The sequence below is a fragment of the Tabrizicola sp. genome, from assembly GCF_041911175.1.
Taxonomy (GTDB): Bacteria; Pseudomonadota; Alphaproteobacteria; order Rhodobacterales; family Rhodobacteraceae; genus Tabrizicola.
In genome coordinates, this window is sequence record NZ_JAYRPN010000107.1 from 55037 (window position 1) to 102310 (window position 47274).

General features: G+C 67.9%; 45 protein-coding genes and 1 riboswitch (1 of these 46 running past the window's edge). Of the genes, 14 read left to right on the top strand and 31 right to left on the bottom strand.

Annotated elements, in window-relative coordinates; translation table 11 throughout:
- Window positions 1-583, top strand: partial view of a cobalt-precorrin-6A reductase gene (locus tag ACE3P6_RS14845; RefSeq protein ID WP_374396444.1) — the 3' portion only. It extends 149 nt beyond the left edge of the window; 583 of the gene's 732 nt are visible here — the last part of the coding sequence; its start codon lies off the left edge, out of view; the stop codon is at window positions 581-583.
- A 164-nt stretch (window positions 584-747) separates the two neighbouring features.
- Here ACE3P6_RS14845 and cobJ read toward each other — a convergent pair whose 3' ends face one another.
- From cobJ to ACE3P6_RS14880, 7 genes are all read right to left on the bottom strand, one after another.
- Entirely contained in the window at window positions 748-1497 is a 750-nt protein-coding gene (cobJ, locus tag ACE3P6_RS14850; RefSeq protein WP_374396445.1) for a precorrin-3B C(17)-methyltransferase, read from the bottom strand.
- Window positions 1494-2237, bottom strand: coding sequence for a precorrin-2 C(20)-methyltransferase (locus ACE3P6_RS14855; RefSeq protein ID WP_374396447.1), 744 nt, complete (start codon window positions 2235-2237; stop codon window positions 1494-1496). Before ACE3P6_RS14855 ends, cobJ begins: the two co-directional genes overlap by 4 nt.
- Before the next feature lie 2 nt (window positions 2238-2239).
- Window positions 2240-2869 (bottom strand): precorrin-8X methylmutase, encoded by a 630-nt coding sequence (locus ACE3P6_RS14860; protein WP_374396448.1) that lies wholly within the window; start codon window positions 2867-2869, stop codon window positions 2240-2242.
- Window positions 2853-4139 carry a precorrin-3B synthase gene (locus tag ACE3P6_RS14865; RefSeq protein ID WP_374396450.1) on the bottom strand — a complete coding sequence of 429 codons (1287 nt, stop codon included), beginning with the start codon at window positions 4137-4139 and terminating at the stop codon, window positions 2853-2855. The genes ACE3P6_RS14860 and ACE3P6_RS14865 overlap by 17 nt, the downstream gene beginning before the upstream one ends.
- A 145-nt stretch (window positions 4140-4284) precedes the next feature.
- Window positions 4285-7710, bottom strand: a complete 3426-nt coding sequence (gene cobN / locus ACE3P6_RS14870; protein WP_374396453.1) for a cobaltochelatase subunit CobN — start codon at window positions 7708-7710, stop codon at window positions 4285-4287.
- A 290-nt stretch (window positions 7711-8000) separates the two neighbouring features.
- On the bottom strand, window positions 8001-9035 hold the full coding sequence (cobW, locus tag ACE3P6_RS14875; protein WP_374396455.1) for a cobalamin biosynthesis protein CobW: 1035 nt from the start codon (window positions 9033-9035) through the stop codon (window positions 8001-8003).
- Window positions 9032-9406, bottom strand: a complete 375-nt coding sequence (locus tag ACE3P6_RS14880; RefSeq protein WP_374396457.1) for a DUF1636 family protein — start codon at window positions 9404-9406, stop codon at window positions 9032-9034. The genes cobW and ACE3P6_RS14880 overlap by 4 nt, the downstream gene beginning before the upstream one ends.
- An 80-nt stretch (window positions 9407-9486) precedes the next feature.
- Window positions 9487-9691, bottom strand: a riboswitch (cobalamin riboswitch).
- Window positions 9692-9727: 36 nt separating this feature from the next.
- Between ACE3P6_RS14880 and cobO the strand changes: the two genes are divergently transcribed.
- From cobO to ACE3P6_RS14900, 4 genes are all read left to right on the top strand, one after another.
- Window positions 9728-10360, top strand: a complete 633-nt coding sequence (gene cobO / locus ACE3P6_RS14885; RefSeq protein WP_374396461.1) for a cob(I)yrinic acid a,c-diamide adenosyltransferase — start codon at window positions 9728-9730, stop codon at window positions 10358-10360.
- 97 nt (window positions 10361-10457) lie between these two features.
- Complete coding sequence (locus tag ACE3P6_RS14890) at window positions 10458-10601, top strand: hypothetical protein (protein WP_374396463.1); 144 nt, start codon at window positions 10458-10460, stop codon at window positions 10599-10601.
- A 125-nt stretch (window positions 10602-10726) separates the two neighbouring features.
- Window positions 10727-11368 carry a sigma-70 family RNA polymerase sigma factor gene (locus tag ACE3P6_RS14895; RefSeq protein ID WP_374396465.1) on the top strand — a complete coding sequence of 214 codons (642 nt, stop codon included), beginning with the start codon at window positions 10727-10729 and terminating at the stop codon, window positions 11366-11368.
- Window positions 11365-12012 carry a ChrR family anti-sigma-E factor gene (locus tag ACE3P6_RS14900; RefSeq protein WP_374396467.1) on the top strand — a complete coding sequence of 216 codons (648 nt, stop codon included), beginning with the start codon at window positions 11365-11367 and terminating at the stop codon, window positions 12010-12012. The genes ACE3P6_RS14895 and ACE3P6_RS14900 overlap by 4 nt, the downstream gene beginning before the upstream one ends.
- A gap of 7 nt (window positions 12013-12019) precedes the next feature.
- On the opposite strand, the gene ACE3P6_RS14905 is transcribed toward ACE3P6_RS14900, so the two are convergent.
- From ACE3P6_RS14905 to ACE3P6_RS14920, 4 genes are read right to left on the bottom strand one after another with little or no spacing between them, the layout of a single operon-like run.
- Window positions 12020-12547, bottom strand: coding sequence for a HutD family protein (locus ACE3P6_RS14905; protein ID WP_374396469.1), 528 nt, complete (start codon window positions 12545-12547; stop codon window positions 12020-12022).
- Window positions 12548-12555: 8 nt separating this feature from the next.
- Entirely contained in the window at window positions 12556-13713 is a 1158-nt protein-coding gene (locus ACE3P6_RS14910; protein ID WP_374396472.1) for a DNA recombination protein RmuC, read from the bottom strand.
- Complete coding sequence (gene mutL, locus ACE3P6_RS14915; RefSeq protein ID WP_374396475.1) at window positions 13710-15533, bottom strand: DNA mismatch repair endonuclease MutL; 1824 nt, start codon at window positions 15531-15533, stop codon at window positions 13710-13712. Before mutL ends, ACE3P6_RS14910 begins: the two co-directional genes overlap by 4 nt.
- Before the next feature lie 59 nt (window positions 15534-15592).
- Window positions 15593-16186, bottom strand: coding sequence for a helix-turn-helix domain-containing protein (locus tag ACE3P6_RS14920; protein WP_374396477.1), 594 nt, complete (start codon window positions 16184-16186; stop codon window positions 15593-15595).
- 67 nt (window positions 16187-16253) lie between these two features.
- On the opposite strand from ACE3P6_RS14920, the gene ACE3P6_RS14925 reads away from it, so the two are divergent.
- Together ACE3P6_RS14925 and ACE3P6_RS14930 are read left to right on the top strand one after the other, a co-directional pair.
- Window positions 16254-17576: an aspartate aminotransferase family protein gene (locus ACE3P6_RS14925; protein ID WP_374396479.1), complete on the top strand. Its 1323-nt coding sequence runs from the start codon at window positions 16254-16256 to the stop codon at window positions 17574-17576.
- A complete protein-coding gene (locus ACE3P6_RS14930) occupies window positions 17573-18328 on the top strand; it encodes a pyrroline-5-carboxylate reductase dimerization domain-containing protein (protein WP_374396481.1) in 756 nt (251 codons plus the stop codon). The genes ACE3P6_RS14925 and ACE3P6_RS14930 overlap by 4 nt, the downstream gene beginning before the upstream one ends.
- A gap of 45 nt (window positions 18329-18373) precedes the next feature.
- On the opposite strand, the gene ACE3P6_RS14935 is transcribed toward ACE3P6_RS14930, so the two are convergent.
- The 5 genes from ACE3P6_RS14935 to ACE3P6_RS14955 form a co-directional block, all read right to left on the bottom strand.
- Complete coding sequence (locus tag ACE3P6_RS14935) at window positions 18374-19453, bottom strand: saccharopine dehydrogenase C-terminal domain-containing protein (RefSeq protein WP_374396484.1); 1080 nt, start codon at window positions 19451-19453, stop codon at window positions 18374-18376.
- Between the two features lie 220 nt (window positions 19454-19673).
- Entirely contained in the window at window positions 19674-21167 is a 1494-nt protein-coding gene (locus tag ACE3P6_RS14940) for an aldehyde dehydrogenase family protein (RefSeq protein ID WP_374396487.1), read from the bottom strand.
- Window positions 21164-22195, bottom strand: a complete 1032-nt coding sequence (locus tag ACE3P6_RS14945) for an ACP S-malonyltransferase (protein ID WP_374396489.1) — start codon at window positions 22193-22195, stop codon at window positions 21164-21166. Before ACE3P6_RS14945 ends, ACE3P6_RS14940 begins: the two co-directional genes overlap by 4 nt.
- Window positions 22192-24375, bottom strand: coding sequence for a thiamine pyrophosphate-dependent enzyme (locus ACE3P6_RS14950; protein WP_374396492.1), 2184 nt, complete (start codon window positions 24373-24375; stop codon window positions 22192-22194). Before ACE3P6_RS14950 ends, ACE3P6_RS14945 begins: the two co-directional genes overlap by 4 nt.
- On the bottom strand, window positions 24376-25545 hold the full coding sequence (locus tag ACE3P6_RS14955; RefSeq protein ID WP_374396495.1) for a pyridoxal phosphate-dependent aminotransferase: 1170 nt from the start codon (window positions 25543-25545) through the stop codon (window positions 24376-24378). It abuts the gene before it with no gap.
- A 91-nt stretch (window positions 25546-25636) separates the two neighbouring features.
- Here ACE3P6_RS14955 and ACE3P6_RS14960 point away from each other — a divergent pair, with 91 nt between their 5' ends.
- From ACE3P6_RS14960 to ACE3P6_RS14970, 3 genes are read left to right on the top strand one after another with little or no spacing between them, the layout of a single operon-like run.
- Window positions 25637-26518 carry a LysR family transcriptional regulator gene (locus ACE3P6_RS14960; RefSeq protein WP_374396496.1) on the top strand — a complete coding sequence of 294 codons (882 nt, stop codon included), beginning with the start codon at window positions 25637-25639 and terminating at the stop codon, window positions 26516-26518.
- Window positions 26519-26555: 37 nt separating this feature from the next.
- Window positions 26556-26810, top strand: a complete 255-nt coding sequence (locus ACE3P6_RS14965) for a type II toxin-antitoxin system HicA family toxin (RefSeq protein WP_374396499.1) — start codon at window positions 26556-26558, stop codon at window positions 26808-26810.
- Window positions 26807-27139 (top strand): type II toxin-antitoxin system HicB family antitoxin, encoded by a 333-nt coding sequence (locus ACE3P6_RS14970; RefSeq protein WP_374396501.1) that lies wholly within the window; start codon window positions 26807-26809, stop codon window positions 27137-27139. The genes ACE3P6_RS14965 and ACE3P6_RS14970 overlap by 4 nt, the downstream gene beginning before the upstream one ends.
- Window positions 27140-27535: 396 nt before the next feature.
- Here the strand turns inward: ACE3P6_RS14970 and ACE3P6_RS14975 are convergent, their stop codons facing one another.
- The 5 genes from ACE3P6_RS14975 to ACE3P6_RS14995 all read right to left on the bottom strand — a co-directional run bounded on the left by ACE3P6_RS14975 (window position 27536) and on the right by ACE3P6_RS14995 (window position 33166).
- On the bottom strand, window positions 27536-28960 hold the full coding sequence (locus tag ACE3P6_RS14975) for a gamma-aminobutyraldehyde dehydrogenase (protein ID WP_374396538.1): 1425 nt from the start codon (window positions 28958-28960) through the stop codon (window positions 27536-27538).
- An 18-nt stretch (window positions 28961-28978) separates the two neighbouring features.
- The gene (locus ACE3P6_RS14980; protein ID WP_374396504.1) at window positions 28979-29797 is read right to left on the bottom strand and encodes an ABC transporter permease; all 819 of its coding nucleotides are present in this window, start codon (window positions 29795-29797) and stop codon (window positions 28979-28981) included.
- Window positions 29787-30725 carry an ABC transporter permease gene (locus ACE3P6_RS14985; RefSeq protein ID WP_374396507.1) on the bottom strand — a complete coding sequence of 313 codons (939 nt, stop codon included), beginning with the start codon at window positions 30723-30725 and terminating at the stop codon, window positions 29787-29789. The genes ACE3P6_RS14980 and ACE3P6_RS14985 overlap by 11 nt, the downstream gene beginning before the upstream one ends.
- 208 nt (window positions 30726-30933) lie before the next feature.
- Entirely contained in the window at window positions 30934-31920 is a 987-nt protein-coding gene (locus ACE3P6_RS14990; RefSeq protein WP_374396509.1) for an ABC transporter ATP-binding protein, read from the bottom strand.
- Between the two features lie 88 nt (window positions 31921-32008).
- Window positions 32009-33166, bottom strand: coding sequence for an ABC transporter substrate-binding protein (locus tag ACE3P6_RS14995; protein WP_374371549.1), 1158 nt, complete (start codon window positions 33164-33166; stop codon window positions 32009-32011).
- Between the two features lie 224 nt (window positions 33167-33390).
- On the opposite strand from ACE3P6_RS14995, the gene ACE3P6_RS15000 reads away from it, so the two are divergent.
- Entirely contained in the window at window positions 33391-34578 is a 1188-nt protein-coding gene (locus ACE3P6_RS15000; RefSeq protein WP_374396512.1) for a glycosyltransferase, read from the top strand.
- Here ACE3P6_RS15000 and ACE3P6_RS15005 read toward each other — a convergent pair.
- Complete coding sequence (locus ACE3P6_RS15005; RefSeq protein ID WP_374396514.1) at window positions 34575-35483, bottom strand: LysR family transcriptional regulator; 909 nt, start codon at window positions 35481-35483, stop codon at window positions 34575-34577. The two genes, ACE3P6_RS15000 and ACE3P6_RS15005, sit on opposite strands and share 4 nt — an antisense overlap.
- Before the next feature lie 86 nt (window positions 35484-35569).
- Here ACE3P6_RS15005 and ACE3P6_RS15010 point away from each other — a divergent pair, with 86 nt between their 5' ends.
- Window positions 35570-36031: a DMT family transporter gene (locus tag ACE3P6_RS15010; protein ID WP_374396517.1), complete on the top strand. Its 462-nt coding sequence runs from the start codon at window positions 35570-35572 to the stop codon at window positions 36029-36031.
- On the opposite strand, the gene ACE3P6_RS15015 is transcribed toward ACE3P6_RS15010, so the two are convergent.
- The 6 genes from ACE3P6_RS15015 to ACE3P6_RS15040 all read right to left on the bottom strand — a co-directional run bounded on the left by ACE3P6_RS15015 (window position 36028) and on the right by ACE3P6_RS15040 (window position 41814).
- Window positions 36028-36348: a hypothetical protein gene (locus ACE3P6_RS15015; protein ID WP_374396519.1), complete on the bottom strand. Its 321-nt coding sequence runs from the start codon at window positions 36346-36348 to the stop codon at window positions 36028-36030. The two genes, ACE3P6_RS15010 and ACE3P6_RS15015, sit on opposite strands and share 4 nt — an antisense overlap.
- The gene (locus ACE3P6_RS15020; protein WP_374396521.1) at window positions 36348-36770 is read right to left on the bottom strand and encodes a GAF domain-containing protein; all 423 of its coding nucleotides are present in this window, start codon (window positions 36768-36770) and stop codon (window positions 36348-36350) included. The genes ACE3P6_RS15015 and ACE3P6_RS15020 overlap by 1 nt, the downstream gene beginning before the upstream one ends.
- Window positions 36771-36902: 132 nt before the next feature.
- Window positions 36903-37916 (bottom strand): DNA polymerase III subunit delta, encoded by a 1014-nt coding sequence (gene holA / locus ACE3P6_RS15025; RefSeq protein WP_374396523.1) that lies wholly within the window; start codon window positions 37914-37916, stop codon window positions 36903-36905.
- Window positions 37913-38374, bottom strand: a complete 462-nt coding sequence (gene lptE, locus ACE3P6_RS15030) for an LPS assembly lipoprotein LptE (protein WP_374371564.1) — start codon at window positions 38372-38374, stop codon at window positions 37913-37915. The genes holA and lptE overlap by 4 nt, the downstream gene beginning before the upstream one ends.
- 163 nt (window positions 38375-38537) lie before the next feature.
- Window positions 38538-41171, bottom strand: coding sequence for a leucine--tRNA ligase (leuS, locus tag ACE3P6_RS15035; RefSeq protein WP_374396525.1), 2634 nt, complete (start codon window positions 41169-41171; stop codon window positions 38538-38540).
- 133 nt (window positions 41172-41304) lie between these two features.
- On the bottom strand, window positions 41305-41814 hold the full coding sequence (locus ACE3P6_RS15040) for a DUF3576 domain-containing protein (RefSeq protein ID WP_374396527.1): 510 nt from the start codon (window positions 41812-41814) through the stop codon (window positions 41305-41307).
- A 291-nt stretch (window positions 41815-42105) separates the two neighbouring features.
- On the opposite strand from ACE3P6_RS15040, the gene ACE3P6_RS15045 reads away from it, so the two are divergent.
- Together ACE3P6_RS15045 and ACE3P6_RS15050 are read left to right on the top strand one after the other, a co-directional pair.
- Entirely contained in the window at window positions 42106-43047 is a 942-nt protein-coding gene (locus ACE3P6_RS15045; protein WP_374396529.1) for a porin, read from the top strand.
- Window positions 43048-43140: 93 nt separating this feature from the next.
- On the top strand, window positions 43141-43797 hold the full coding sequence (locus tag ACE3P6_RS15050) for a YggS family pyridoxal phosphate-dependent enzyme (RefSeq protein WP_374396531.1): 657 nt from the start codon (window positions 43141-43143) through the stop codon (window positions 43795-43797).
- A gap of 175 nt (window positions 43798-43972) precedes the next feature.
- On the opposite strand, the gene ACE3P6_RS15055 is transcribed toward ACE3P6_RS15050, so the two are convergent.
- The 3 genes from ACE3P6_RS15055 to ribA form a co-directional block, all read right to left on the bottom strand.
- Window positions 43973-45850, bottom strand: a complete 1878-nt coding sequence (locus ACE3P6_RS15055) for an alpha-amylase family glycosyl hydrolase (RefSeq protein WP_374396533.1) — start codon at window positions 45848-45850, stop codon at window positions 43973-43975.
- Between the two features lie 136 nt (window positions 45851-45986).
- A complete protein-coding gene (locus tag ACE3P6_RS15060) occupies window positions 45987-46490 on the bottom strand; it encodes a L,D-transpeptidase (protein WP_374396535.1) in 504 nt (167 codons plus the stop codon).
- Window positions 46487-47274, bottom strand: a 788-nt coding sequence (gene ribA, locus ACE3P6_RS15065) for a GTP cyclohydrolase II (protein WP_374396537.1), incomplete at its 5' end; no start/stop codon positions are given. The genes ACE3P6_RS15060 and ribA, both read right to left, overlap by 4 nt.

The window sequence follows — 47274 nt, forward strand, 5'->3', positions numbered from 1 at the left end:
TGGCGGTGTGGAGGGGTTGGTGGGCTACCTGCGCGCCGAGGGCATCAGCCATGTGATCGACGCGACCCACCCGTTCGCGGCGCAGATGAGCCGGAATGCGGTGGAAGCCTGCGTTGAAGCGGGCGTTGCCCTGATCGCGCTGGAGCGGGAGCCGTGGCAGGCCGGTGCGGGCGACCACTGGACCCATGTTCCCGATCTTGCCGGGGCGGTGGTGGCGCTGGGAGAGGCCCCGCGCCGGGTGTTCCTTGCCATCGGCCGGCAGAACCTGAGCGCCTTCGCGGGGGCACCGCAGCACCAGTACCTGTTGCGCCTCGTCGATCCGCCGACCGGAGCGCTGCCCCTGCCCCGGGCCGAGGCGGTGATCGCGCGCGGGCCGTTCGACGTGGAGGGCGACCGGGCGTTGCTCAAGGACCACCGGATCGAGGTGATCGTCGCCAAAAATGCGGGCGGCGCGGGGGCGGAGGCGAAGCTGGTCGCGGCGCGGGAGTTGGGGCTGCCGGTGGTGCTGATCGACCGGCCTTTGGTGCCATCGCGACAGGTGGCGCGGACGGTGGGTGAGGTGATGGGCTGGCTGGACGGTTGAGCCGGGGGCGCGGCGATTGGAACGAAGCGCTTCCCTCCCCCTCGTGGGGAGGGAGAGGGTGGGGGCCGAGCCGAACGCCGGGAAGCCCCCCTCCCCCAGCCCCTCCCCACGGAGGGGGAGGGGAGGCGCCTTTGCCAGAAGCCTCGGGGCGGGTGTCGGGGTAGTCATCGCACGCTCCTTGGCGAATAGACGAAGCGCCCGACGCGGCGGGTGGCGGAATTGCCGACAATCACCACAGTGCGCATGTCGGCCATCTCGGGGGTGGCTTCGCCGAGGGTGACGGTCAGGAGACGCTGGTCGGGGGTGGAGACGGCGCGGGCGAAGGTGATCAGGCGGTCGGGCCCGCATTCCTCGCGGAGAGTGGCGAGGGCCTTGGTGAAGCCTTCGGGGCGGCTGGCCGAGCGGGGGTTGTAGAAGGCCATCGCGAAATCGGCCCGGGCGGCGTGGCGGAGGCGGGTCTCGATCACCTGCCAGGGCTTCAGGTTGTCGGAGAGGTTGATGCAAGCGAAGTCGTGGCCGAGGGGCGCCCCGGCGGCGGCGGCGGCGGCGAGCATGGCGGTGATGCCGGGCAATACGCGGATGTCGAGCGCCTGCCAGTCGGGGCGGTCCTCCAGCGCCTCGAACACGGCGGAGGCCATCGCGAAGACGCCGGGGTCGCCGGAGGAGACGACGACGACGCGGTGTCCGGCGGCGGCCATGTCCAGCGCGGCGCGGGCGCGGTCGAGTTCCACCCGGTTGTCGGAGGGGTGGAGGGTGAGGCCCTCGCGCGGGGCGACGCGGGCGACATAGGGGATGTAGCCGACGATGTCGGTCGCCTGGGCGAGGGTTTCCGTGACCTCGGGCGTGACCAGCCGGTCATCCCCCGGCCCAAGGCCCGCGATGCAAAGCCAGCCCCGATCCGGCGTCCCGGTCATTCGGCGATCTCCGGGCGGCGGCCGTGGCCGTGGACGAGGACGATGGCGAAATAGGGCACGTCATGCGGCTCGACCTCGGCCAGGCGGGCGACGCGCTGGTTGGGCATGGTGCCGCGTTCGACCAGCCAGGCGCTGTCGAGCCGCCCGGCGCGTTCCAAGGCGCGGCGGACGCGGGGGAGGTTGCGACCGGTCTTCATCACGACCAACGCGTCGGATTGGGTCATGTGGCGGACGAGGTCATCTTCAGGCAGGGTGCCCATGAGGACGGTCAGCACGTCGTCACCCCAGGTGATCGGGGTGTCGGTGGCGTTCCAGCAGCCGGTCATGCCGGTGATGCCGGGGATCACCTCGACCGGCACGCGGCCCTGCAGGCGGGAGTGCAGGTGCATGAAGCTGCCGTAGAAGAACGGGTCGCCTTCGCAGAGGACAAGGACCTCCTCGGTCGCGGCGAGGGTGGAAAGGCGGTCGGCCCAGTCGTCGTAGAAACGGGCGAGTGCCTCGGTGTACTCGGGGCTGTCGAAGGGGATTTCGGTCGTGACCGGGTATTCCATCGGGTATTCGACGGCGGAAGGGGAGAGCATCCCCTCGACGATGCGGCGGGCCTGACCCTCGCGCCCGGCCTTGCGGAAATAGGCGACATGGTGGGCGGCGGCGATGGCGCGGGCGGCTTTCAGGCTAATCAGTTCGGGGTCGCCGGGGCCGAGGCCTGCGCAGATCACCTTGCCGGTTGTCGGGGCCATGATCATTCCTTCCGGGAGGCAAGCGCATTGACGGCGGCCACAGTGATCGCGGACCCGCCGAGGCGACCCTGGACAATGAGGCTGGGGACCGGGGGGGCGGCCATCAGGGCGTCCTTCGACTCGGCGGCGCCGACGAAGCCCACCGGGCAGCCGATGATCGCGGCGGGGCGGGGGCAGGCGGGGTCTTCCAGCATGTTCAGAAGGTGGAAAAGCGCGGTGGGGGCGTTGCCGATGGCGACGATGGACCCGGCGAGGTGCGGGCGCCAGAGTTCGAGCGCGGCGGCGGAGCGGGTGTTCTGCATCTCCTTCGCCAGCGCGGGGATCTGCGGGTCGTGCAGGGTGCAGATGACGTCGTTGTTTCGCGGCAGGCGGGCGCGGGTAATGCCCTCGCTGACCATGCGGGCGTCGCAGAGGATGGGGGCGCCGTCTTCCAGCGCGGCGCGGGCTTGGGTGGCCATGCCGGGGGTGAAGCGGATGTGGCGGGCGAGGTCGACCATCCCGGCGGCGTGGATCATGCGGACGGCGACGATTTCCTCCTCGGGCGTGAAGCGGGCGAGGTCGGCCTCGGCCCGGATCATGGCGAAGCTTTGCAGATAGATCGCGGCGCCGTCGGTTTCATAAGCGTGGGGCATCGGGGGCTTTCAGGTGGGTCAGGATCGCCTCGGGCGTCAGGCCCGTCAGGCTGGGGGTGTCATGGGCGGTGCCGTTCCGGATCAGGTCGTAGCCTGAGGCAGTGGCGGTGAGGGTGGTCTCGGCGGGGCCGGGATGGGCGCAGCCCTTGGCGCAGCCGGAGAGGTGGAGGGTCTGGTTTTCCGCAAGGTGCGGGGCAAGCTGGCGGGCGAGGTGTCGCGTGTCGCCCTGGGCCTGCGGGCAGCCGGGAGCGCCGGTGCAGGCGGTGATGCGGAGGATCGGGTCGGCGGGGTCGGTGATCAGGCCGGGGATGTCCGGGACTTCGGTCGCGCCGACGAGGAGGAGCATGCGCCAGGGGGTCGGGCGGATTTCGTGGTCCAAGACGGCGAGGGCGTGCAGCGTTTCCGCCTGCATCTGGCCAAAGGCGAGGGCGACGAGGGCGCCGTCGGGATGGAGGCCGGGCTGCGGTGTGGGCAGGGGTTCGGCGGGGGCGAGGATGCAGCCGGGCGGCGTGTTGCCTTTGGCGGTGAGGGCGGCCATGCGGCCCCGGCCATTGCTGATGCCGCCGTTCGCCACGAACCAGTCGGCCATCGCGAGGACGTCGCGGGCGAGATCGGTGACGGGCTGGCCGAGAGGGTGGCCCTCGGGGCGCAGGATCAGGCTTCCGTCGGCGCTGCGTTCGACGCGGATGTCGGCGGAGGCCTGGGTAAGGACGGGGCGCGGGCCGGTGTCGAGCGCGAAACCGAACTTGGACGGCAGGCGGGGCATTCTCGCCAGCGCGGCGGTAAGGGTGATGGCAATGGTGTCGGTATCGTCACACGATGGGCTGACCGGGTGCCCCCCACCCCCAGCCCCTCCCCACGGGGGGGAGGGGAGGCGCTTGGCGTTGATGTTGGTCGAGACGGTCGGCGTGGGCGGCTCCCTCCCCCCCGCATGGGGGACGGATGGGGTGGGGGGGCCGCTGCGGAACGGCGTGACGATCAGGTTGCGCAGTGATTCGGTCTCGATATCCGGGTCGATCAGGCCCTGGGCGCGGAGGTCGTCGATCAGGCGAGGGTGGGAGGCCTCGGTCACGCCACGCAGTTGCAGGTTGGCGCGGGCGGAGAGGTCGATGATGCCGTTGCCGTGGGATTGCGAAGCCCTGGCGATGGCTTCGGCCTGCGCCGGGGTCAGGCGGCCCGTCGGGGGCCGGATGCGGACGACCAGACCGTCGCCGGATTGCATCGGGCGGAGCGCACCTGGGCACCAGCCCTTGATCTCCCAGGCGGTCATGCGGGGCGCCCTTGGGTCGAGGCAGCTATTGAATCGAGCGGCTTCGCCGCAAGGCTTTTGTCTCGGCCTTTTGCGTGAAGGACGCAAAAGCCCTCGGGCGAAGGGCCTCCGGCGGGGATACTTGGGCAAATGTGAAAGGCGGGCGTCATGCGGCACCGTCCAGCCTGGCGGCGATGGAGTTGCGGCGGGTCTGCCAGAGACCGGCGTCGCGCAGGCGGCGGAAGAGGTCTTCCATCGCTTGCAGGGCGGCGGAATTTTCGCGTTGCAGGAAATCGCGGACCTCGTCGCGGCCAAGGGTGGCCTCGTGGTAGAGGTCGAAGAGATGCGGGGGCACGACCTGCGCCAGATGGGCAAAGGCGGCCATGTGGTCGAGGGTGGCGGCGATTTCCGCAGCACCCCGGAAGCCGTGGTTCATCATGCCTGCCGCCCAGTCGGGGTTGGCGGCGCGGGCGCGGGTGACGCGGGCGATTTCCTCGGTGAGGGTGCGGGCGTGCGGGGTGTCGGGGCGGGTGGCGTCTAGGTGGTAGAGGGTGGGCTTGTTGCCTCCGAGCTTCGCCACCGCAGCGGCGAAGCCGGCCTCGTGTGCAGCGTAGTCGGCGGCGATCAGGACATCGGTTTCCGGCAGGTCCTGGGCGTGGACAAAGACTTCCGATGCAAGGACTCGGGCTTCCAGAGCGGCGCGGGCTTCATGCGACTGACCGTCCTGACCGATGGCCCAGGCGGAGGCGTTGAGCCAGGCCTCGCCTGCGGCTTGCCGGGCCTCGTCGGTGAAGGTGTCGGCGGCGGTGCCCATACCGAGGCCGTAGAGGCCGGGTCTGGGGCCGAAGACGCGGGAGGCCTTCGTGGTGTAGGGGTTGTCCTCGGGGGATTCTTCCCGGCTGGCGAGCGCCTCGGCCCCTGCCTCGAACAGCTGCGCGAGGCCGGGGAAGACGTCGCGGAACAGGCCGGAGACGCGGAGGGTGACGTCGATCCTTGGCCTGCCCAGAAGCGCGAGGGGGAGGATGTCGAAGCCGGAAACCCTTGCCGATCCCTCATCCCATTTCGGCGCGAGGCCCGCGAGATGGAGGGCCATCGCGAATTCTTCTCCGGCGGTGCGCATGGTGGCGCTGCCCCAGAGGTCGACCACCAGCCCGCGCGGGTAGTCGCCGTGGTCTTGCAGGTGGCGGCGGACCAGTTCCTCGGCCAGTTTGACGCCCTGGGCATGGGCGTTGCGCGAGGGCACGGCGCGGGGGTCGACGGAGAAGAGGTTCCTGCCGGTCGGCAGGACATCGCTGCGGCCCCGGTTGGGGGAGCCTGCGGGGCCGGGGGCGACCTTCTGGCCGTTGAGCGCGGTGAGGAGGCCTTCGCGTTCGCCCTGACCGTCGCCGAAGATGTGCAGGCCGACTCCGTACTGGCTTTCCTTCAGGTCGCAGACGAAGCGGTCGATCCGCGTGATCGCTTCCGCCGGGGTGGCATTGGCCGATAGCCCAAGGTCGGCGGCAACGCCGGAGGCAGAGGCCTCGTCGCGGATGCTGGAGATGAGGCGGCTGCGGCGGGCGGGGTCGAGGCCGTCGGCGGTGGAATATTCGTCGAGCAGGCGTTCGAGGCGCAGAAGCTCGGGCGGGACCTGGCTTTGCGCCATCGGCGGGGGCAGATGGCCAAGGGTGACGGCGCCGATGCGGCGCTTGGCTTGCGCGGCTTCGCCGGGGTCGTTGACGATGAAGGGGTAGATGACGGGCGTGGGGCCGATCAGGGCTTCGGGCCAGCAGGTTTCCGACAGGGCGACGGATTTGCCGGGGAGCCATTCCAGCGTGCCGTGGGCGCCCATGTGGATCAGGGCGTGGGGGGATTGGGCGTGGAGCCAGAGGTAGAAGGCGACATAGGCGTGGCGCGGGGTGCGGGCGAGGTCGTGGTAGTCGGCGTCGCGGGACGCGACTTCGCCGCGTTCGGGTTGCAGGGCGATGAGGGCGTGGCCGCGTCGGGTGGCGGGGAAGTGGAACTGGCCGTCTTTCACCGAGGGGTCGGTGGCGGGGTCGCCCCAGGCTTGGGCGAGATCGGCGCGGAGGGGATCGGGGAGGGTCTGGAGTGCAGTCTGGTAAGCGGCGAGGGGCCAGGTGAGGGAGTCGGTGAGAGCCTGCGGCAGGGCTGCGCCCTGGGGGGTGGTGTAGCCCTCGGCGGCGAGGGTTTCGATGAGCGCCTCGGTCGAGGCCAGCGCGTCGAGGCCGACGGCATGGGCCATCTGGTGCGCGCGGCCGGGGTAGGTGGAGAGGATCACCGCCAGTTGCCGGTCGGCGGCGGGGGTGGCGGCGAGGCGGTGCCAGTGGATCACGCGGTCGACCACGGCCTTGATGCGTTCGGCGTCGGGGCGGTGGGCGAAGCGGGAGAATTGCAGGTCGGGGTCGCGGCTGCCGGGGGATTTGTGGCTGATCAGCCCTGCGAGGATACGACCGTCGACCTCGGGCAGGACGACATGCATCGCGAGGTCGGCGGGGGAGAGGCCACGGTCGGAGGCCAGCCAGTCGCGACGACGGGCGCCGGAGAGGGCGACCTGGAAGACCGGGCAGGTGGCGGCGTCGAAGGGGGTGGAGCCGTCGTCGGACTTGGCGGAGAAGGCGGTGGCGTTGATCACCGCCACGGGCGGGTTCTGCGTCAGGTGCGTGGACAGCCAACTGGTGACACCGGGGGCCTTCAGGCTGGGGGCGAAGGCACCATAGGCGGTGAAGCCTTCGGCACGCAGGGCGTGGATCAGCGCGTTGACGGGGGCAGTATCGCCCGAGGTGAGGTAGCTGCGGTAGAAGGTGACGAGGACGGGGCCTTTGGAGTGTGTCCCCCCTCCCCCGGCCCCTCCCCACGGAGGGGGAGGGGAGGTGCGGGTGGCGGCGTCGTGTGAGCCTTCCGGCGGTGAAGCGAGGTGACTCCGTCCCGGGCTTGACCCGGGATCTCCTTCAACAAGCATCGCGCCCGAGTCGGCCAGAGGTCCCGGGTCAAGCCCGGGACGGGTGGTCGCAGCTTCGGGTGCGGGGATCACGCCCTTCTCCGGGTCGTAGAACCCCATCTGCGGCACGGTCTTGTCCCCCGAGACCGGGGCCGCGTAGAGGCCCGCCGCCAGCGCCAGCTGGGCCAGCGCGGCATGGGCGGCCACCGCCCCGCCTTCATCGCAAAGCGCCTGCAACCGGCGGAGGGTGGAGAGGGGGAGAGTGGACAGTTCGTCGAGGCGGGAATCGGGGCGGCCATCGGCGGGCAGGATCGCCAGCGCGGCGCCGTTCCGCCGGGCGAGGTCTTGCAGGGTGGCGAGGCCATAGGGCCAGTAGGCCTCGCCGCCAATCAGTCTCACCAGAATGGCCTTTGCGCCGGAGAGGGTCCGTTCGGCATAGGTGTCGACCGAGACGGGGTGTTTCAGGGCAACGAGGTTGGCGAGGCGCACGGTCGGGGTCGCGGCGCCCGCCCGGCGCATCCGTTCATAGCCCGCCGCGAAGGCACCGAGGTCGCTGTCGGAGAAGGACAGCACGATGAGATCGGCCGGGTCCTGGCCCAGGTCGAACGGCGTTTCGGTTTCTTCGAGGCCGTGGCTTTCGCGGAAGACGACATGCATATCAGGCGCCCCTGCGGGAGAGGGTGCGGCCCCCCCTCCCCGGCCCTCCCCCACGAAGGGGGGAGGGAGGCGCGGGGCGGAAGTGACGGGACAGAGCGACAGAGGTCGGAATTGTGCGACGGGTTGGGGCCGGGCGCCTCCCCTCCCCCGCGTGGGGAGGGGGCGGGGGTGGGGGGAGCTTGCCGAAAGTCGCGCCAGATGCCAGGCGTGCCCCCACACCCCATCCCTCACCCACCGGGGGGGAGGGAGGTGCCATGCGGCCAGCGGTGAGGAGGGGGCGGATCACTGGGTCAGGCCCCCAGAACCTTGCGGATCGCGGCCTCATCGATGTCGTCATGCTCGGCGATGACCACCAGCTGCGAGCGGCGCGGGGCGGTGCCCCAGGGCTTGTCGAACTGGGTGCGGACCCGATCGCCCACCGCCTGCACCAGAAGCCGCATCGGCTTGCCCGCGACGGCGACATGGCCCTTGACCCGCAGGATGCGGTTCTCGCGGGCAAGACGCTGGATCGAGGCGGTCAGGGCGTCGATATCCGCCACTTCCGGCAGGTCGATCACCACGGAATCGAAATCGTCATGCTCGTGGTCGTCGGCCCCGTCATGGTGCGAGGGGCGCGAGGCGAGGTCGTCCTCGGCGGCGGCGGCAAGGCCAAGGACGACGCGGGGGTCGATCACGCCTTCGGTCATGGCAAGCATCGGGACCGGGCGGTTCATCTCGGCGGCGATGACCTCGCGGGCGGTTTTTAGGCCAGCCTCACCGGCCAGGTCGGCCTTCGAGAGAAGGATCAGGTCGGCGCAGAGGATCTGGTCTTCGAAGACTTCCGAAAGGGGCGTTTCGTGGTCGAGGCTGGCATCCGCCGCACGCTGGGCCTCGACCGCCTCCACGTCCGGGGCGAAGCGGCCTGCGGCCACGGCCTCGGCATCGGCCAAAGCGATCACGCCGTCCACGGTGATGCGGCTGCGGATCGCGGGCCAGTCGAAGGCCTTGAGGAGCGGCTTCGGCAAAGCGAGGCCCGAGGTTTCGATCAGGATATGGTCGGGGCGCTGCGGCATGGCCATCAGCTGCTCGATGGTCGGGATGAAATCATCGGCGACGGTGCAGCAGATGCAGCCGTTGGCGAGTTCCACGATGTTTTCCACCGGGCAATTCTCGTCGGCGCAGGATTTCAGGATGTCGCCGTCCACCCCCACGGTGCCGAATTCGTTGACGAGGATCGCCAGCCGCTTGCCCTGCGGGTTCTGCATCAGGTGGCGGATCAGCGTGGTCTTGCCCGAGCCGAGGAAGCCGGTGATCACGGTCACGGGGATTTTGGTGAGATCGGTCATTCGGCGGCCTCTTCATGCGGCGGATGGGGGGGAATGCGGGCGATGCTCTGCTTGCGGAAGACGGTGGGGCGGTCGCGCCAGGGGACGATGCCGTCCGCCGTGGCCGCGTATTTCCCCGCGCCTTCCAGGATCGCGGGAACGTCGTCAAGGGTGAGGCGGCCATAGACATAGGACCAGGCGCCGGGCTTGGTCAGCGAGACGGCGCAGCCGGTGTTGCAGGCCGACAGGCATTCGACGCCGACGATCCGCACCCCTTCCGGCGCGCCTGCCCGCTTCAGGGCGGCATAGAGGTGCAGGCCGGGGGGGAGTTCCCCCTCGGGCACCGGCAGGCCGGCCTTGCAGGTGGTGCAGACGTAGAGGGTCGCGCCCATCGAAGCCTTCCAAGTGGCATGGGGGCTGGGCCAGAGCGGGCGTTTCCACCCGTCCCCCGGTCGCGGAACACCCCGTCCGCCGGTTCATCCTTTGCGCGGGCAGGTCTCCCGGCTTGCGGATACTGGGTTGCCCCAACGGACCCCGCCTTCCCGAGCCTTGGCAGGCCAGTGGCTTCTGGGACCTCTCCGGTCACGGTCGCGGGGGCGGCTGCTTAGGGTCGTTTCCGGCCTGTCGCATTCCCTCTTCGCCTGTCATAAACAGGAACCAGCGCCAGCCCACCTGAGGCAAGCACCCCCCCCTTGTCAAGGACACGACCGACCATGACCGACCATGTTGCGACACCCGAAGCTGATGACCTTGCCCGGCACGCCAGCAAGATGGCGAAGAAGAAGGCCGCGCGGGACAAGATCATGGCGGGGAAGGAAGGCGAGAAGGGGCTGATCATCGTCCATACCGGGGCGGGGAAGGGGAAGTCCTCCAGCGGCTTCGGGATGATCCTGCGCTGTGTCGCGCATGGGATGCCGTCGGCGGTGGTGCAGTTCATCAAGGGGGCCTGGGATACCGGCGAGCGGCGGCTGATCACTGGGCATTTCTCCGACCTCTGCCAGTTTCATGCGATGGGGGAAGGCTTCACCTGGGAGACGCAGGACAAGACCCGCGACATCGCCGCCGCAAGGGCGGGCTGGGAGAAGGCGAAGGAGCTGATACGGAACCCGGAGATCAGGATGGTGTTGCTGGACGAGATCAACATCGCGCTGCGATATGATTACCTCGACATCGGCGAGGTGCTGGAGTTCCTGAAGACCGAGAAACCGCCCCTGACCCATGTCGTCCTGACCGGGCGGAATGCGAAGGAAGAGCTGATCGAGGCGGCGGATCTGGTGACGGAGATGACGCTGGTCAAGCACCCGTTCCGGGCAGGCATCAAGGGCCAGCCGGGGGTGGAGTTCTGAGCCTGTCCACGGTGGACAGATTTTCAGCGTCAATGATATCAATGCCTTGGTCGCGGACGTTCACGGTTTGGCAAGATTTGCAACGGGAGAGACGAGGATGAGCAAGACAGGTCTGATGCTGCTGGCGGCGCTGCTGCTGCTGACCACGGCGGGTTGTGCCCCCCTTCTGGTCGGCGGCGCGGCGGCGGTTGTGGCCGACGAGGCGGTGGAACAGGACAAGGGCGGCGACGGGCTGTTCTGACGGAGAGTCGGGGTAAACCCCGACCTACGGGTGGGGACAAGTTCCAGGCGGGGTGAAGGGGCACTGATCCACCGTGGCGTGGCCTGCGTATCAGTCTGATGATGCCAGATGCCCGCAGAGCCGCTATGACGAAGGGAACCAGCCTGCCCCGTTTCCGGGCGATGGCCGGGATGGTCGGCCTGAGCCGGAAGAGGGAAGGGTCTTTGCCAGGGACGGAAGAGGGGACGGACTGGGCGGGTCTTCTGCTGCGGGTGCGCGACCAGCGGGATCGCGTGGCCTATGCGGCGCTGTTCCGGCATTTCGCCCCCCGGGTGAAGGGCTTCCTGATGAAATCGGGGGCGGGTGCCACGCTGGCGGAGGAATGCGCGCAGGATGTGATGGCGACGCTGTGGCAAAAGGCGCATCAGTTCGACCCCGCACGGGCCAGCGTCGCGACCTGGGTCTTCACCATCGCGCGCAACCGGCAGATCGATGCCCTGCGCCGTGCGCGGCGCGCCGAGCCGGAGGCGCTGGACTGGGGGCCGGAGCCAGCGCCCGACCAGGCCGAAGCGATGGTCGTGCAGGAGGAGACAGCGCGGTTGGGGCAGGCGCTGGTCGCGCTGCCGGCGCCGCAGCGGACATTGATCGAGCGCGCCTACTACGGCGAGCTTTCGCACAGCGAGATCGCAGCCGAGACGGGATTGCCGCTGGGCACGATCAAATCACGGATACGGCTGGCGCTGGAAAAGCTGCGCCGCCGGATGAACGAGGGACCCGGGACGGAATGACGACGATACGCCACCATCTTTCGGACAAGCTCATGCTGGCCTATGCGGTCGGCCAGCTGCCCGAGGCGTTCAGCCTGGTCGTGGCGACGCATCTGTCCCTTTGCGATGCATGCCGGGCAGAGGCGGCGGCCTTCGACGCGGTCGGCGGGGCGTTGCTGGAAGAAGCCGGGGAAAGCGCGATGGGTGCGGCGGCGCTGGACCTGGCCCTGGCGCGGATCGAAAGCCTGCCGCAGGAGACCCGGCCCGCCGCGCGGGGGCGGACAGGCGCCTTGCCCGCGCCGCTGGCCGGGGATGTCGGCGCCGACCCGGCGGCAGTGCGCTGGCGGCGGGTGGCTGGCGGGGTGCGGCAGGCGATCCTGCCCACTGGCAGGGAGGCCTCGGCGCGATTGCTGCATATTCCGGCGGGAACGGCCATTCCCGACCACGGCCACGGGGGGCTGGAGCTGACCCTGGTCCTGCAGGGTGCTTTCACCGATCAGGGCGAGAGATTCGGACCGGGGGATGTGGAAATCTCGGACGAAAGCATCGAACACCGGCCGGTCGTGCTGGCGGATCAGGACTGCCTGTGCCTGACGGCGGCGGATGCTCCCTTGCGGTTCCGAGGGCTGATCCCCCGGCTGGTGCAGCCGTTCCTGCGGATCTGACCTGGGGTCAGACCCCGGAATAGCGGACGGCGATCACCGGCCCGTCGCCGGTCAGGCTGGCCGGTCCGTCGGTGAGGACCAGCTCGCCCGGCGCCACGGGCTCGCCGTCCACCCGGCAAGGGCCAAGGGCATAGAGCGCCAAGGGACCTGCGCCATCCAGCCCGCCATCCCGCACCACGCTCACCTGCGGCAAGGGCAGCCTGCCTGCGGTCATCACGTTGAAATCGTCGGATTGCTGGCCGTTGGTTTCGCTGGCCGCCACCGCGACATCTCCGGGGAAGGCGACCGGGACCAGCGGGTCGCAGCGGAGGTTCAGGCCGGGGCCGGTCAGGCGGAAGCCGGGGCCGGTCAGGACAGTGAGGTTCCGCTCGATGCCGGGGAACAGCGAGAAGGGGCCATCCTCGACCACGGAGGCGCGCGAGAGGCGGAAGAGGGTGGCCCCCGCCGGGTCGCGGAGGTGCAGAAGCTCGGTCGTCATGCCCTTGCCGTTCTTCCAGGGCTGGCGGGTGTAGTCGGCAGGGCGCAGGTGGATCATGGGTCGGGTCACTCTGCCGCCGTCGCCCCGATCACGCGGGCGGGGCTGATGGCCGTCTGATCGGGGGCCAGTTCCTCGAAGTCGAAATTGTCCAGCCGCCGGGCGCGCTTGCTGGCCTTGTCGGAGGAAATCTTGATCTCTTCGATGTCCTTCGCGGCCTGGCCGAAGTGGCGGTCAAGGTTTTCCACCCGCGCGCCGAGGCGTTCGACGTCCGAATAGAGGAGCGAGAGTTCCCGGCGGATCGCCCCGGCCTGTTCGCGCATCCGTGCGTCCTTCAAGACAGCGCGCATCGTGTTCAGCGTGGCCATGCAGGTGGTGGGCGAGACGATCCAGACCTTTGCGGCAAAGCCTTCGCGGACGAGGTCGGGGAAATTGGCGTGAAGCTCGGCATAGACCGCTTCCGAGGGCAGGAACATCAGCGCGCCGTCGGCGGTCTCGCCTTCGAGGATGTATTTGTCGGCGATGGCGCGGATATGGGCGCGGACAGCGATGCGCATCTGTTGGGCGGCGTTCGGCTCGCCCCGGCGCAGGGTTTCATAGGCCTCGAGCGGGAATTTCGCGTCGATGACGATGGGGCCGGGGGGATTGGGCAGGTGGATCAGGCAGTCGGCGCGGCGACCGTTCGACAGGGTCGCCTGCATCGAATAGGCGTCTTTCGGCAGGGCCTTCTGCACGATGTCATTGAGCTGGATTTCCCCGAAGGCGCCGCGGGTCTGCTTGTTCGACAGGATGTCCTGCAGGCTGAGGACATTGCCCGACAGCTTCTCGATATTGGCCTGCGCCTTGTCGATGGTTTCGAGGCGTTGCTGAAGTTCGCCAAGGCTGCGCGCGGTGCGGGTGGAGGTGCCGTGCAGCGATTCCGTCATCTGGCGCTGCACCTCGGCGAGGCGCTGTTCCATTACCTTCAGCATGGCGGTCTGGCTGACCGCCTGCGCCTCCGAGACATGATGCAGGCCCCCCGCCAGACGTTCCTGCCCGTCGTTCAGGGTCTGGACGCGGGAGGCGAGCCAGGAGACCTCCCGCAAGAGCGGCTCGGCGGTGGAGGAGGCGCGGGCGGCGGCGCGGAGGATGAGGGTGAGGAGAATCAGGAGGACAAGGGCAGCCCCGCCGAGGAGGAGGACCTCGGGGGCGTTCCAGGGGTAGGTCTGGCCGAAGAGCGTGATCATCGGCGGCCGAACAGGCGTTCGATGTCGTGGAGCGACAGTTCCACATAGGTGGGCCGCCCGTGGTTGCACTGGCCGGAGAGCGGCGTCGCCTCCATCTCGCGAAGCAGCGCGTTCATCTCCTCGGGGCGCATCTGGCGGCCGGAGCGGACGGAGCCGTGGCAGGCCATGCGGGAGAGGATGGCGTCGATTCTGGTTTGGATGAGCTGGCTGTCGCCGGAGTCGGCCAGTTCGTCGAGGATGTCGCGGAGGAGGGCTGCGCCGTTCACCGGGCCGAGGATGGCGGGCGTTTCGCGGATGGCGACGGCAGAGCCACCGAAGGGCTCAACGGTCAGCCCGATCTGCGCCAGCGCCGGGGCGGCGTCGAGGAGGCGGGCGGCGTCGGTGGGGGAGAGATCGACGATTTCAGGGATCAGCAGGGCCTGGGCGCGGATGCCGGAGTCAGTCATCTGGCGTTTCAGGCGTTCGTAGACCAGGCGTTCGTGGGCGGCGTGCTGGTCGACGAGGACGATGCCGGTCGCGGTCTGGGCGACGATGTAGTTTTCGTGGAGTTGGGCGCGGGCGGCGCCGAGCGGGTGCGACTGGGGATGCTCGTCGTGCGGCTGCGCCTTCTCCTCGCTGGGGGGCGCGAAAGTGGCGACCTGGGGTTCTTCGGCAAAACCGGGGGCCTGGAAGGCGAAGGCACGGGAGAGGGCCGGCTGGCTGGGGCGGTCCATCTGGTAGACGGGGCGGAACGCCTGCAAGGTCGCGGCGCCCACGGTGGAGGAGGCGCGGTGGCCAGCGCCGGTGAGGGCGGATTTCAGCGCGGTGATGATGAGGGAGCGCGCCGCGTCGGGCTCGCGGAAGCGGACTTCGGCCTTCGCCGGGTGGACGTTCACGTCGACGCGCTGCGGGTCGGCGATCAGGTTCAGCACCGCCGCCGGGTGCCGGTCGCGGGAGAGGACGTCGAAATAGGCGGCGCGGAGGGCACCGTAGAGCATCCGATCCAGCACCGGGCGGCCGTTGACGAAGAGGTATTGCTGCGCCGAGGAGCCGCGCGAATAGGTGGGCAGCGCGGCATAGCCCTGCAGGCGCAGGCCTTCGCGTTCGGCGTCGATGCGAAGGGCGTTGTCGGTGAAGTCGCGACCGATGACGGTGGCGAGGCGCGATTGCAGGGCGTCGAAGAGGTCGCCGGACTGCGGGTCGGCGCGGAACAGCACGCGGCTTTCGCCCCCGGTCACGTCGCGCAGGGTAAAGCCGACCTGCGGCTCGGCCATCGCCAGGCGGCGGATCACTTCGGTCACGGCCTGCATCTCGGCCCGGTCGGAGCGGAGGAATTTCAGCCGCGCCGGGGTGGCGAAGAAGAGGTCGCGGAGTTCGACCACCGTGCCACGGGTCAGGGCGGCGGGGCGGACGGGAGTGATCCGGCTGCCCTCGCAGGCGATCTGCGCGGCCTCGCCTTCCGCGCGGGAGGTGACGGTCAGGCGACCCACGGCACCCAGCGAGGGCAGCGCCTCACCCCGGAAGCCGAAGCTGCGGATGTCGAGGAGGTCGGAGCCGTCGATCTTGGAGGTGGCATGGCGGGAGAGGGCCAGCGGCAGGTCCTCGGCGCCCATGCCGCAGCCGTCGTCGGTGACGCGGATCAGCGTCTTGCCGCCATCGGCGATATCGACCTGGATGCGGCCCGCGCCTGCGTCGAGCGCGTTCTCCACCAGCTCCTTCACGGCAGAGGCCGGACGCTCCACCACCTCGCCCGCCGCGATGCGGTTGATCGCGGCCTCGTCCAGTTGCCGGATCACCGGGCGGCCGGAAGCGCCCGTTATCTTGGGGGTGTGAAGCGTCATGCCCCCATCTGTAGCAGGCCGCTCTGAGTCGGGGAAGAACGAAACGGGATTGCTCTGCCCTAGCTGCGCGGGGAGAAGACGTAGAGGCAGCGGCAGGTCTCCGCCCCGGATTTCAGGCAGGCATGTGGCATCGCGCCGTCGAAATGCACGCTGTCGCCGGGGCGCAGGGTGGCGGGGGCATAGCCTTCGGTGTGCAAGATCAAGGTGCCGGAGAGGACATGCAGAAGGTCGTCGGTGTCGTGCCGGTTCCACTCGCCGAATGCGTCCAGGTCGGTTTGGGTGAACTCCACCAGCATCGACTGGAACGGCCGCCCCTTCAGCGCGGCGCCCAGCGGCCAGAGGCAGGTGTTGGGGTTGGTGATCGCCTCGCCCTTTGCCGCCCGGTCGATGACCATGCGGCCCACGAGGCTGGGGGTTTCGGCCCGCACCAGATCGGACAGGTCGCAGCCGAAGCCCTGCGCAAGCTTCAGCAGGATCTCGAAGGTGGGCGACAGGAGCCCGTTCTCGATCTTCGACAGGGTGGAGCGGGCGAACCCTGCCCGCTCGGCCAGCGCCTGCTGGTTCCAGCCCCGCGCCTCGCGCCAGCGCTTGATGCGGTGGGCCAGTTCCTGATGCGGTTCCACAGCGCGGGGGCGGTCGGTGAGCGGGGGCATGATGTTCCGTTTGACGGCAGAATGTTCTTATAATAACAATCACCGCAGCAATCACAAGGGGCATCAGATGGCCGGTCCGAAATCGCAATCGCTCTTTGAACGTGGGCAGAAGGTGCTGGTCGAGGGGGTCTCCTCCGCCTCTCGTGGCCCGGCGACCTTTGGCGGGGCGCCGCGCTACATGAGCCACGGGGCGGGCGCGCGGTTGTATGACGTGGACGGGCGCGAGTACATCGACTGGATGATGGCCTTCGGCGCGCTGCCCCTGGGCCATGCGCATCCGAAGGTGGTGGAGACCATTGCGCGGGAAGCGGCCCGTGGCACCCATTTCGCCACCGCGCTGGAGGTCGAGGTCGAGGTGGCCGAGATGCTGGTCAAGCTTCTCCCCCATGTCGACAAGGTGCGCTTCGCCAATACCGGGACCGAGGCCGCGATGGCCGCCTTCCGCCTTGCGCGGGGGCATACCGGGCGGCGCAAGATCATCAAGTTCGAGGGGCATTATCACGGCTGGTGGGATTCGGTGCTGATCAACACCAACCCCTATCCCCCGACCCTCTTGGGCCATCCGAACGACCCGATCCGCATTCCGGATTCGTCCGGCATCCCGGAGGAGGCGTGGAAGGATACCATCGTCGTCCGCTGGAACGATGTCGAGGCGCTGGAACGGGCAATGGCCTTGCATGGGCCGACGGCGGCCTGCGTCGTGACGGAAGGCGTCATGTCCAACATGGGGGTGATCCCGCCGAAGCCCGGCTACCTCAACCGCATGCAGGAACTGTGCCAGAAGCACGGGGCGCTGTTCTACCTGGACGAGACGGTGACGGGGTTCCGGCTGGCGGCGGGGGGCTGCGCGGAGCTTTATGGCCTGACACCCGACATCGTGACCTATGGCAAGGCGCTGGGGGGCGGCCTGCCGATGGCGATGATCGGCGGGCGGGCCGAGGTGATGGCGGGCCTCGAATGGGGCAAGGTGCTGCATTTCGGCACCCACAACGCGGGCCGTCTGGCGCTGCATGTGACCAAGGTGATGCTGGAGACGATGCTGGCGGACGATCAGGCCGGGTTCCGGCGGATCAAGAATCTGGGCAAGGCGATGACGGACGAAATCCGCAAGCTGGCCAAGCACTCCAACCGGCACGGGATGGTGGTGCAGGGGGTGAACTCGATGTTCCAGATCTTCTTCACCGACCGGCCCGAGATCGGCGACTACCGCGATTTCTGCACCCATGTCGACCGGATGAAGTTCCGCGACTTCGCCCTGCGGCTGATGGAGAAGGGGGTCTACATGAACCCCTCGGCCACGCTGCATTCGCTGTCCTCGGTCGTCCATACCGAGGCTGACATCGCCGCGACCGCCTCTGCGATGGCCGAGGTGCTGGAAGAAATGCCGTGACCACCATCGGCATCCTCGGGGTCGGGCATCTGGCCGAGCTGATGGTGCGGGGGCTGGCGGGGTCGGGCTACCGGCTGGTGCTGTCGCCCCGCAATGCCGGGGTCGCGGCGCGGCTGGCGGCGGAGCATGGCTGCGAAGTTGCGGTGAGCAATCAGGCGGTGGTCGATGCGGTGGAGGGGGTGTTCGTGGCGCTGCCTGCGGCCACCGGGGCGGAGGAGTTGGCGGGCCTGCGCTTCCGGCCCGGCCAGCCGGTGCTGTCGGCGATGGCGGGCACCGGGCTGGCCCGGCTGCAATCGCTGATCGGCCCGGCCCGCGCAGCGGTGACGATGATGCCGGGCTACGCCAATGCCTATGGCGTCGGGCCGTCGATCCTGTGCCCGGAGGACCGGTTCTGGCGCGATTTCCTGTCGAAGACCGGCCCGGTGATCGCCTTCGCCGACGAGGCGCAGTTCACCATCGCCGCGACCTTCGGCGGGTTCTCGGGCGCCACTTTCGGCTGGATGGCGCATGTCATCGGCTGGTTCCAGGCGCAGGGCCTGCCGCCGGAGACCGCCCGAAGCCTGATTGCCGCCACCCTGCGCGGCAATGCCGAAGTGCTGCTGCGCGAGGACCGGCCGCTGGACGACATCGCGCGAAGCGTGGTGACGAAGGGCGGGATCAGCGAGATGGTGCTTGCCGCTCTGTCCGAGCATGGGGCGCTGGCGGCCTGGGACGAAGGGCTGGACCGGGTGCTCAAACGAATCGGCGGCTGACAGGTTGCTGCGGGCGGGGATTGAGCCCCCGCCCGTCAATCTGCGTCAAGCGTGGCGGCTGCGGTGGCCGATGTTGTAGTAGTTGCCGGTCCGCGTCTTGAGGTAAGGCTCCAGCGGGATCGCCTCCTGCTTCAGGAAGCCCTGCTGCGGCAGGTGACCGCCGCGGACCATCTCGATCACGCCCACCACCGAGGCCGAGGTCGTCCAGGCGATCGCGGTGCGCATCTTGCCGCCGATCTCGATCGGGTAATAGGACCGCACGAATTCCTTGCGGCGCAGCTGCCCGCCCTGCCAGCCTTCGGCGGCGACATGGACATAGACCACGTCCTCGTCCACCGGGGGCTTGGCATTGGTCAGGATGCGCCCGGCTTCCGAGCGGTTCTCGCGCATCAGAAGCTCGTGGAAGAAGAAATTCATCAGCTTCACATGGCCCGGATAGCGCATGGTCTTGTAATCGAGGTTCTCGATCCTGTCGGCATAGGTTTCGCACATGGTGCCCAGTCCGCCCGAGGTGGTGAAGGCCTCAAGCTGCATCCCGTCGATGTAGATCGTCTCCAGCCATTCCATCGCCGAGACGGTCTTCAGCACGCCTTCCTCGATCACCTCGCAGTCGTTCAGGTATTCGTTGACCACGCCTTCCGGCGACCAGTTGAAGGCATAGCCCAGCAGCCCGGTCGGGTTCTGCGGCAGGGCGCCCACGCGCAGGCGGATCGAGCGGACCTTGTCGAACTGTTCGGCCAGATGCGCGCCGACGATGCCGACGAAGCCGGGGGCAAGGCCGCATTGCGGGGCCATCAGGCCCTTGGAGGTGGTGGAAAGCTCGCGGATGTGCTTGGTCGTCGGCACATCCTCGGTCAGGTCGAAGTAGTGCAGGCCGAGGGAATGCGCCACGGTCGAGACGCCGATGTTCAGGTGGAAGGGCAGGCAGGAGAGGACGGCTTCCTGGCCTTTCAGGAGGTCGGCGATGGCGGCCTGGTCCTGCAGGTCGACGGTACGGGTCGGGAAGGGGGCGTTGACCTTGCGGGCGTCGACGCCCGTCACCTCGAAGCCCGATTCCACCAGAAGCTCGGCTGCCAGATGGCCGACCTTGCCAAGGCCAAGCACGGCCACTTTCCTGAACGACATGGGTATTTCCTTTCTCAGCCGCAGTCCTGCGCGGCGATCTTCTTTCGGCGGAAGGCTATCCGCGGAGGCTGCCGGTTGCGCCGGGCCGTTCGGCGAAATCACTCGCAATACCTGACAGAATGACGGCGCTTTCGGCATTCTATCAGTGCCGGTCGACAGGCTGAAAATGGAAAGGCGCGCCGGTCGGAACCGGCGCGCCTTGATGCTGTCGGCCTGCGGATCAGACCGGGAATTCAACCCCCTGCGCCAGCGGCAGCTTGGCGGAATAGTTCACCGTCGAGGTCTGGCGCCGCATGTAGCCCTTCCAGGCATCCGAGCCGCTTTCGCGCCCGCCGCCGGTTTCCTTCTCGCCGCCGAAGGCCCCGCCGATTTCCGCGCCCGACGGCCCGATGTTGACGTTGGCGATGCCGCAGTCCGAGCCAGAGGCCGACAGGAACGTCTCGGCTTCGCGCAGGTTCAGGGTGAAGATGCAGGAGGACAGGCCCTGCGGCACTTCGTTCTGCAGCCCGATGGCTTCGTCCAGCGTGTCATAGGTCAGGACATAGAGGATCGGCGCGAAGCATTCCTCGCAGACCGTGGCGGTCTGGCCCGGCATCTCGACCAGCGCCGGGGTGACATAGGCCCCGCCCTTCACCCCGTCGACCGCCTGCCCGCCGTGGACGGTGCCGCCCTCGGCGCGGGCCTTGTCCAGTTGCTTCAGCATCCGGTCGCGGCTCCCTGCGTCGATCAGCGGCCCGATCAGCGTGCCCGCTTTGCGCGGGTCGCCCACCGGCAGGTTGGCGTAGACCTTGGCCAGCCGCTTGACCAGATCGTCGCGGACCGAGCGATGCACGATCAGCCGCCGCAAGGAGGTGCAGCGCTGGCCTGCCGTACCCACGGCCCCGAAGGCAATGGCGCGGACGGCCATTTCCAGATCGGCGGAAGGGGCGACGATCATCGCGTTGTTGCCGCCGAGTTCAAGGATCGCCCTGCCCCAGCGCGCGGCGACCTTCGGGCCGACGATGCTGCCCATCCGGGTGGAGCCGGTGGCGGAAAGGATCGGCACGTCCTTCGACGACACCAGCGCGTCACCCACCGCCGGGCCGCCGATGACCAGTTGGCACAGGCCCTCGGGCGCGTCGCCGAAGCGGGCCAGCGCCTTTTCGAGGATCTTCTGCGTCGCCATCGCGGTCAGCGGGGTCTTCTCCGACGGCTTCCAGATCACCGGGTTGCCGCAGACGAGCGCAAGCGCCGCGTTCCACGACCAGACGGCGACCGGGAAGTTGAAGGCGCTGATCACGCCGACCGGGCCCACGGGAAGCCAGGTCTCCGCCATGCGGTGCCCGGCGCGTTCGCTGGCGATGGTCAGGCCGTACAGCTGGCGCGACAGGCCGACGGCGAAGTCGCAGATGTCGATCATCTCCTGCACTTCGCCCAGCCCCTCGGAGGTGATCTTGCCGACCTCCAGCGTCACCAGCGCACCCAGTTCCGCCTTGGCCGCACGCAGTTCCTCGCCCAAGAGGCGCACCAGTTCGCCCCGACGCGGCGCAGGAACGTCGCGCCACTGGCGGAAGGCGGCTTGCGACCGGGCGATGATGGCGGGCATTGCCTCGGCCTTCGTCTCGGCCACGCGGGCGATCTCCGCACCGTCGATGGGGGAGTGGACGGCAAGGGTGCCTCCGGTCAGGTCGGATTTGGTCAGCCCGGCGGCGGCGAGGATTTCGGCATGGGTCATTTGGTGTCTCCGGTAACGAGGGGGCGCTGGTCGGGCAGCGCCATCGAGATAAGGAAAGGATCTTCGGCCTGCAACCGCTGGAAGTCAGCCTTGGAGGCCAACCCGCGCCAGTTCGCCCGGATCAGGCTTTGCGCCACCGCCCCGCCCAGGGTGGTGCCAGGGCCGGGGACGATGAAGTAATCCGGCGCGAATTCGCGCGCGGCGGTGCGGATGGCGGCGGTGAAGTCGTAGGGTTCCACCACCTGATGCCCCAGCGTGTAGTCACGCAAGGCGGCGGTTGTCGCGGCGCCCGGCCACCAGACCTGCCCGCGCCCGTCGATCAGCGGGGTCTTCGGCTGGCCGAACAGGCTTTCGGGCAGCGCGGCCCGACCCTTGGCTGCAATCGGGGCCTGCAAGGCGGTATGGAAAGCCGCGTGGTTGCCCAGCCGCAGCGGGAAGCGGCCCTGCACCGGCGGCACGGCGGCCTCGAAAGCCTTCAGCCCCGCCTCGTTGCCCGCGATCACAAGCATCCCGCCAAGGTCGATGGAGAGGGCAAGGTCATGGCCGGGGCGGTCGCCGATCTCCTCGACCAGCGCCAGAAGCTCGGCGCGGCGGGCGGGGGCGTCTTGCCAGTCCTCGGCCATGAACGGATAGACCAGTTGCCCGCCGATCAGCGCCTCCTGCATCAGCGTGCCCATCGTGTTGACCACGGTGAACCCGTCCATCGGCGACACGGCACCGGCGCAGGCCAGCGCGGAATACCAGCCCATCGAATTGCCGGTGACGGCGACCACCTCGACGCCTTGCAGCGACAGGGCGTCGCCCAGGGTGCAGGCGTAGATCAGCGCGGAGGCATTGTCGCCGCGGGTATGCCGGGCGACGGAATAGCTTTGCGCGCCATCCAGCGCACTCAGCGTCTCCTGCCCCAGCCGGGCGCGCTCGGCGTCGAAGCGGGACAAGAGCGCCGCGTCGGGGAACCGGGCCAGCGAGCCGAGTTCGGTCTTGGTATAGGTCCCGCGACCGGGGCAGATCAGGACGGCGGTCTTCATTTCACCAGCCCCTTCGCTGCCGCCACGATCTGCGCCGATGACGGCATCGTCGCCGCATAGGCCGGGCCGGTGGCGATGAAGCTGTCCTCGGCGGTCAGGCGGGCCAAAGGCACCCCCGGCGCGGCTTCGTGGAAATGCGCCATCAGCGCCTCGGCGACGCCGCCGGAATGGCGGGTTTCATCGACGATCAGGATGTTGCGGCAACCCTTGACCGCCGCCGTCAGGGCCTCTTTCGGCAGGGGAGAGAGCCAGCGCGTGTCGACGATCCGGGCCTTGATCCCGGCGGCTTCGATCTGCGGCAGCGCCTGCTGCGACAGGTACATCCCATTGCCGAAGGTGACGATGGCAAGGTCTGTCCCCTCACCGCTGACGCCCACCTCACCCAGCGCAATGCTCTCTGACGGGTCAGGGTAGCGGGTCATCCATTGCCCGTCCTTGTCCCCATGCAGGTCGCGCATCGGATACAGCGCGATGGGTTCCAGGAACACCACCACCCGCTGCTCTTCCCGTGCCAGACGGACACATTCGCGCAACATCCGCGCCGCATCCGCCCCGTTCGAGGGCACGGCAAGGATCAGCCCCGGAATGTCGCGCAGTACGGCGACGGAGTTGTCGTTGTGGAAATGCCCACCGAAGCCCTTCTGGTAGCCCAGACCGGCGATCCGCAGCACCATCGGGTTGGTGAAGGCGCCCTTGGAGAAGAAGGACAGCGTCGCCGCCTCGCCCCGCAGCTGGTCCTCGGCATTGTGCAGATAGGCGAGGAACTGGATCTCCGGCATCGGCACGAAACCGTTCTGCGCCATGCCGATGGCGAGGCCCAGGATCGACTGCTCGTCCAGCAAAGTGTCGATCATCCGGTCCTGGCCGAAGCGTGCCGTCAGCTTCTGGGTGACGCCATAGACCCCGCCCTTGCGGCCCACATCCTCGCCCATCATCACGATCTCGCGGTGGGCAAGCATCAGGTCGGTCAGCGCCCAGTTGATGATCCGCGACATGATCTGCGGTTCGTCCATCGCCTTCAGGTCCGCGCCGAAGGCTTCGGCCCGCGCCTCGGGCGTCGGCCCGTTGGTCGGCTTGCAGGGGCGCAGCGGGGGGATGAGTGAGGCCATCACGTCGGAAGCCGTCTTCAGCCGGGGCCGCTTGACCGCGTCGCCCGCCACCCGCTCGACCCGGGCGCAGGTCTCCCGGTAGATCGCCAGCGCTTGCGCCGGGTCCATCACTCCGGCCTGGTCCAGAAGCCGCACGGAATGGAGCAGCGGGTCCTGCGCCTCCTCGGCCTCGACTTCCCCGCGGGGAAGGTAGGTGGTCGGCACATCCGCCCCGGCATGGCCGTAAAGCCGGATCGTCCGCAGATGCAGGAAGGCGGGCTTTTTCCGGGTGCGGACAAAGTCAGCCGCCTCAGCCGCCACGCGGTAGGTGTCGTAAAGGTCGAGGCCATCGGCCTTGAAATAGGTCAGGCCGGGGCGGGCACTGAACGTCGCCTCGATCCAGCCCTTCGGGGTCTTGGTGGAGATGCCGATCCCGTTGTCCTCGCAGACGAAGAGAAGCGGCAGCGGCACCGACTGGTAGCTCGTCCATTGCGCCGTGTTGAACGCCCCCTGCGCGGTGGAATGGTTGGCAGAGGCATCGCCGAAGCTGCACATCACCACCGCGTCTTCCGGCAGGATCGCATGTTCCGGCCGGTGCCTGCGGGCCGCACCGATGGAATAGGCAGCCCCCACCGCCTTTGGCAGATGCGAGGCGATGGTCGAGGTCTGCGGCGGGATCATCAGCTTGCGCGACCCCAGCACTTTGTGCCGACCGCCCGAAATCGGGTCATCGGTCGAGGAGGCGAAGGACAGAAGCATGTCCCAGGCCGGGTTCTCGCCCGGATCCTGCCCGGCCCGGGCGATCTGGAAGGCCGCGTCGCGGTAGTGGAGGAAGGCCATGTCGGTCGGGCGCAGGGCCAGCGCCACCGCCGCCAGCGCCTCATGCCCCGAGGAGCCGATGGTGTAGAAGCCTTGGCCCGCCCGCTGCATCGCGCGGGACTGCCGGTCCAGCGCCCGCGTCAGGCAGCCCGCGCGGAAGGCCTGCACGGCCAGTTCCGGCGTCAGCGGCCCTTGCGGCGCCTTCCCTTCAGGGAAATCCCGCGCGGCGACCCGGCGCAGGAAGTTGTCATGCACGATCTCGCAGCGGTCCATTCAGGCCCCCAGGGCGGCGGCGATGCGCGAAACGCCCGCATCCAGCTCGGCATCGGCATAGGCGAAGGAGAGCCGCGCGTGGCCCGGCAGGCCGAAGGCCCGGCCCGGCACGATGGCGACGCCCGCCGTCTCCAGCAGCCATTCGCACAGGGCGGCGTCGGTCGCAAAGCCCTTGGCCGCCATCGCCCCGGTGATGTCCGGGAAGACATAGAAGGCCCCGTCCGGGCTGGGGCAGACCACCCCCGGCACCGCGTTCAGCCCGGCGACAACCCGGTCGCGCCGGGCGCGCAGGGCCGTGCGGCGCTCCTCGATCAACGCCTTGTCGCCGGTCAGCGCCGCAACCGCCGCCGCCTGGGCGATGGAACAGGCGCCCGAGGTGACCTGCCCCTGCACCGCCCCCATCGCCTGGATCAGCGGGGCCGGGCCGATGCCCCAGCCGATCCGCCAGCCGGTCATCGACCAGGCCTTGGACGCGCCGTTCACCGTCAGGAGCCGCGGCTTCAGGTCCGGCGCGGCCTCGGCGAAGCGGGTGAAGGGAACAAAGCTCAGATGCTCATAGATCTCGTCCGCCAGGATCATGACCTGTGGATGCCGCCGCAGCACGTCGGCCAGCGCGGCGATCTCGTCTGCCGCATAGACCGCGCCGGAGGGGTTCGACGGCGCGTTCAGCATCACCCAGCGCGTCGCCGGGGTCAGCTCGACTTCCAGCCGGTCGGGGGTCAGCTTGAACCCGTCCGCCATGCCGCAGGGGATAACCCTCGCCACGCCACCCGCCATCGCCACGATGTCGGAATAGCTGGTCCAGTAGGGCGCGGGCATCACCACCTCGTCGCCCGCATCCAGCGTCGCCAGCATCGCATTGGCGATCACCTGCTTGGCGCCGGTCGACACGATCACCTCGGCGGGTGTCGCCCCCGCATCCGCCGCCACCGCCGCCCGCAGGTCGGTCGTGCCCAAGGTCGGCGGATAGCGCGTCTGGCCGTTCAGCGCGGCCTGGTGCGCCGCCTCGATCACATGCGGCGGGGTGGGGAAGTCCGGTTCCCCGGTCGCGAGCGACACGATATCGCGGCCCGCCTTCTTCAAGGCACCCGCGCGCTCGCTGATCTGGACGATCTCGGAAATCTCAAGCCCCGTCATGCGCTTGGCACGGCGGAAGGGGAATGCGTTCATGGTCTGACCGATCGGTGGTTTGGGGGAGTGTATCTGAAGTAAAACTCAAGTAAAACCGATGAAAACTCGCCTGCCTGTGAGGTTTCCGCACATGATCGCCCCCCGCCGCTTCCTCCCCTCGGTCAGTTCCCTCCTCGCGCTGGAGGCGGTGGAACGCCTCGGCTCGGCCACCCTGGCAGCGGCGGAACTGTCGCTGACCCATTCCGCCATCTCGCGCCAGCTCAAACATCTGGAGGACCAGATCGGCGTCACCCTGTTTGAACGCGCGGGCCGGGCGCTGGTCCTGACCCCCTCCGGCCGCGACTATGCCGCCACCGCGCGGGGCTATCTGCAAGACCTCGCGCGGGCCAGCCTGAAGATCCGCGCGGCGGGGGCGCGGATGAGCCTGAACCTCGCCGTCCTGCCAGCCTTCGGGTCGCATTGGTTGCTGCCGCGCCTGAAGGCCTTTACCGACGCGCATCCCGAGGTGACGGTGAACCTCTCCACCCGTCTGGCGCCTTTCGACTTCGCCCGCGACCCCTTCGACGCCGCCGTGCATTTCGGCACCGGCGACTGGCAGGGGGTGGAGTATCTGGACCTGATGCGCGAACGGGTGATCCCCGCAGGATCGCCGTCGCTGCTGCCCGACGGCCCCCTGCCGCCCCAGTGCCTGCTGGATTTCCCCCTCTTGCACCTGGAAAGCCGTCCGGGCGCCTGGGAGGACTGGTTCGCCCGCCGCAAGGTCCCGGTGGACCGCCTGCGCGGGATGCTGTTCGACCAGTTCTCCCACATGTCCGAAGCCGCGGCCCTGGGCTTCGGCCTCGCGCTGCTGCCGTCCTTCCTGTTCGAAGCGGAGGCCGAGCGAGGTCGGCTGGTCGCGGCGGTGGAGGGGTTCGAGGAACTGGAAGGCAGCTACTCGCTGGTCTGGCCGAAGGGGCGGGTGGTGAGCAGGCCGCTGGGGATGTTGTTGGAGTGGTTGGGGGCGGTCGGCTGATGCTTGCATTTTCTGCCAGCATTGCTATTTTGCAATCATGAACAGCAAGCATCGCCGCACGCTTGAGGCCGTCTTCGCCGAGCCGGTGTCGGGGACGATCAACTGGGCAGACATCGAAAGCCTGCTGGTCTGGGCGGGGGCCGAGGTGATCGAAGGCCGCGGCTCGCGGGTCAGGTTCGTGTGCCGGGGCGAGGTGGAGAGCTTCCATCGCCCGCACCCGGCCAAGGAGGCCAAGCGGTATCAGGTCCGCGCGGCGCGGGAATTTCTGGAACGGATCGGAGTGATCCCATGAGCAACGCGATGAGCTACAAGGGCTATTCGGCCCGGGTCGAGTATGACGATGAGGACGGCATCTTCACCGGCCGGATCGCGGGCATCCGCGACGGGGTGGGCTTCCATGCCGACACGGTGGAGGGCCTGCGCGAGGCCTTCCGCGAGGCGGTGGAGGACTATCTGGAAACCTGCGCGAAGATCGGGAAGGAGCCGCAGCGTGCCTATTCCGGCCAGATGATGTTTCGCGTGAACCCCGAGGTCCACCGCAAGGCCGCGCTGGCGGCGGAACTGGCAGGCAAGAGCCTGAACCAGTGGGCGGAAGAGGTGCTGGGGAAGGCGGCGGGGTGATCCAGTGTTGCGATCTTTTTTGCCCCTAAGCTGGCAAGCAAGGTCAGCTGACGCCAGAGAACGCAACACCCCCAGCAATCAAAGATGCAAACAACCAAAGGATGCAGAAAACCCCTGATCCTTTTCCAAGTACGAGATAAGCGCAACCAATAGCGATCGGGCCCAAAAAAGCCCAAGCTTGGGCGGCCAGAGTTAGGAAGCCCCTGAGTGTCAGCCCGCCTCCTCCAATCGTAGACAGGTTTCCAAATGTAACGGTGGCCAGGACACAGCCAACAAATACCAATCCAGCAAGCAGTTTCCCGACAACTCTCACTTCTAACTCCATTAAATCAAGCGATAGGAGTCGGACTTGGTCGCCCCATTAGAGAACATTTTTCAGGACCGCCACCGAGTCACTTACCCCCACTTCACCATCACATGCCGGACCACCGTATAGTCCTCCAGCGCATAGGCGCTCATGTCCTTGCCGTAGCCGCTCTGCTTCAGCCCGCCGTGCGGCATCTCGTTGGTCAGCATGAAATGGGTGTTGATCCAGGTGCAGCCGTAGCGCAGCCGCGCTGCCGTAGCCATCGCCCGACCGACGTCGCGGGTCCACACCGATGACGCCAGCCCGTAGTCGCTGTCGTTGGCCCAGCTGACGGCCTCGTCCACCTCCGAGAAGGGTGTCACGGAGACCACCGGGCCGAAGACCTCCCGGCGGACGATCTCGTCGTCCTGCTTGGCCCCGGCCACCACCGTCGGGCGGTAGTAGAAGCCCTGGTCCATCGCCTCGCCGCCGGTCGTCACCTGCACATGGTTCAACTCGCGGGCGCGGTTGACGAAGCTCGCCACCCGGTCGCGCTGGCGCTGGCTGATCAGGGGGCCGATTTCATTGGTGGTGTCGTCCTCAGCGCCCAGAACGATGGAGGACGCGGCAGAGGTCAGGTCGGCCACCAGATTGTCGTAGACCTTCTTCCCGGCATAGACCCGGCAGGCGGCGGTGCAGTCCTGCCCGGCGTTGTAGAAGCTGAACGCTCGCAGCCCCTCGACCACTTCCGCCACATCGGCATCGTCGAACACGATCACCGGCGCCTTGCCGCCCAGTTCCAGATGGGTGCGCTTCACCGTCTTGGCGGCGGCATCCAGCATCTTCTTGCCGGTCGCCACGTCGCCGGTCAGCGAGATCATGTCGACCTGTGGGTGGTTGATCAGGTAGCTGCCGACGGTCTGGCCACGCCCCGCGATCACGTTGACCACGCCCTCGGGCAACACATCCGCCAGGATATGCGCCAGTTTCAGCGCGGTCAGCGGGGTCTGCTCGGATGGCTTGAACACCACCGTATTGCCGCCGCCGATGGCCGGGCCAAGCTTCCAGGCCATCATCATGAGGGGGTAATTCCAGGGTGCGATACTGGCCACCACCCCCACCGGGTCACGGCGGATCATCGAGGTATGGCCCGAGAGATATTCCCCGGCCACCGTCCCGGTCATGCAGCGCACGGCGCCCGCGAAGTAGCGGAAGCAGTCGACGATGGCGGGGATCTCGTCATTCCGCGCGGCGTTGATCGGTTTGCCGCAGTTCAGCGCCTCCAAGGCGGCGAAGGCATCCGCCTCGGCCTCGATCCGGTCGGCGATGGTCAGCAGCGCGGCGGAGCGTTCGGCGGGCGTCGTCCGCGACCAGCCTTCGAAGGCCTTCCGCGCCGCCGCCACTGCCCGGTCCACCTGCGCGGTTGAGGCTTCCGGGACCTCCAGGATCAGCGCGCCGGTGCGGGGGTTCAGGACGGATTCCTTCGCCTCCTGCCCCACCTCAAAAGCGGAACCGATCAGGAGTTGCGTCTGGATGGTCATGCGGAGGTCTCCCTATTTGCCCATGCCGGCGGTCTCGGAGCCGCCGCGGGTCAGGTAGTAGGCTGCGAGGATCGGGAAGAAGGTGGCCGCGAAGACCACGATGGCGACGACGTTGGTCACGGGCCGCTGGCGCGGGCGGATCAGCTCGTCCAGCATCCAGATCGGCAGGGTCTTCGCCTCGATGCCCGATCCGGCAGTGAAGATGGTGACGATCACCTCGTCGAAGCTGAGCGCGAAGGCCAGCATCCCGCCTGCCAGCAAAGCCGAGCCCATGTTGGGCAGCAGCACATGCCGGAAGGTCTGGAAGGCGTTGGCGCCAAGGTCGGCGCTGGCCTCCATGATGCCCCCCGACAACCGGCGCAGGCGGGCGACGGCGTTGTTGTAGACGATGACGATGCAGAAGGTGGCGTGGCCCAAGACGATGGTCCAGACGCTGAACGGGATGTCCATGATCCCGAAGGCCGAGCGCAGCGCCATGCCGGTGATCACCCCGGGCAGGGCGATGGGGAGGAGGATCAGCAGGCTGATCTGGTCGCGCCCGAAGAAGGCGGTGCGCGTCATCGCGGCGGCAACGAGCGTGCCGAGGACGAGGGCGATGGAGGTGGCGACGGTCGCGACCTTCAGCGACAGCCAGAGCGGCGGCCAGATGTCCGGGCGGTCATACCAGGCGGTCGCGAACCAGTGCGTGGTCAGGCCGGGAGGGGGAAACTGGAAGCTGCGCTCCTCGGTGGTGAAGGCGTAGAGGAAGATCAGCAGGATCGGCAGGTGCAGGAAGAGAAGCCCGCCGATGGCCGCAGCGCGGAGCGAGAGGGGGGAGCGGTCAGAGAGCATCGAAGGCCCCCATCCGGCGGGCGATGGTCAGGTAGATGAGCATGATGAGGATCGGCACCACGGCGAAGGCGGCGGCCAGCGGGATGTTCCCGGCGGTGCCCTGCAGCTGGTAGACCGCCATGCCGATGAAATTTGCGGAATTGCCGATGATCTGGGGAATGATGTAGTCGCCGAGCGTCAGCGAGAAGGTGAAGATCGACCCGGCGATCACCCCCGGCAGGGCGAGGGGCAGCACGACCGTGCGGAAGGTCTGCGCACGGGTGGCGCCAAGGTCGGCTGAGGCCTCCAGCATGGAAGTCGGCACCCGCTCCAGCGCGGCCTGCATCGGCAGGATCATGTAGGGGAGCCAGATGTAGCAGAAGACCATGAAGGTCCCGAGCGGCGAGGTGGAGAGCGAGGAGCCCTCCAGCCCGGGGATCGAGAGCAGCCCGTCGATGATCCAGGAGGTATGGGTGCGTTCGGCGGCCCAGCCGATGATGCCTTCCTTGGCGAGGATCAGCTTCCAGGCATAGACCTTGACGAGATAGGACGACCAGAGCGGCAGCATGACGCCCAGGTAGAAGGCCGCCTTCCAGTGCCCCTTGGCGTAGCGGGCGGCATAGTAGGCGATGGGGAAGGCCAGCACGGCGCAGGCCAGCGTCACGGCGGCGGCCATCGTCACCGTGCGAACCAGAATGTCGAGGTTCGACAGCCGGAAAAGCTCGCCATAGGTCTTCAGCGTCAGTTCGTGCTTCACCAGCCCCGACATTTCGTCGATCGAGTAGAAGCTTTGCAGGAGAAGCGCGGCGAGCGAGCCGAGGTAGACCACGCCAAGCCACAGAAGCGGCGGGGTGAGGAGCAGCGCGAGAAGCACGCGGGGGTGGCGCCAGAACGTCGAGGTCAGCCGGTCGGCAGGGCCCCTTGCGGGCAGGATCGCCGGGGCGGTCATCGCGGCGCCCTCCGGCCGTCAAAATTCTTGCAGAAAGAATTTTGGGCGCCTTGTCCTGCAGCCTTGCGCGGGAGGGAGGAGTCGGAGCCTCCGGCGGGGATATTTGCGGACAGAAAATGGACCTTGGGTGATGCTGTTTTCTGTCCCCAAATATCCCGGGGGTGAGGGGGCAGCGCCCCCTGCGACAGGGCGGCCTGGAGGCGGCGCATCAGGATGCCCCCATCAGGTGCAGGGCGCCGGGGTCGAAGGCGATGGCGGTGATCGCGCCCTCGGACGGCACGGGCTGGCCTGCGGGAACCAGCGCCGCGATCTCGGTGCCCTGCGCCTCGATCACCACGCGGGTGCCGGAGCCGAGGTAGCGCAGCGCGGTCACGGTGCCGGAAACCAGGCCGGTGGGCGCAAGCCGCGTCGCCTCGGGGCGGAGCGAGGCCCATTCCGCCGGGCCTCCAAGGGCCCGGGTCAGGTCGGGGGGCAGGACGTTGGAGGAGCCGACGAAATCCGCCACGAAGCGGGTGGCGGGGCGGTCGTAGATCTCTTGCGGGGTGCCGATCTGGGCGATCCTGCCCTCGTTGAACACCGCCAGGCTGTCGGCCATCGACAGCGCCTCGTGCTGGTCATGGGTCACGAAGACGAAGGTCAGCCCAAGGCGTTTCTGCAGCGCCTTCAGTTCGTCCTGCATCGCCTCGCGCAGCTTCAGGTCCAGCGCACCAAGGGGTTCGTCCAGCAGCAGCACGCGGGGCTCGTTCACCAGCGCGCGGGCGAGCGCCACCCGCTGCCGCTGGCCGCCCGACAGCTGCGCGGGCTTGCGGTCGCCGTAGGCGCCGAGCTTGACCAGCGCCAGCATCTCCTCGGCCTTCGCGTGGCGCTCTGCCCGGCCCATGCCCTTGACCATCAGCCCGTAGCCCACGTTGTCGCGCACGTTCAGGTGCGGGAAGAGCGCATAGTCCTGGAACACCGTGTTCACGTTGCGCAGGTGCGGCGGCGTCGCGGACACATCCTCGCCGAAGATGCGGATCGCGCCGCCGGTGGGTTTCTCGAAGCCCGAGATCAGCCGCAGGCAGGTGGTCTTGCCCGACCCCGACGGACCAAGCATGGCGAAGAACGAGCCTTCGGCGATGGTCAGGTCCACCCCGTCGACGGCCTTCACCGGGCCGAAGTGTCGGGAGACATTCTGAAATTCGACGGCAGCGGTCATGGCACGATCGTAGGGTGCGCTACAGCGCACCATCCCTTTGCGAAGTTGGAAAAGCAGGGTGGGCAGGCCGCCCACCCTGACAAGAAGATCAACGCCCGCCGATCACGCCGATATAGTCGCTGACCCAGCGGTAGTAGGGCACGCAGGCCCCCTCGCCCTGGCTGCAGTTCGACACCGGGGTGGTCCAGAACCGGATCTTGTCGAAGTCGTCCATCCCGTTCGCCGAGCAGCTTTCCTTGGTCGACATGCCCGACCCGTCGGTGCAGGCCGCCGGAACCGAGGGGTTCGCCCCGAACCAGACCGCAAGGTCGGATTGCAGGTTCGAGGACAGCGTATGCTCCATCCACAGATAGGCGCAGGTCGGGTTCTTGGCGTCGACATGCATCATCGTGGTGTCGGCCCAGCCCGTCGCGCCTTCCTCGGGGATGGTCGAGGCGACCGGCTGCCCTTCGGACTTCAGCAGGTTGACCTGGAACGGCCAGGAGCCGGACGCCACGACGCCCTCGTTCTTGAAGTCGTCGATCTGGATCATCGCGTCGTGCCAGTAGCGGCCTACCAGTTCACGCTGGCCGCGCAAAAGGTCGAGCGAGGCCTTGTACTGGTCCTCGTTCAGCTCGTAGGGGTTGGTGATCCCCAGTTCCGGCTTGTGCGCCATCAGGTATTGCGCGGCGTCGGCGATGTGGATCGGGCCGTCATAGGCCTGCACCCGGCCCTTGTTCGACTTGCCGTCGGGCAGGGTCTGTTCCTCGAACACCACCGACCAGGACTTCGGCGCCTCCTTGAAGACATCGGTGTTGTACATCAGCACGTTCGGCCCCCACATGTAGGGCACGCCGTAATGCACCCCGTCGACCGTGTGCCAGGCGGCATTCTGCAGCCGCTCGTCCACATTCTTCCAGGACGGGATCAGGTCGGTGTTGATCGGCTGCACCCGGTCGCCCGCCACCAGCCGCAGGCTGGCGTCGCCCGAGGCGGTCACCAGGTCGAAGCCGCCCTCGTTCATCAGGGCGACCATCTCGTCCGAGGTGTTCGCGGTCTTGACGTTGACCTTGCAGCCCGAGGACTGTTCGAACTTGGTCACCCAGTCGAAGGCCTTGTCGCTTTCGCCCCGCTCGATATAGCCGGGCCAGGCGACGATGTTCACCTGACCCTCGGGTTCGCCAAGCGCGGCGACCTGGGCAAAAGCGGGGGTCAATCCGGTGAGAAGCGCAAGCGTCGTGGTTCCCAGAAGTTTGAGGCGGTTCATGGCAGGCTCCCGTTGGTGTGTCTCTGGCGATGGCGCGGACGGTCCGTTTCCCGGACTTGGGCGAAAGGGTAGGAGGTCGCGGAACTTTCGCAATGGCAAAATACTGAAGCTAGGTATCGGATTTTCCGATGGCAGAGAGCGGCCCGGCAGTCCGGCGTCGAATTCGCGATACTTGGCCCCGGTTTCACACTAGATATCCGGTATCGAGTTGTTATGGGACCCTGATGGCACGCATGCTGATGATTGCTCCGGCACCCGTGATCGAGAGCGGGGGCCGCGTCCGGCTGGACGTGAAATTCGTCGAGGGCATGCGTGTCCAGCAGGCGCATTGGCCCAGCCGGATCACCTGCCTGCTGCGGCGCGGGGCTCCCTCCATCCCCTTCGGGCGCGACTTCGATCCGACCGAGCTGCCGTTCGACCTTGTTCTGCTCGACCCCGACGAACCCATCACCGCCCGTCACCTGGCGGGGCACGCGCTGGTCTATGCTTCGGGCGACGACTTCCGCTGCCTTGGGCTGACCGATCATCTGACGCCGGGCCAGAAGATCGTCTATGTCATCGAATACACTGACGAAACGCGCCGCCAGATCAACGATCTTGACCGTAGTCGCGGGCTTGTCAGGCGGTTGAAGGGCCGTATCTGGCTGCGGCAGCAGGAAAAGCGCCGTCGACGCGATTTTCGCGCCGCGCAGGGGCTGCAATCCAACGGCTATCCGGCGCATGACCTGTATGGCCCGATGTGTCGCGACAGCCTGTTGTATCTCGACGGGCGGATGACGCCCGAGCTTTTCGCCACCGAGGCCGAGATGGCCGCGCGCGAGGTCCGGCGCGCCGCAGGCGAACCGCTGCGGCTGGTCTATTCCGGGCGGCTGGAAACCATGAAGGGCGCGCAGGACCTGATCCCCGTTGCCCGCCACCTGAGCGAGCGGGGCGTCGCCTTCACGCTGGACATCTTCGGCACCGGCGCGCTGGAGACCGAAATCGCCGAAGGCATCCGCAGCCTGCCCGATCCGCAGCGGGTGCGCTTGCGCGGAGTGGTGGATTTCGAGACCGAACTTGTCCCCTTCACCCGCCGGGAGGCCGACATCTTCCTCGGCTGTCACCGCCAGTCCGACCCCTCCTGCACCTATATCGAGGCGATGGGCTGCGGTGTCGCCGTGGCCAGCTACGACAACCGCATGTGGCAGCGCCTGAACGGCGAGGCGCAGGCCGGCTGGGGGGCGCCGCTGGGCGATGTGCTGGCGCTGGCCGACCGCATTGCCGACGTGGCACGCAATCCGGTCGAGATCACCCGCTGCAGCCGCAATGCCTGGACATTCTCGCAGGCGCATGGCTTCCAGCCGGAATTCCGGTGCCGGATGGAGCATCTTGCCCGCATCGCCGGGGTGACGCTTCTGCCGGTGGTCGCCTAGCTGGGACGGACCGCCGTCGTGCTTTGCGCCGAGCGGATGAAGTTGCTGGCCGGAACGGTCAGCGGCGCGCCCTTGCGCCAGGCGAGGCCGACCTGAACCGAGGGCAGGTCGCCCGACACATCGCGGATCTCGATCCGGTCGCCTTCCAGCGACCAGGGCCGGTAGACGAGGCTGGGCAGGATCGCCAGCCCCGCCCCGGTGGCGACCAGCGAACGCACCGCCTCGACGCTGCGGGTGCGGAAGGCGATCTGCGGCTTCACCGGCAGCGCGGCGGTCAGGCGGCGGGTGGATTCCTCGATCTCGTCCACCATCAGCTGGATCAGCGGCTGGCCCGCCAGCTCCTCCAGCGTGATCAGCTCCTGCTGCGCCAGCACATGCCCCAGCGGCAGCCACAGCCGGTAGGGCGACACGACCAGCGTTTCCACGTTCAGCGCCAGCCGGTCCTTCACCGATGAGGTGAGCAGCACCGCCACGTCCAGCTCGCCCCCGATCAACAGGTGCTGGAGATAATCGCCATTGTCCTCGATCACGTTCAGCTCGATCCGCGGATAGGCGCGGCGGTAGCGGGCGAGGATATCCGACAGCACATAGCCAGCGACGAGACTCGTCACCCCCAGCGACAGGCGTCCGGTCGCGGTCTCGGCCTCCTCGACGAAGGCCGACCGGGCGGTGGAGACATCGGCCAGGATCTGCCGCGCATGGCGGAGGAAGGCGCTGCCCTTGTGGGTCAGCAGGATGCCCCGCGCCTGCCTGTCGAACAGCCCGACCCCCAGATCGTCCTCCAGCGCCCGGATCGCTTCGGTCACCGAGGACTGGCTGATCGACAAGGCCCGCGCCGCGCCGGAGACCGACCCGGCCTCGGCGGCGGCGACGAAGAACTGCAACTGGCGCAGGGTGAAAGGCATCGGGAACTCCGAAGGCAACCGGGCATATCTTGGGGTATACCGATGGCTCGACGCAAGACTTGCCGCCCGACTCCTGCCATGCTCAGATGCGAGAAAACAAAATGGAGGCGTCGATGTGGTGGATCGTGGCAGCGGTGGTGCTGGGCGGGACGGCGGTGGCCTTGCAGGCCCCGGTCAATGCGGCGCTCGCGCGTGAGCTTGGCGGGCCGGTTCCCGCAGCGGCGGTGTCGTTCGGCGTGGGCTTCGTGGTGTTGCTGGTCATCGCCCTGGTGCAGGGACAGGGCGGGGCCTTCCTGAAACTGCCGCAGGTGCCCGCCTGGACGCTGATCGGCGGCTGCCTTGGCGCCTGGTATGTGCTGACCTCGGTCTGGGGCGTCTCGCAGCTGGGCGTGGTCACCCTGGTCGCCGCGCTGATCCTGGGACAGATGACCGCAGCGATGGTGATCGACGCGACCGGCGCGCTTGGCGTCACCGCACGCGAGATCACCCCGACCCGCATCGCCTCGGCCGGGCTGGTGATGGCCGGGCTGCTGCTGTCGCGGGTCTAGGGAACCCAGCGCCCGCCATCCAGCTTGACCCAGGGCGCGGCGACCGGCGGGGGCGGCGCGCCCTCCTGCCAGAAGCACAGGCGCAGGTGATCCGCCGCCTCGCCCTCGCCGACCAGCGCCCAGTCCATGTGGAAGCCGTCGATCAGCAGCCCCTCGGCGTAGAAGGCGATCTCCTCCGCCTCCAGCGCTTCGGACGGCGTCGGGTCCCAGCCCTCGGTTCCGCCCCAGAACACCAACCCCTCGATGTCGCGATGCTTCCGCGCCAGCCGCGCCAGCGGGACCAGGAACGCCTCGACCGGGCTCAGTTCCTTCGCCATCAGCGCAGCGCCGCCGCCAGCGCAGGGGTCGCCCTGGCCACCAGCGCCTCGTAACCCGCCAGCTTCTCCGGCGTGAAATGCCCCGCCTCGGCCAGGATGTTGACCGTCCCCAGCACGCGCGCGCCATCGACCACCGGCACGTTGATGCAGGAGCCAAGGCCCAGCGACACGATCAACTCATGGTCGAAGAAATACTTCGCGAACTCCGGCGGTGTGTTCGCCACGAAAGTCCGCTTCCCCGCGATGGTCGTGTCGTACCAGCCGTCCTTCTCCATCGGCTTGGTGCCCGACACCGGGTATTCCAGCGGATGCGAGGTGAAGACCCGCGCGAAGAGCGCCGCGCCCTCGTCCAGCCGGGTCACGGTGAACAGCCGCGTGCCCAGCGCGGCGCAGCGGGAGTGCAGGTCGGTGAATGCGGTCATCTTGCCATGCTTTCGTCGAGCGGTTTCGCGGTACTGTCAGGGGCACCACCCCGACTGTCAATGTCGCCCCCGTGTCCGTCGTGGACCGGAGTTTTCAAAACTCCGGACCGATTTCTTCGAAGAAATCGGCCCCTACCGCCGCGTCATCGCGATGCGGATCAGCGCGCGTTCCATCAGCGCCATGCCGGGCGCCTTGCTGGCCGAGCGCAGCGTCAGGTCGGTCTCCAAGAGCACCGCCACCGCCTGTTCCAGCGCGCGGACGCCCCATTGCCCCGCCTGCCGCCCCATCGCGTCCTTCTGCTTGAAGTTCACCCGCGCCTTCTGGATACCGACGCCCGGACCTGAAGGATCGGTCGCCGCCTGATGCAGCACGCGGAAATGGCGCAGCGCGCCAATGCAGATCGTCACCGGCAGCACGCCCTGCCCCTCCAGCCGCCGGAACAAGGGTCCGATGGCCGCACTGCGCGCCTCGGCGACCGCGTCGATCAACTCGTCCACCTCGGCCTCGATGGTCGCCGGGGCCATCGCCGCCACGTCCGCCGGGGTCAGGGGCGAGGGATCGCCATGCTTGTAGAGCGCGATCTTCTCCAGCGTCTGCCGGAAATCGCCGGGGTCGAGTGCGCGCGCAAGGGTGTTCAGGTCGGTCATCGCCTCGCGGTCGATGTCGCGCAGCCCCGCCTTCTTCAGCGCCTCCTCGATCTCTTCCCGGCTGGGCGGATCGTCGTAAAGCCCGATGGAGACCGCATTCGGATGCTTGTCGAACAGGGTCTTCAGCGCAGACTTGCCCGTCAGGTTGCCCGCCGTGACCACGATCGCCGCATCGCCCGGCTTCCAGTCCTTCAGCGCGACGGCAACCGTCTCGGCCAGCCCGTCGGTGGCCTCCTCCACGAAGGCCACGCGCGGGCCGGGGAAGAACCCCACTTCCTTGATCGCATCCAGGAGCAGGCTGCCGTCCTTGCGCAGGTCGCCGCCGGACATGCGCGACAGCCGCATTTCGGCCTCGCCCTCGGGACCGACCAGCGCCGCAATCGCCTCTTGCCGCTTCAGCGCGACCCGCATCGCATCGGCACCGAAGATCAGCAGACCCGCCCGCGCAGGGTCGGGCTTCGCACAATACCGCGCCGCCTCGACCCCCTTCAGGATCATGGCAGGCTGGCCGAGGCCGCGATCAGCCGGGCGACGATCTGGTCGGCGAGGATTCGCATCAGCCGAAGGCTTGCGTCCTCTTCCGCCGCCAGCCCGGCAACGGTCGAGCCGGTGGCGGAATAGGCGGTGAAGCTTTGCACCCGCCCGCCGGTGACCTGCGCCCCGGTGGCGCGGTCGGTCAGGGCATAGTCGACCACGCCCTTCAGGTCATAGCGGGTGATCTTGTTGTCCGGCGTGATCCCCACACCCACGCTTTCCGTGGTGATCGTATAGGCGAGGTCATAGCGGATCGTTTCGGGCCGCCCGAGCCGTTCTTCCAGCCGCTCGACCAGGTCGAAGGCATTCTTGTCGGTCGGGTCCTGCACCCAGACGGTTTCCGTCAGCTTGCCCGCACTGCCACCGGGGCCATAGGCGGGGGTGAAGCCGCAGGCGGCAAGGGCGAGGGGGGCGAGGATCATTGTCCGACGGGTCAGAGCCCCCCCACCCCATCCCTCCCCCACCGGGGGGGAGGGAGGCGCCGGTCTTGAAGCGCTGCGCTCGATGCCAGGCGCAACAGGTCCCCTCCCCCCTTCGTGGGGGAGGGCTAGGGCGGGGGGGCACCCTGTTGTGGGGGGGATACGGTCAGACGACGACATTGATGATGCGGCCCGGCACGACGATGATCTTCTTCACCGGTTGCCCGGCAAGGAACCTGATCACATCCTCATCCGCCAGCGCCAGCTTTTCAACCTCCGGCGCGGGCATATCCTTCGGCACGCTGATTTCCGCCCGGCGCTTGCCGTTGATCTGGATCGGCAGGGTGACGGTATCGTCCACCAGAAGCGCCGGGTCGGCCTTGGGCCAGGCCGCCAGCGCGCACAGCCCCGCGCCGCCCTGCGCCGCCCAGATTTCCTCGGCCAGGTGCGGGGTCATCGGCGACATCAGCTTGGCCAGCGTGCGGATCGCCTCCTTCATCACCCCGGTCGAGGCATTGGCCTTGGCGATGGTGTTGCTGAAACCGTAGAGCACCGCGATGGCCTTGTTGAAGGCAAAGCCCTCGATGCCCTTGGTCACCTCGTCGATGGCCTTGGCCGTTGCCTTCGCCAAGGCCCCGTCGCCCTCGCCCTTGTGGTCGGCAGGCATCTCACCGATCCGCACCGACAGGCCCCAGACGCGCGACAGGTGCTTGTGCGCGGCCTCGGCGCCGGACGAGGTCCATTCCACATCCCGCTCCGGGGGCGAATCCGACATCACGAACCAGCGCGCGGTGTCGGCGCCGAAATCGGCGATGATGTTCATCGGGTCGACGACGTTCTTCTTCGACTTCGACATCTTCGCCGAGGGGATGATCTCGACCGCCGTCCCCGCCGCCTCTTCCAGCTTGGCCTTCAGCTCGTCCTCGCTCAGTTCGGAAAGGTCGGTCGCATGGTCCGCCCGCAGGAAGGCCACCGGCTCGTTGCCGATGTTGAAGCGCAGGATGTCCTCGGGCAGGTGATAGACCGGGCGGCCCTGCGCATCGGTGGACCGGTAGATCTCGTGCGTCACCATGCCCTGCGTGAAGAGCGCATTGAACGGCTCGATGGCCTTCACGGGCAGGTGGCCGGTCTTGTGCATCGCCCTTGCGAAGAAGCGCGAGTACAAGAGGTGCAGGATCGCATGCTCGATCCCGCCGATATACTGGTCGACGTTCATCCAGTAACCGGCGTCCTCGGCCACCGTCGGAGTCGTCGCCCGCGGGGCGGTGAAGCGGGCGTAATACCAGGACGAATCGACGAAGGTGTCCATCGTATCCGTCTCGCGCCGGGCCTTCCCGCCGCAGGTCGGGCAGGTGCAGTCGCGCCAGGTCGGGTGACGGTCCAGGGGGTTGCCCGGCACGTCGAAGCTGACGTCATAGGGCAGCTCGATGGGCAGATTCTCCTTCTTCTCGGCCACCACCCCGCATTTGGCGCAATGGATCACCGGGATCGGACAGCCCCAGTAGCGTTGCCGGCTGACCCCCCAGTCGCGCAGGCGGTATTTCGTCACGCCCTGGCCATAGCCCTTGGCCTCGGCATCGGCGATGGCCGCAGCCACGCCCTCATCCCCCGTCTGCACGTCAGCGCCAGCGAAGCCCCGCACATAGCGGACCCTCTCGGATTTCATCGGCGTATAGGCTTCGGCCAAAGCCGCCTCCTCCGCGCCCTCGGCCACGAAGACCGGCCTGATCGCCAGCCCGTATTTCGTCGCGAAATCGAAATCCCGCTGGTCATGCGCCGGGCAGCCGAAGATCGCCCCGGTGCCGTAGTCCATCAGGATGAAGTTCGCGATCCAGACCGGCAATTCCCATGAGGGATCGAGCGGATGCTTCACGCGGATGCCGGTGTCATAGCCGATCTTCTCCGCCGTCTCGATTTCCTCGGCCGAAGTCCCGCCCTTGCGGCACTCCGCGACGAAGGCGGCAACCTTCGGGTCCGTCTCCAGCGCCTTCGCCAGCGGATGATCCGGCGAGATCGCCGCGAAAGACGCCCCCATCAGCGTATCGGGCCGGGTCGTATAAACCTCCAGCTTTTCAAAGCCTTCCGGCGCCCCCACCGTCTGAAACGCGAACTGCAGACCGCGCGACTTGCCGATCCAGTTCGCCTGCATCAGGCGCACCTTCTCGGGCCAGTGCGTCAGCCCGTCCAGCGCCGACAACAGCTCTTCCGAATAATCCGAAATCCTGAAGAACCACTGCGTCAGCTCGCGCCGCTCCACCGCCGCGCCCGACCGCCAGCCCTTGCCGTCGATCACCTGCTCGTTCGCCAAGACCGTCATGTCGACCGGGTCCCAGTTGACCACCGCCGCCTTGCGGTAGACCAGCCCGGCCTCCATCATGTCGATGAACATCGCCTGCTGCTGGCCGTAATATTCCGGGTCGCAGGTCGCCAGTTCCCGCGACCAGTCGATCGACAGGCCCAGGGGCTTCATCTGCGCCTTCATGTCGGCGATGTTGCCGTAGGTCCAGTCCTTCGGATGGCCGCCCCGCTCCATCGCCGCGTTCTCGGCGGGCATCCCGAAAGCATCCCAGCCCATCGGATGCAGGACGGAGAACCCCTGCGCCGCCTTGGTCCGCGCCACCACGTCGCCCATCGTGTAGTTGCGCACATGCCCCATGTGGATGCGCCCCGACGGATAGGGGAACATCTCCAGCACATAATACTTCGGCTTCGTCGCATCGCGCCGCGCCGTGAAGGCCCCCGCCTTGTCCCAGGCAGCCTGCCAGTGGGGTTCGATCACCGAAGGGTCATAGCGCGACATCAGGGGCCTCTCACAACTTGCCGGGCGCAGTTACACGGAACGCGGCGAAAAGGTCCACCCCGCTCCATTTTCTGTCTGCAAATATCCCGGGGTCCGGGGCAGCGCCCCGGGGTCGCCACAGGGCGCAACGCACTTAAAGCTTGCTGTCGCGCACCCGCAACTGCCGCGCGCGGGTCAGGATCGCATCCTCGACCGCCCGCACCGTCTCCGGCGCGACCGAGGCCCCGCCCTGGCCCTGCAACGCCACCTTCAGGCTGCGCGCATCCAGCGCCGGGTCCTGGACATAGACCGTCGCGCGATAGGCCCGCCCGCCACCCGGAGGCCGCCCGTAACCCGTCACGATCACCCCGGTGAACGGGTCGACCGATTCGATGGGCAGGAAGTTCAGCACTTCCAGCGAGGCCTGCCAGATGTACTTGTTGACCTCGACCGTGGTGTTCGGATCGTCCGACTTCCTGAACAGGGTCCAGATCGAGGTCTGCTTTGCAGCCTTGCTTGTCCCGTCGCGGTGGGCCGTGGCCTCTGCATCGCGCTCGGCCTTCTGCTCGGCGGTCATCCTGCCCTTGCCGAACAGGCCGCTGTCCCCGCTGGCGATCCCGCCGCAGGACGACAGTGAAAAGACCAGACCGGTGGCCAACGCCATGCGTACGAGTTGCTGCAAGATCATCCGGCCACCCTTGGAACCTCTTGCCTGCTGTCTAGCGCGGCGTCCGGGGCCTGCCAAGGCCTTTCACTCCCGTTCGGCGCGCGCGCGTACGTGATGGGCCGGGGGCCGGGGGGGATTCCCGACCTGTGACTTTGCTGCACCAATGTCCCGCCGAATTCCCGCCGCCTGCCCGCAAGCGTTGCAATCCGGGGCGGCAAGGGTGAAATACACCTCATTCCCCTGCGGATTCCCCTGCGGCGGGCTTACCTTGAAGAAAGAGGGAAAAACATGAAAAAGGTTCTTTTGGCCTCGACCGCGCTGATCGGCTTCGCTGGCATGGCCGCCGCCGACGTCACGCTGAGCGGCTCGGGCCGTTTCGGTATCATCTATGAAGATGTTGCCGGCACCAGCGACACCTACCTGTCCTACCGCATGCGCGTGAACATCGACGCCTCGACCGAGACCGACTCGGGCGTGAAGTTCGGTGGCCGGATCCGCATGCAGTACGACGCTGGCGACACCGTTGACAGCTCGGGCGAAGGCGCTGCGGAACTGAACGCTGCGATGCTCTATGCCGAAACCTCGGGCTTCCGCTTCGAAGTCGGCAACGCGAACACCGCGTTCGACTCGCTGAACACCCTGTACAACGCGGAACTCGGCTTCATCTCGTCGACCACCGGTTCGTACGCGCTCTTCTCGTATGACTCGTACAACTCGGGCCCGTACGCTTCGGGCGAAGCTGACCGCATCGGCCTGTTCGCGTCGTACAGCGCTGGCGACCTCGTCGCTCGCGTGTCGTACATCGACTACGATCAGTTCACCTCGGCCGACGCCGAAGAAACCGGCATCTCGCTGGACTACACCGCTGGCGCCTACAAGCTGGGTCTCGGCTATGTGACCGACGCTGCCGGCATCGCTGACTACGACGTCTGGGCTCTGCTCGGCGAATACGCGATGAACGACTCGACCAACATCGGCGTGCAGCTCATCGGCGAAAACGGTGCTGAGAACGACACCACGTTCACCCTCTACGGCAACACCAAGCTGGCGAGCGGCCTGGGCCTGGGCGCGTTCATCTCGGGCGTCGACTCCGACGTGACCTACGACAACGACTACGCCATCGGCATCGGCGCGAACTACGACATCGGCGGGGCCACCATCGCTGGCACCATCCAGAAGGGCTTCGACGACTACACCTACGCCGACCTCGGCATCAACTTCTCGTTCTGATCCTTCAGGGTCCGGACGGACGGAAAGAGCGGGCGAAAGCCCGCTCTTTTCTTTTTGCGCCACGGCGTTAGGGTGCCCGAAACGGGGGCGAGCATGACCTTGACCGACATCACCACCCGCCTCCGCGCGGCGGAACGGGCCTCCGGGCGGGCGGAAGGATCGGTCCGGCTCATCGCCGTCTCCAAGGTCCAGCCGCCCGAACGGGTGGAAGCCGTGCTGGACCAGGGCCACCGCGTCTTCGGCGAGAATTATGTGCAGGAAGCCGCCGGGAAATGGCCAGGCTGGCGCGCCCGCTTCGGCCCGGTGGAACTGCACATGATCGGCCCCTTGCAGACCAACAAGGCGAAGCTGGCGCTCGACCTCTTCGACGCGATCCACACGCTCGACCGGCCCTCGCTGGCCACGAAGCTCGCCAGCCTCGGGCAGGCGCGCGGGTCCTTGCCGCAGCTTTTCGTGCAGGTGAACACGGGGGCCGAGCCGCAGAAGGCCGGCGTCCTGCCCGCCGACCTCACCGCCTTCCTGCGCGACTGCCGGGCGATGGACATCTCGCCCATCGGCCTGATGTGCATCCCGCCCGAGGGCGAGGAGTCGACCCCGCATTTCGCAATGCTGGCGCGGATGGCGGCGGATCACGGCCTCAGCGGCCTGTCGATGGGGATGAGCGGCGATTTCGAAGCCGCCATCGCCCAGGGCGCCACCCACATCCGCGTCGGCAGCGCCATCTTCGGCGCGCGGAGCTATCCGGGTTGACCGAAACCCCGCCCCGGACCTGATCCGGGGCCTCTCGCAACCACCCGAAGCCCCGGGTCAAGCCCGGGGCGCGGGGACATGCCTGCCGACCCTCTCAATCCGTTAAAAATCCCCTAACGCCCACGTGCAACCCTCTGCGATCATTCGGCAAATCGAAAATGTCCACCGTGGACACTCAGGTCAGCCAGACCCGCGCATAGGGCGGCAACACGACCTTCCCGTGATGCACCACGACCCGGCCGCCCGACAGAGCGTCCCACAACTCCGTCACCCCCAGCGACCGGACCCAGCCCTCCCCCACCTCCTGCCAGTGCTCGGTGAAATTGAACAGCCCCAGCAAAGTGCCCGTCGGCGCCAGCCTCTGGAACGCGAACACCCCGTCGTTCCCCGCCGACACCACCCGCACCGGCACCCCCCCGTGCAGCGCTGGGGTGACGGCGCGGCGGGCCAGAATCTCCCTCACCCCCCGGAACACCCGCGCCGAGGGCGTGTTGCCCCGATCCCGCTCCCCGGCCAGCGCCCAGTCCATCCGGGGCCGGTGCACCCAGCGGCTGTCATGGGCGTGGTGAGGGTCATTAAGGTAGGAGTAGTCGTTCCCCAGCGCCAGTTCGTCCCCCATGTAGATCAGCGGAATCCCCCCGAAGGCCGCGATCAGCGCGTGCCCCATCAGCATCCGCTGCACCGCCATCTCCGCCAGCGCCGGATCGCCCCCTGCCCGCTCCAGCCCGGCGAGGCTGGCGAAGGACCCCGAAATCCGCTTGTCCCCCGTCGCCTCGTTCACCTGGAACAGCGCGCCCCTGGCGAAGGTTCCGGGGAAGCGGCCCTCGTAGAACTCCGACAGGAACCCCCGGTGCCCCTGCCCCGAAACCCCCACCGCCGCCGCATCCTCATCCGTCACCGCCCAGCCGATATCGTCGTGGCAGCGGATATAGGTCGCATAGGTGGCGTTGGTCAGCCGGTCGGGGAAATGCGTGGCCAGCACATGCGTCATCAGCCGCACGTCGCGCGTCGCCAGCGCCGACCAGAACTGCACCATCAGGCTGTTGTGGTAGGCGAGGTTGCCCTCTCTCCCGTCATGCACCCCGCGCCCGAGATAGGGCAGCATCTCCTCCGGCGCGACGATGGCTTCCTCCAGATGGATCACCGCCGCCGAGGCGATCCGGCTGCACGCCCGCAAGGCCTGCAGCAGCATGTGGACCTCCGGCTCCGACTGGCAGCGGGTGCCGAGGCGCTTCCACATGAAGGCCACCGCGTCCAGCCGCAGCACGTCCACCCCCCTGTTCGCCAGGAACAACATGACCTCGACAATCTCCAGGAACACCGCCGGGTTGGCCCAGTTCAGGTCCCACTGATGTTCGTTGAAGGTGGTCCAGACCCATTTGCCGATCTCCGGGTAGTGGGTGAAATTGCCGGGAGCGTTGTCGGGGAAGACCTCGACCAGCGTCTGCTCATACAGCTTCGGCAGGTCGGGCGAATCGAACATCAGGTAGTAGTCCTGATAGGTCGCATCCCCCTTCGCCGCCTTCCGCGCCCAGGCATGTTCCTTCGCCGTGTGGTTCAGCACCAGATCGACGCAGAGCGACATCCCCCGCTCCCGCAAGGCGCGGCTCACCGCCTCGAAATCCGCCATCGTCCCGAAAGCCGGGTTGATCCGGCGGTAGTCCATCACCGAATAGCCGCCGTCCGAATCTCCGGGACGGGGCTTCAGGCAGGGCATCAGGTGGACATAGGTGATGCCGAGGTCTTCCAGATAATCCAGCTTCTCCAGCACACCCGTCAGAGTGCCGTTGAAGCGGTCGATGTAGAAGACATAGCCCGCCATACCCGGGCGCTGGAACCAGTCGGGCTCCAGGTCGCGGATCAGGTCCAGCCGCTTCAGGTCCTCCGGTCGATCCGTCCAGCCCTTGCGCAGCGCCTTGACCAGCCGGTCGCGGAAGGCCGGGTAATCGGGGCGCGCGCCATAGATCGCCTCCAGCATCGGGAACAGGTCGGGGGCCGAGCGGGCCAGCCGCAGGTCGAACAGCTCATCCCCGGCAGTCAGCGGTTTCTCCATGACGTCCTCCCCCGAAACAAGGGCAGTTTACTGCGCCCAAAGCGTTTTGGAAAGAGCTTCCCGCCCCGGACCTGATCCGGGGCCTCGGGATGGCAAGGGAGGTCCCGGGTCAGGCCCGGGACGGGGCAGAACCGGGTCAGCCAGGGACGATCAGCCGCGTTCCCGGCGCGATGCGCAGGGCGATCCAGTGCAGATCATGCCGCGAGAGCGCCACGCAGCCAGCCGTGGGCGCACCGGGTCTGCGCCACTGGTGCAGGAAGATCGCCGAGCCCCGGCCCGGCTCGGCATCGGGCCAGTTCCAACCGGTGATCAGGATCAGGTCATACATCGGATCGGCCCGGCGCAGGCGTTCATGGCTGAACCCGTGCGGGGCGCGGACCAAATGGTTGTAGTGCTCGTCGCGGGGGTCGTCCGACCACAGGTCCGCTGGCCCGATCGGTTCCGCCCAGGCGGCAGGCTGTGCCATCCGGTCGGGCCGGTAGAGCATTCCGACCAGCCGGTGCACCCCGGCGGGAGTCGCCCCGTCGCCCTCGCGCTTGTCATCGGCGGCAACGATCCCGCCCCGACCGATGGAGCAGGGAAACCGACGCCCCAAGAACCGCAGCCCCATCGGCGTCACCACCAGATCGGCAGGCGTCACAGCAGATGCCCCGACTTCGCCGCCTTGGTGGCAAGGTAGGCCCGGTTCTCCGCCGTCTCGCCCACATGCAGGGGCACACGTTCCGTGACCTGCAGCCCGCAGCCTTGCATCATCGCCAGCTTCTTCGGGTTGTTGGTCAACAGCCGCACCGAAGAGAACCCCAGCTTCCGCAATATCTCCGCCCCGATGCGGAAATCGCGCTCATCGTCCTCGAAGCCCAACCGGTGATTGGCCTCGACCGTATCGAAGCCCTGGTCCTGCAAGGAATAGGCCCGCATCTTGTTCGCCAGCCCGATCCCGCGCCCTTCCTGATTGAGGTAGAGCAGCACCCCCGCCCCCTCCTGCCCCATCTGCGCCAGCGCGCTGCGCAACTGCGGCCCGCAATCGCATTTCAAGGACCCCAGCACATCGCCGGTGAAACAGGCCGAATGCAGCCGGGCCAGCACGGGTTGCGCGCGATCCGGGCGGCCGATCTCGATGGCATAGTGCTCCTCGCCGCCGTCGTCCGGGCGGAAGACATGCACACGCCCCGCTGCGGACGCCACCAAGGGCACCCGGGCCGACACCACCTCATCCAGTGGCGGCAAGGCGACCAGGGCAGGCGCGATCTCGTCCAGCGTCAACAGCGTCAGCCCGTTGGCCCCCGCCAAAGCCAGCGCGTCAGACACCGGCACCAGCAGCGCGGCGGGCAGAAGATGCGCCGACTTCGCCAGCCCCAGCGCAGCCCGCGACAACTCGGCCGACCCCTCGCGGAGCGATTGCAAGGGTCCCTTCATCGGCGTCC

What these genes read in the sequence shown, in the direction of transcription:
- cobJ (WP_374396445.1), bottom strand. Translation starts at nt 1,497, where the DNA reads ATGACCGGGACGCCGGATCGGGGCTGGCTTTGCATCGCGGGCCTTGGG.
- ACE3P6_RS14855 (WP_374396447.1), bottom strand. Translation starts at nt 2,237, where the DNA reads ATGGCCCCGACAACCGGCAAGGTGATCTGCGCAGGCCTCGGCCCCGGC.
- ACE3P6_RS14860 (WP_374396448.1), bottom strand. Translation starts at nt 2,869, where the DNA reads ATGCCCCACGCTTATGAAACCGACGGCGCCGCGATCTATCTGCAAAGC.
- ACE3P6_RS14865 (WP_374396450.1), bottom strand. Translation starts at nt 4,139, where the DNA reads ATGACCGCCTGGGAGATCAAGGGCTGGTGCCCAGGTGCGCTCCGCCCG.
- cobN (WP_374396453.1), bottom strand. Translation starts at nt 7,710, where the DNA reads ATGCATGTCGTCTTCCGCGAAAGCCACGGCCTCGAAGAAACCGAAACG.
- cobW (WP_374396455.1), bottom strand. Translation starts at nt 9,035, where the DNA reads ATGACCGATCTCACCAAAATCCCCGTGACCGTGATCACCGGCTTCCTC.
- ACE3P6_RS14880 (WP_374396457.1), bottom strand. Translation starts at nt 9,406, where the DNA reads ATGGGCGCGACCCTCTACGTCTGCACCACCTGCAAGGCCGGCCTGCCG.
- cobO (WP_374396461.1), top strand. Translation starts at nt 9,728, where the DNA reads ATGACCGACCATGTTGCGACACCCGAAGCTGATGACCTTGCCCGGCAC.
- ACE3P6_RS14890 (WP_374396463.1), top strand. Translation starts at nt 10,458, where the DNA reads ATGAGCAAGACAGGTCTGATGCTGCTGGCGGCGCTGCTGCTGCTGACC.
- ACE3P6_RS14895 (WP_374396465.1), top strand. Translation starts at nt 10,727, where the DNA reads ATGACGAAGGGAACCAGCCTGCCCCGTTTCCGGGCGATGGCCGGGATG.
- ACE3P6_RS14900 (WP_374396467.1), top strand. Translation starts at nt 11,365, where the DNA reads ATGACGACGATACGCCACCATCTTTCGGACAAGCTCATGCTGGCCTAT.
- ACE3P6_RS14905 (WP_374396469.1), bottom strand. Translation starts at nt 12,547, where the DNA reads ATGATCCACCTGCGCCCTGCCGACTACACCCGCCAGCCCTGGAAGAAC.
- ACE3P6_RS14910 (WP_374396472.1), bottom strand. Translation starts at nt 13,713, where the DNA reads ATGATCACGCTCTTCGGCCAGACCTACCCCTGGAACGCCCCCGAGGTC.
- mutL (WP_374396475.1), bottom strand. Translation starts at nt 15,533, where the DNA reads ATGACGCTTCACACCCCCAAGATAACGGGCGCTTCCGGCCGCCCGGTG.
- ACE3P6_RS14920 (WP_374396477.1), bottom strand. Translation starts at nt 16,186, where the DNA reads ATGCCCCCGCTCACCGACCGCCCCCGCGCTGTGGAACCGCATCAGGAA.
- ACE3P6_RS14925 (WP_374396479.1), top strand. Translation starts at nt 16,254, where the DNA reads ATGGCCGGTCCGAAATCGCAATCGCTCTTTGAACGTGGGCAGAAGGTG.
- ACE3P6_RS14935 (WP_374396484.1), bottom strand. Translation starts at nt 19,453, where the DNA reads ATGTCGTTCAGGAAAGTGGCCGTGCTTGGCCTTGGCAAGGTCGGCCAT.
- ACE3P6_RS14940 (WP_374396487.1), bottom strand. Translation starts at nt 21,167, where the DNA reads ATGACCCATGCCGAAATCCTCGCCGCCGCCGGGCTGACCAAATCCGAC.
- ACE3P6_RS14945 (WP_374396489.1), bottom strand. Translation starts at nt 22,195, where the DNA reads ATGAAGACCGCCGTCCTGATCTGCCCCGGTCGCGGGACCTATACCAAG.
- ACE3P6_RS14950 (WP_374396492.1), bottom strand. Translation starts at nt 24,375, where the DNA reads ATGGACCGCTGCGAGATCGTGCATGACAACTTCCTGCGCCGGGTCGCC.
- ACE3P6_RS14955 (WP_374396495.1), bottom strand. Translation starts at nt 25,545, where the DNA reads ATGAACGCATTCCCCTTCCGCCGTGCCAAGCGCATGACGGGGCTTGAG.
- ACE3P6_RS14960 (WP_374396496.1), top strand. Translation starts at nt 25,637, where the DNA reads ATGATCGCCCCCCGCCGCTTCCTCCCCTCGGTCAGTTCCCTCCTCGCG.
- ACE3P6_RS14965 (WP_374396499.1), top strand. Translation starts at nt 26,556, where the DNA reads ATGAACAGCAAGCATCGCCGCACGCTTGAGGCCGTCTTCGCCGAGCCG.
- ACE3P6_RS14970 (WP_374396501.1), top strand. Translation starts at nt 26,807, where the DNA reads ATGAGCAACGCGATGAGCTACAAGGGCTATTCGGCCCGGGTCGAGTAT.
- ACE3P6_RS14980 (WP_374396504.1), bottom strand. Translation starts at nt 29,797, where the DNA reads ATGCTCTCTGACCGCTCCCCCCTCTCGCTCCGCGCTGCGGCCATCGGC.
- ACE3P6_RS14985 (WP_374396507.1), bottom strand. Translation starts at nt 30,725, where the DNA reads ATGACCGCCCCGGCGATCCTGCCCGCAAGGGGCCCTGCCGACCGGCTG.
- ACE3P6_RS14990 (WP_374396509.1), bottom strand. Translation starts at nt 31,920, where the DNA reads ATGACCGCTGCCGTCGAATTTCAGAATGTCTCCCGACACTTCGGCCCG.
- ACE3P6_RS14995 (WP_374371549.1), bottom strand. Translation starts at nt 33,166, where the DNA reads ATGAACCGCCTCAAACTTCTGGGAACCACGACGCTTGCGCTTCTCACC.
- ACE3P6_RS15000 (WP_374396512.1), top strand. Translation starts at nt 33,391, where the DNA reads ATGGCACGCATGCTGATGATTGCTCCGGCACCCGTGATCGAGAGCGGG.
- ACE3P6_RS15005 (WP_374396514.1), bottom strand. Translation starts at nt 35,483, where the DNA reads ATGCCTTTCACCCTGCGCCAGTTGCAGTTCTTCGTCGCCGCCGCCGAG.
- ACE3P6_RS15010 (WP_374396517.1), top strand. Translation starts at nt 35,570, where the DNA reads ATGCGAGAAAACAAAATGGAGGCGTCGATGTGGTGGATCGTGGCAGCG.
- ACE3P6_RS15015 (WP_374396519.1), bottom strand. Translation starts at nt 36,348, where the DNA reads ATGGCGAAGGAACTGAGCCCGGTCGAGGCGTTCCTGGTCCCGCTGGCG.
- ACE3P6_RS15020 (WP_374396521.1), bottom strand. Translation starts at nt 36,770, where the DNA reads ATGACCGCATTCACCGACCTGCACTCCCGCTGCGCCGCGCTGGGCACG.
- holA (WP_374396523.1), bottom strand. Translation starts at nt 37,916, where the DNA reads ATGATCCTGAAGGGGGTCGAGGCGGCGCGGTATTGTGCGAAGCCCGAC.
- lptE (WP_374371564.1), bottom strand. Translation starts at nt 38,374, where the DNA reads ATGATCCTCGCCCCCCTCGCCCTTGCCGCCTGCGGCTTCACCCCCGCC.
- leuS (WP_374396525.1), bottom strand. Translation starts at nt 41,171, where the DNA reads ATGTCGCGCTATGACCCTTCGGTGATCGAACCCCACTGGCAGGCTGCC.
- ACE3P6_RS15040 (WP_374396527.1), bottom strand. Translation starts at nt 41,814, where the DNA reads ATGGCGTTGGCCACCGGTCTGGTCTTTTCACTGTCGTCCTGCGGCGGG.
- ACE3P6_RS15045 (WP_374396529.1), top strand. Translation starts at nt 42,106, where the DNA reads ATGAAAAAGGTTCTTTTGGCCTCGACCGCGCTGATCGGCTTCGCTGGC.
- ACE3P6_RS15050 (WP_374396531.1), top strand. Translation starts at nt 43,141, where the DNA reads ATGACCTTGACCGACATCACCACCCGCCTCCGCGCGGCGGAACGGGCC.
- ACE3P6_RS15055 (WP_374396533.1), bottom strand. Translation starts at nt 45,850, where the DNA reads ATGGAGAAACCGCTGACTGCCGGGGATGAGCTGTTCGACCTGCGGCTG.